Below are 42,150 nucleotides of genomic sequence, written 5' to 3'. Positions count from 1 at the left end.
GCCACTGGCTACCGACACCGTGAGGTGTCGGGATGGGCGAACAGGAGTCAGCAGAGGCCATATTAGGCTCTCTAACCAAGAGCTGAAGGGCTGAACCTGTCACGAGTGGATAGTTGACCACTCTCTGATGTGTACGAGCAGAAGCCTCCCCGGAGGGCTCTCGATAACTGTATGGCGGGCCGGAAGCCCAAAGACTGTCGAAGCGCTCAGAGCACACAGGCGAGCGAATTCAGCGGAACGAAGCTCAGCCCGATAATGGGGGACAGGAACCGCCGTGGTACGGATCCGTTTGCCCGGTGGTGTGAGAGGACGGGGGAGGCGACTCCCCCTCCTACTCGATTCTGGGTATAGCGCTGGGCATGAGCTGTCCATAACCTGTGGATGAAAAAATACCATATATGCTGAAATTGATTTTCTCTTAGTCTATATATAGTATGCGTGGTGACTTTTAGAGGGGTAGAGCAAGCGCTGCGCACTACCTGAAAATTGCCGCTATGAAAAGGGGAAATAGCCATGGAAATCCAAATTTATAGCAAGCCTGCCTGTGTACAGTGTACAGCCACCTATCGCGCGCTGGATAAGCAAGGCCTTGATTACACCGTCATCGACATTACCGCCGAAACGGGTGCTCAAGCAGAAGTCGAAGCGCTGGGTTACCGCCAGCTGCCTGTCGTGGTCGTCGGTGAAGAGCACTGGTCGGGCTTCCGTCCGGACCGCATCCAAGCGTTGGCGTAATCGTCACCCATGCACGCTGCTGACGTGGAAGCCGAGCAGGCAGGTACGCTGGTCTATTTTTCCACCAAGTCAGGCAACACCCATCGCTTTATTGAAAAGCTTGGTTTAAGTGCACAGCGGCTGCCGTTACATCGTGAAGCCCCGACGCTACGCATTGAGCAGCCCTACATATTGGTTACCCCCACCTACGGAGGTGGCTCGGCCAATGGGGCTGTGCCAAAGCAGGTTATTCGGTTTTTAAATGACGAGCACAACCGACACCTCTTACGAGGTGTCATTGCTGCTGGTAATACTAATTTTGGTGACGCATACGCTTTGGCGGGGCGAATCATTGCCCAAAAGTGCCAAGTGCCGCTGCTTTATCGTTTTGAATTGTTTGGTACCGATGACGATGTCGCCAAGGTCCGCAAAGGAGTAGAAGAGTTTTGGAAACGTCAAGCTCAGTCTCTAAGAACGTAGCTGCAAAAAACTCGGCAGATCAACGCCCTGCTGCGGGAGCCACCGAGGCGCGCACGCTGGATTACCATGCGCTGAATGCGATGTTGAACCTGTACGGTGCCAACGGCGAACTGCAGTTGGATAAAGACCGCGAAGCGGCGCGCCAGTACTTCTTGCAGCACGTCAATCAGAACACCGTGTTCTTCCACTCCTTGGAAGAGAAGTTGGACTACCTGGTGGAAGAGCAGTACTACGAAGCCGACGTGCTGGCGCAGTACAGCTTTACGTTTGTCAAAGCGCTGTTCGAGCAGGCGTATGCGTACAAATTCCGCTTCCCGAGCTTCTTGGGTGCGTTCAAGTACTACACCAGCTACACGCTCAAAACCTTCGACGGCAAACGTTATCTCGAGCGGTATGAAGACCGGGTTTGCATGGTGGCGCTCACGCTAGCGCGTGGCGATGAAGCGCTGGCCAAGTCGCTAGTCGACGAGATCATCAGCGGCCGCTTCCAGCCTGCGACGCCCACCTTCCTAAACTGTGGTAAGCGCCAGCGAGGCGAGCTGGTCTCTTGCTTCTTGCTGCGTATCGAAGACAATATGGAGTCCATCGGGCGTTCCATCAACTCCGCGCTGCAGCTCTCCAAGCGTGGCGGCGGCGTGGCCTTCCTGCTCAGCAACATTCGCGAATCCGGCGCGCCGATCAAGCGTATCGAGAACCAGTCGTCGGGCATCATTCCGATCATGAAACTGCTGGAAGACGCGTTCTCCTACGCCAATCAGCTAGGTGCGCGTCAAGGTGCCGGAGCGGTCTATCTCAACGCCCACCACCCGGACATTCTGCGCTTTTTGGACACCAAGCGTGAAAACGCGGACGAAAAAATCCGCATCAAAACGCTGTCGCTGGGCGTGACCATTCCCGATATCACGTTCGAGCTGGCCAAGCGCAACGACGACATGTACCTCTTCTCGCCCTACGATGTCGAGCGCGTCTACGGCGTGCCGTTTGGCGATATCAGTGTGACCGAGAAGTACCATGAAATGGTGGCCGACGCGCGTATTCGCAAGCACAAGATCAATGCTCGCGCCTTCTTCCAAACCCTGGCCGAGCTGCAGTTCGAGTCTGGCTACCCGTATATCATGTTCGAAGATACGGTCAACCGCGCCAACCCGATTGCAGGCCGTATCAACATGAGTAACCTGTGCTCCGAGATTCTGCAGGTCAACACGCCGACCGAGTACGACGACGACTTGGGCTACCGTCAGGTAGGACAAGATATCTCTTGTAACCTCGGCTCGATGAACATCGCCAAGGTGATGGATTCCGGTGATATCGGCACCAGCGTCGAGATCGCCATTCGCGGTCTGACCGCCGTGTCTGAAATGAGTAATCTGCGCAGCGTTCCCTCCATCGCCGAGGGTAATGCCAAATCGCGCGCCATCGGTCTTGGCCAGATGAACCTGCATGGCTTCCTGGCTCGCGAGCATATTTATTACGGCTCAGAAGAAGGGTTGGACTTCACGAACCTGTACTTCTACTGCGTTGCCTTCCATGCCATTCGTGCGTCGAACCAGTTGGCCATCGAACACGGTGAGACCTTTGCCGGGTTCGCAGACTCTACCTATGCATCGGGTACGTTCTTCGATAAGTACACCGACCAGGCGTGGCTGCCGCGTACCGAGAAAGTCCGTCAGCTTTTCGAGCGCAGCGGTATTGCATTGCCCACGCAAGACGATTGGCAAGCGCTGAAAGCCTCGGTGATGGCGCACGGCCTATACAACCGTAACCTTCAAGCGGTACCGCCGACTGGTTCTATCTCGTACATCAACCACTCCACCTCCAGCATTCACCCGGTGGCGGCGAAGATCGAGATCCGTAAAGAGGGCAAGCTGGGTCGCGTTTACTACCCAGCGCCATTCTTGAACGAAGCGAATTTCGATTACTTCCAGGATGCTTACGAAATCGGTCCTGAAAAAATTATCGATACCTACGCGGAGGCGTCCAAGCACGTTGACCAAGGCCTCTCGTTGACGCTGTTCTTCCCGGATACAGCCACCACGCGGGATATCAACAAGGCGCAAATTTACGCATGGCGTAAAGGTATTAAGACGCTTTACTACATTCGCTTACGCCAAAGTGCGCTTGAGGGCACCGAGGTAGAGGGTTGCGTCTCCTGTACGCTGTAACCTCGGATACGCTTTTAAGAAGATGTTTGTGAGAGAACTCTGATGACGATGATGCAACGTTTGTCGCGAGTGAATGCGATTAACTGGAACCGCCTTCAAGACGATAAAGACCTTGAGGTATGGAACCGTCTGACCAGTAACTTCTGGTTGCCGGAAAAAGTGCCGCTCTCTAATGATATTCAGTCGTGGAACACGCTGACGCAGCAAGAGAAGCAGCTTACTATCCGCGTATTTACGGGTCTGACGCTGCTGGACACCATTCAAAGCAGCGTGGGTGCGCCTGTGCTGATGGAAGATGCCCGCACTCCTCATGAAGAAGCGGTATACACCAATATCGCCTTTATGGAATCTGTGCATGCGCGCTCCTACAGCTCGATTTTCTCGACGCTGTGTGCAACGCGTGATGTAGACGACGCGTTCCGCTGGAGTGAGGAGAATCCGACGCTACAGATGAAGTCGGAGCTCATCCTGAAGCGCTACCGCTCCGACGATCCGCTGATGCGCAAGGTGGCGAGCGTTTTCCTGGAGTCGTTCCTGTTCTACTCCGGCTTCTACTTGCCCATGTACTGGTCCAGTCATGCCAAGCTGACCAACACGGCCGACCTGATTCGTTTGATCATTCGCGATGAAGCGGTGCATGGTTACTACGTGGGCTACAAATTCCAGCAGGCGCTGGCAGAAGAGACGCCCGAGCGACAGCAGGAAGTCAAAGATTACGCTTACGAGCTGCTGCTGGAGCTTTACGACAACGAAGTTCGCTACACCGAGTCGCTGTATGATGAAGTGGGTCTGTCGGAAGATGTGAAGAAATTCCTTCACTACAACGCCAACAAAGCCCTGATGAACTTGGGCTTTGAGCCGCTGTTCCCCAGCAGCGTGACGGACGTTGACCCGACGATCATGGCCGCACTGTCACCCAGCGCGGATGAGAACCACGACTTCTTCTCAGGGTCTGGCTCTTCCTATGTCATTGGTAAAGCGGTCGCCACAGAAGACGACGACTGGGCGTTTTAAGCACTGCTGTCGTTACGTTCTCTACGGGAGCTTATGGCTCCCGTTTTTTATGCGCGCAACTCCCGCCAGACTGTTGGTGGATGTTAATGATAAATATTGTCATTTATTCTATTAGTGTTACGCTATACACTGCACGCGTTAAACGCAAATCGTTCTTATACCTAATGAGTTTTAGCGCGCCGTTCGTGAGGGCGCGTTAAGCAGTGACGGAGACATAACGTGCTGAAAAGGCCTTTCTTTGCCTTGCGTGGGTGCTGGCTTGCCGGAGTGCTGGCCAGCGGTACGCTGATGGCAAGTGATGAGACAATGGATCAAGCGGCCCAAAGTGTCGAGGCCCAGCAAACCCAGTCTGAACTGCAGCAGCAAATTAACAGCGCGGATGAAGCTACGCGTTCCGCCATTGAAGAGTTGCGCCGCCTAGAGCGGGAAACCCGCCAGATGGAAACTACTAACGCAACGCTCAGTAGCCGCCTGGCTAGCGAAGCCGAGCGCCAGCAGCGATTAAGCCAAGCGCTTGATACGTTAAGCGATACCCGTGATGCGCTGCCCATGATTGAGCAGGACATGGCCGAGCAGCTAGCCCGTTGGATCGAGTCAGATCTACCTTTCTTAACCGATGAACGCCTCGCCCGGGTGGAATCCGCCGGTAATCCCGAGGCAGGCAGCGCTGAACGCATTGCCAGCTTGCTCGAAGCCTGGCGCGCTGAGCTGGCCTATGGCCGTGAAGTGGATAGTTGGCGAGGCCGGTTGGTGATGGAGGGAGCGTCGCCAAGAGAGGTGGAGTACCTGCGCATTGGCCGTATTGGCTTTTACTACCTGACGCCCGATGGTCGCGAAGGTGGCGTATGGGATAAAGAGAGCGGTGAATGGCTGGCGTTAGACGAACCCGCTCGCCGTCAGGTACGCAACGGCCTGCGCATCGTTAATGATCAGCGCACGCCGGAGCTTCTGCAACTACCACTTTCTATTACTGCCAATGACCAAGGGGGCCAGCCATGAGTCTATTCTCTCGCCCAAAAGCATGGCTTTGCCTAACGTTACTGGTTGGCACATTAACGAGCAGCGCTGCCATGGCCCAAAGCGATGAACTTGGGTCGCTAAGGGAGGCCCGAGAGGCTGCCCAAGCGCGTGATCAGGCGCGGCTGCAGTCATTCTTAGAAGATCAAGATGGCCTGGAAGCCGCCTTGGAGGAAGCACGCGCTGCCCATGAGGCGGCTGAAGAAGAGCAGGCAGCCCTTGAAGCGCAGCAGGATGAGCAAAGCGAGCAGGCCCAAGCGCTTGCCCAGCGGCAAGAGGAGCAGGGAGAAGCGTTAACCTCATTGCTAGCAGATCTTGCCCGTCACAGTGAAGAAATTCGCAATGATCTAGGCGGCGATAGCTGGCTAACGCTAGAGGCAGATGCGCTGCCGCCGCGCCTTAATGATGTCGACGTTCTGGAGCGCTCACAAATTGAGGCCGTGGTGGATAGCCTGGCAACACTCACTGTGAATACCGGTCGTGCCGAGCGTCTCGAGCTGCCGGTGGCGGATGCAAGCGGCGACATAGAGTCACATAGCGTCGTGCGGCTGGGTGATTTTGCTGCCTTTACCGAGTCTGCGCTGCTTAGAAAGGGGCAAGACGCAGAGAGCAGCCTCGCCGAAGTGCCGCGCACGCCAACAGCAATCAGCGACCTGTTAGCGGCTTACCATCAGGGCGAGAGCCGTGAATTTGCCATTGACCCCACGCAAGGCAGTGTTCTGGAAGCGTTGGCGCAACAGCCCACGCTCTGGGAGCGCTTTCAGCAAGGAGGCTACGTCGGTTACGTCGTTGTCGTGCTCGGTGGTATCGGGCTGCTGGTTGCGTTAGCTCAGTATATTTACCTACTGACGGTGAGTGCGCGTGTGCGCCGCCAGCGCCAAAACTTGGATCAGCCAAGCAAAGATAATCCGCTTGGTCGCGTGTTAGAACGCTTTAAAGAGATGGATAAGCACCAAACGCCAGAAGCGCTCGAAGCGAGGCTAGATGAGGCGGTGCTGGCCGAGTTGCCGAAGATTGAGCGTGGTCAGCCTATCGTTAAATTACTGGCCGCCATTGCACCTCTGCTGGGGCTACTGGGTACCGTGACAGGCATGATCGTGACCTTCCAAGCCATTACGGTATTTGGAACGGGCGACCCGCAGCTAATGGCTGGTGGTATCAGCCAGGCGTTGGTGACCACTGTGCTGGGCTTGGTAACCGCTGTGCCGCTGCTGTTTGCCCAAACGGCACTCTCTAGTCGCAGCCGTTTTATTACTCAGGTGATTGAAGGCGAAGCCAGCGCCACGTTGGCCGACCATCTGGAAGCGCAGTTCACTCTTTCTGGGCAAACGGTGAACTAGCATGCCGACCTTACCCCTTTGGCTAGAGCCAGTAGAGCGGCTGTTAGAGGCGGGCGGCGCTGTGCTAGTCGTGCTTGCGCTGGTGGCGGTGGTGGTGTTCGCCATGGCGATTGAGCGCTGGTGGTACTACCGTATCAGTTGGCGGCGCGCGCGCCATGAACTGGTTCGTCGCTGGGCAGCCCGAAGCGACCACCGCAGTTGGAGTGCGCGTACGCTACGTCATGTATGGAGTGCGGCCTTGGTAGCCAAGCTTCGCCGCCCACTGCCCTGGATCAAACTGCTGGTGGTGCTCTGTCCGCTATTGGGGCTGTTGGGCACCGTCACCGGTATGATCGCCGTTTTTGATAGCCTTTCGATGAGTGATACCCACCAAGCCAGGGCCATGGCCGATGGCGTTGCCCGGGCAACGCTGCCTACCTTAACGGGAATGGCCATTGCGGTCGTGGGTATGCTGTTTATTAGCCGTTTAGAGCACGTTATCCGTCGCGAAGACCAGCGTTTGCATGACCGCTTAGCGCGTGCCTTGGAGGAGAGTGATGCGTAGACGCCGTTCTATAGAGGCTGCCGACGACAGCAATGAGGTGAACTTAACGCCGATGCTGGATGTGGTGTTCATTATGCTGATCTTCTTTATCGTCACGACCAGCTTTATCAAGGAGAGCGGGGTGGAGATTGACCGCCCCGAAGCGTCGGCGGCCACACCCCGCCCCGATGCTCAGGTGCTGATTGCTGTCACGCCGGAAGGAGCGGTATGGGTAGATGGCCAGCCGGTAGATCTACATCGTGTTGGCCAGCAGGTGGCCGGAATGCTCAGTGGTGAAGGGTCGGTGGTTATTCAAGCCGATCGAGAGTCCACCACGGGTGTGCTGATTGAGGTTATGGATCGTCTCCAGCAGGCAGGGGTCGAGCAGGTCGCCGTGGCAGCGAGCCGGAGCGCGCCATGATGCGTCATGCGTTGTCGATGCTAGGCGGTATTGCCCTGGCCGTTGGACTCTTCTGGATGCTGGCGCTGCTGGTGGCACCACCTGAACAGCAAGTCGATGAGCCCATTATGACGATGTCCATGACCATGGTGGAAGCACCGGAGGTGGCGCCCGAACAGGAGGCACCGCCTCCCGCGCCTGCGCAAGCAGCACCCGCGCCTCCGCCCATGCCGACTCCCGCGCCTGCACCAGTGGCCACCAGTACGATTGCGTTGCCCGAGGTAGAGCTGCCTGACGCGCCGGTAGAGCCCGTCGAGTTAGAAAGCGAGCTGCCCGAGCTGACCGAGGCTCAGCCCGAACCCACACCGCAACCACAGCCAGCTCCTGAACCTGCGCCGGAACCCTCGCCCGAGCCAGCAGAAACGGCAGCGCCATCCCCTGAGCCCGCCGCTGCCCAGCGCGACGCAGCACCGGCCGCTGAGCCTGCGCCCTCCAATGAACCGGTGAGCGTTGGGCAGGTGGCGCCGACGAATCGCGTTAACCCGTCGTATCCACCCCGTGCTCAGCGTCGTGGCATGGAGGGGTTTGTGGAGGTGGAGTTCGTCATTCAGCGTAACGGTAGTGTCGACGGTAGCTCTATTCGGGTGACCAATGCCCAGCCTCGTCGGGTCTTCGAAGACGCCGCCCGCGAAGCGATTGCGCGTTGGCAGTTCGAACCCAGCCAGCAGCTACGTCGCGCCACCCAGCGTATTGAGTTCCAGTTAAGGTAGCGGTGACATGTCTCGTAGAGAAAAATCGCCAAGCAGGCCAGTGAACGATATTAGCCGGGGGAAGGGGATGCAGCGTTGGGTCGCCATCATGTTACTGAGCGCTATGAGCGCTACTGCCGTGGCCAATGAGCCGCTGCCCGGTGACATTATTCAAGACCTGAACGGGTTGCAAAGCCAGTTAGCAAGCCAAGCAAGCGGTTCGGCAGATCCAGAGGTGTTAAGCCGTATTATTAGCCATGCGCGTTCCCAGTCTGAGCGGCTGGCTGGCGGTAACCGGGCCGACCAGTGGGCCAGCGCGCTTTATCACCAGTTAGCGGCAAGCGCCCTTGTGCGCCGGGGGGAAAACCTTGCGGCCGCCGATGAATTGGCCAGCGCTCGCCAACGCCCGAGCGTTCCCGATAGCCAGGTACGCCGCTGGCTGCGCGATGAGGCGTTGCTGCGCCGTGCAGCCGGAGAGCGTGATGAGGCCATTGCTCTGTTCGAACAGTGGTTGTCAGAGTCCTCGGGCAATGAGCGTTACGCAGAAACGGCGTGGCTGTTGGTGCGAATGCTGGCCGAAGAGGAGCGCTGGGAGGCTGCGTTAGAGTGGCTGGTGCCGCTGCTAGAGCAAGGGGATCTCAGCGCTGAACAACAAACGCTCACGAATGTTGTGCTACGGCACACAGGAGAGAATGAGCAGGCGCTAAGTTGGCTGTTGAAGGGCTTAAACGCTGAGAGCGAAGCCGATGCATGGCGTCAGGCAGCCGGGCTTGCCCAGCAGGCAGGCCAGTTGGGCGTAGCAGCCGCCGTCTGGGAGGCGGCGTGGCAGTTAGGCAAGCTCTCGACCCCAGATGAGCGCCTTACTCTTATCCAGCTTCATCTAGCAGGCGGGACCCCCGCTCGTGCCGCGGAGCATTTAGAGGCAGCGCTTGAGACAGGCGAGCTTCCTAGCAACGAAGAGACGTTGCGCTTGCGAGCGACGGCCTGGCAGCAGGCGAAACATATTGATAATGCCTTGGGCGCTTGGCAAGCGCTCGCTGAAGTAACGCAATCAGCCGATGACTGGCGCCTGCTGGGTCAACTTGCTTATGGGTGGGGGAGAAATGAGCAAGCAGAGGTGGCGCTTACAACCGCTGCTAATCTTGGGGATACCCAAGCGGAAGAGTGGCTGGCCAATTTTCGTTGATAAGAAAAGCCCCTTCGCTAAACAAGGGGCAGGCTGTTTTCTTGTTACTGAATTTTCTTGCTAATTGCTTCACATACTACTGAGTAACAGGGAGCGTTAATGTAAAGTCGCTCCAGGTTGGGGCGTGGTCGGAGGGGCGCTCCATACCGCGTAGCGGGTAATCGATGCCTGCGCCTGTCACGCACTCGGCCAAAGGCTTTGAAACGAGAATGTAGTCGATACGCAGGCCGCGCTTTGGCTCTCGATCAAACCCTTTAGAACGGTAGTCAAACCAACTGAACCACTCGCTGTTATTAGGGTGGCACAGCCGGTAGCTGTCGCTAAGCCCCCACGCTTTAATGCCTTCCAGCCACTCACGCTCAATGGGCTGGAAGCTGGTTTTACCTTCGCGTAGCCAGCGTTTACGGTTGGCTTCGCCAATGCCTATATCCTGGTCTTCCGGTGAGATATTAAAATCACCCATGACCGCCAGCCGCTCTTCAGGAGCATGCTGGGTATTAAGCAGGTGTGCGAGCTGTTGATAAAAGCGTGCTTTGTGCGGAAACTTGGTGGGGTGATCAATGCTCTCGCCTTGCGGAAAGTAGCCGTTCCACACAGTGACCGCTTCGCCATCGTCGGCGAGAAGCTTGACGCCAATCATGCGGCGCTGCGCATCCTCTTCATCATCAGGAAAGCCGTAAAACACCGCCTGCGGCTGTTGGCGGCACAGTAACGCAACGCCGTAATGCCCTTTCTGGCCATAATAGAAGACGTGATAGCCCATGGCTTCTACGTCAGCCACGGGGAATTCACTATCCTGCACTTTGGTTTCTTGTAGGCCAATGACATCAGGTTGTTGAGTGTCGATCAGCGCTTGAAGCTGATGTAGCCGTGCCCGAATGCCATTGATATTAAACGACACCAAACGCATTACGAAGGGTCTCCTGATGAGTTGTCGCCCCCTTTGTCAGGGTGAATCGCAATCGGCTGACCGCTTTGCTGGCGCGCTAGTTTACGCACGGCTTGTAGTTTGCGCTGCTGCTGCTTTTTAGCCACAAAGCGGCGCGATGAGGTCACCTGCTCAGGGTTCTCATGGCGCCACTTTTTATAATCTTTGCGGCGACCAGTGCGGATAGTCACTTTATCCGCTAATGAACGAGTCTTTTTCTTACGCGTCATGTCGCGCTCCTTGGGTTAATGTATGCCTCATTCTAACAGGCAAGCGTGCTCCTTCGACAGCAGGGCGCGCTCTTATCGCCAACCCCTGGTACAATGCGCACTTCGTGATGCCTAACCTCCACAGCAATGGACAGATACACAGCCTATGAGCGAGTCGGAACAGACCACAGCATCGGCCCAGAACCGCAAGCCTAAACGTCGTCGTCGGAAACCGCGTCGTCGTCAGTCGAACTGGGATCTTCGTCAGTTTCAGGTGCCCGCCGTTGCCGGCAAGTGGCGCTTCCATGACTTTGATCTGCCGCTGCCTCTAATGCGCGCTATTCATGCCCAAGGGTTTGAGTACTGCACGCCCATTCAGGCGGAAGCACTGCGCCACACGCTGTTAGGTGGCGATATTGTCGGTAAAGCGCAAACGGGCACCGGGAAAACCGCCGCCTTTTTGATCTCCGTGTTGGCCTATTTTCTCGAAGAGCCCACACCGGAGGGCCAAAAGCCGGGGGCTCCCCGCGCGCTGATCATCGCGCCGACCCGTGAGCTGGCGCTGCAAATCGAGAAAGACGCCAAGGCGCTTGCGCGCTTTACTCAGCTTAATGTCGCCAGTGTCGTCGGCGGCATGGATTATCAAAAACAGCGCGATAGCCTGAGCAAGAAGATCGATATCCTGGTCGCCACGCCTGGACGCCTGCTGGACTTCCATCAGAAGCGTGATATCGACCTCTCTGAAACCGAAGTGCTGGTGCTCGACGAAGCGGATCGTATGCTCTCCATGGGGTTCATCCCCGACGTGAAGCGCATTGTTCGCTACACGCCGAAAAAAGAGGAGCGCCAAACGTTCCTGTTCTCGGCCACTTTCACCGACGATATTCTCAATCTGGCGAGCCAATGGACGCTTGATCCGGCGCATGTCGAGATCGAAGTGACCGTTGAGAATCAGGCGGATATCGACCAGCGTGTCTATCTTGTCTCCGATGACGATAAGCAGCGGCTGCTGGTGAAGCTACTGGAGCAGGAGAGCTTTGAGCGCGTCATGGTCTTCGGTAACCGCCGTGATTTGGTGCGCAAGCTTGACGATCTGCTGAAAAAAGCGGGTGTCAGCGCGGCTATGCTGTCCGGCGATGTGCCTCAAAACCAGCGTATTAAAACGCTGGAAAGCTTCCGCGAGGGAGAGATTCAGGTGCTGGTCGCCACCGATGTCGCGGGTCGCGGTATCCATATTGAAGACGTCAGTCACGTTATCAACTACACGCTGCCAGAAGACCCTGAAGATTACGTCCACCGTATTGGCCGTACTGGCCGCGCGGGCGCCAAAGGGGTCTCCATCAGCTTTGTTGGTGAAGAAGACGCCTTCTCACTGCCAGAGATTGAGCGCTACATTAACGGTAAGCTGCCCTGCGAACATCCGCCGGAAGGCATGCTGTAACGGGCATGCTGGATAACGCGCTTAAAAACGATATTCAGCAAGCCTACCGTAACGTGGTGGAAAAGCTAGGGCTGACACCACGCTACGGGCAGCGCTTAATGATTGCTGAAATCGCCCGCACCCTAGGTGATATCGAGTGCGACAGCGAGGGAAAGCGCGTTAGCGATAGCCACGTTTGCGTGCTGGAAGCCGGTACCGGCACGGGCAAGACGCTGGCTTATCTCATTGCGGGGCTGCCTATAGCCAAGGCACAAGGCAAACGGCTCATTGTCTCCACGGCCACCGTTGCCCTTCAAGAGCAAGTGTTGAATCAAGACCTGCCGTCGCTGGCTAGCCATAGCGGTGTTGCCTTTCGCTATGCGCTAGCGAAAGGTCGCGGCCGTTACGTCTGCGTGGCGCGGCTGGATCAAGCGCTGGAGGGTAGTGAGCCCAACCCAACCCTTTCGCTGTTCGAGCAATCCCTTCAAGCTGATAGCAGCGACTTTAACGTACTGGCCACCGATATGGCGGAGGCCTACGGTAAAGGCGAGTGGGAAGGCGATCGCGATACCTGGCCGGTGTCTATCGAAGACAGCCACTGGCGTCAGCTGACGGTGGATCATCGCCAGTGCACCGGTCGCCGTTGCGGGCATTTTGGTGCCTGCGCCTTTTTCCGCTCTCGTCGAGAGTTGGAAAATGCGGATGTTATCGTTGCTAACCACGACCTCGTGCTGGCGGATCTTGCCCTTGGGGGTGGTGCGATTCTGCCAGATCCTGCCGACTGCATCTTTATTTTCGATGAAGGTCACCACCTGCCGGATAAGGCGCTGTCCCATTTCGCCCACCGCTTTGCGGTGCACGGCTGTCTGCGCTGGCTAAAAACCCTGAAAAGTAGTTTGACGGATTTGAACCAGGGCCTGGCGGTACAGCCCACCATTGCTCGCTTACTGGCAGGGCTGCCTGAGCTGCTGCATAGCTTGGAGCCTGCGCTGGGTGACGTGTTTAGCATGGGGCATCAGCTGGCAGGGCGTGAAAATGGTCTGGCAGATGAAGAGGCGACCCATCAGCAGCGTTTTGAAAAAGGCCAAGTGCCCGAGGCGCTGCGCGAACAGGCGCAGCAGCTGCTAGTCATGTTTGCCACCCTGTCGAGAAGTCTAGAAAGCATTAGCGATATTCTGCGCGAAAGCCTGGACCCGGATAAACAGACCGGCCTGGACCGTGACCAGGCGGAAACGTGGCTGCCTCTAATAGCGTTGCTCCATGGTCGCGCCCTGGAGGCTCATGCGCTGTGGCAAGCGTTTAGTGAACAGGATGCCGCCAATGCGCCACCCAGCGCACGGTGGATAACGCTCAGTCGTGTGGCGGGCGAACCAGAGATTGAGTTCTCAGCAAGCCCGGTTTCTGCAGCGCACACGCTTGCCAAGCACCTATGGGGGCGCTGCCACGGGGCGGTTGTCACTTCGGCAACGCTCACGGCGCTTGGCCGTTTTGAGCGCCTGCAGGAGCGGGCTGGTTTAGCTAACCGCTACCGTTATCAGGCGCTTCCTAGCCCGTTTGATTACGCCAATGCGGTTCTGCGGGTGCCCGCAGAGGCAACGGACCCCAGTGACCGGGATGCCCATGAGAACGCCATTGTGCGCTTTGTGTCGCAGCTAGGTGAGGAGGAGGCGGTACTGGTGCTGTTTTCCTCTCGCGCTCAGCTACGTGCGGTGGAAAAGGCTCTGCCTGCTGCGGCAAAAGAGCGCATCTTGGCGCAAGACGCGCTGCCCAAACGAGAACTCATCGAGCGACACAGAGCGGCGGTGGATAGCGGTAAGGGCAGCGTGATTTTCGGCTTAGCTAGCTTTGCCGAGGGTATCGATTTGCCGGGGGATTATCTCACCCACGTGGTGATTACCCGGCTGCCGTTTGCGGTGCCGGATGACCCTGTTGGGGCAACGCTTGCCGAATGGATCGAGAGCCAGGGCGGTAACCCGTTTATGCGCATTAGCGTACCGGATGCTTCGATTAAACTGGTGCAGGCGTGTGGTCGTTTAATCCGTAAAGAGAACGATCGGGGAGTCATTACGCTGCTGGATCGGCGGGTGATTACGCGCCGCTATGGCCAGGCGCTATTAGATGCGTTGCCGCCTTTCAGGCGCGATATACAGGCATAGGTGATAGGGGCGTTAGGTTCTGGCAATAAAAAACGCCCGCTAAGCAGCGCTCAGCGGGACGTTTTTGAGAGCGGTGGCTCGTTACGCGATGCGTTTCGCCAGTACCGATGCTAGTTTCTCGTTCATACGGGTGAACGTTTCCACTGTGGTGTCCCAGTCGATGCAGGCATCGGTGATCGATACGCCGTACTGCAGCTGGCTTAAGTCTGCAGGCACTTTTTGATTGCCCCAGCCAATGTTGGATTCCACCATCAGGCCGATAATCGAGGTATTGCCTTCGAGAATCTGGTTGGTCACGTTTTCCAGTACCAGTGGCTGCAGCGCGGCATCTTTATTCGAGTTTGCGTGTGAGCAGTCGATCATGATGTTGGCAGAGAGATTAGATTTTTTAAGCTCTTTCTCTGCCAGGGCAACACTCACGCTATCATAGTTGGGCTTACCATTGCCGCCGCGCAGGACCACGTGGCCATAGGCGTTGCCGCGGGTGCGGATAATCGCCACTTGGCCTGCCTGGTTGATGCCCAGGAAGTTGTGCGGGTTAGCGACAGATTGCAGTGCGTTAATCGCCACATCCAGACTACCATCGGTGCCGTTTTTAAAGCCAACCGGGCAGGAGAGGCCGGAGGCCATTTCACGGTGAGTCTGTGACTCGGTGGTGCGGGCACCAATGGCTGACCAACTAATGCAGTCCTGCAGGTACTGCGGAGAGATGGGGTCAAGCGCTTCAGTAGCTAGCGGCAGACCCATTTCGGCTAAATCGACCAGCAGTTTGCGGGCAATGTGCAGGCCTTCGTCAATTTCGAAAGAGTCGTTCAGGTGCGGGTCGTTAATTAACCCTTTCCAGCCCACGGTCGTCCGCGGCTTTTCGAAATAGACACGCATCACGATATAGAGGCTGTCGCTCACTTGATCAGCCAGAGTGCGCAGGCGGCGGGCATAATCAAGCGCTGCTTCAACGTCGTGAATAGAGCAGGGGCCAACGACCACGAGCAAACGCGGATCTTTGCCATCTAGAATGTTTTGGATGGTCTGACGGCCTTCGATAACCGAACGCTCGGCGCTTTCCGTTAAGGGGATAGCGTTTTTCAGTGCTTCTGGGGTGGTAAGAACATCCTGTGCAAGGACGTTAAGGTTACTAACCTGTTGATCTGACATCTTGCTACCTGTGCGTTCGCGATGGGCTAAAAGTGGCCACTACTATGGCGCGTCACGGTGGTAAAAATCAATTGTTACGGAACTTTGCATTAAGGAAAAATGTCAGCCTCAGGGTTTTAACTAGAGGGGGCAAGCGCTTGATGCGCTGCTAAGAACGCGTAACACTAGACGATATTGGTGTTTAGCAATTCAACGCGTGCAACATAACCAAGGGGGCAGGTGGAGCTTTGCCTGTTAATTTCCTCCATGATGATTAACTTATGCCCAAGGGACGCTATGCTGCTTGCTGTGAAGGTCCGGCTTACAGGACGAAAAAGACACAAAGCTCGACGTAAAACGTTCGAGCAGAAGGAGCGTGTGAATGGGCACTCGTGAAACAGACCAACAGCTGGTTGAACGTGCTCAGAAAGGCGATACACGCGCTTTTGATCTGCTGGTGAAAAAATATCAGCATAAAATCATTGGCTTGATTGGACGCTACGTCCACGACCATGCAGAAGTGCAGGACGTAGCGCAGGAAGCTTTTATCAAGGCGTACCGTGCGCTGGGTAAATTTCGCGCAGAGAGCGCGTTTTACACCTGGATGTATCGCATTGCGATTAACACGGCGAAAAACCACTTGGTATCTCGTGGACGTCGGCCGCCAGGTAGCGATTTAGATATTGTCGACGCTGAAATTCTTGATCAGAGCGGTCGCTTGGCGGACTCAGAGTCGCCAGAAGCATCTATTGCTCGGGATCAACTTGAGGCGGCGGTATATGAAGCGATTGAGAAACTGCCAGATGATTTACGCACCGCTATTATGCTGCGTGAGCTGGACGGCTTAGCCTACGAGGATATTGCCCAAGTGATGCAGTGTCCGGTGGGCACCGTCCGCTCGCGAATTTTTCGCGCTCGGGAAGCGGTTGATGAGCATATTCGTCCGCTAGTCACTACGGCGCGTAACAGCCGCGATGACTAAGCCGCTGACTAATCAAAGTAGTGCTTTGGTCACAGTCATTTACGTTTTTGCTTTTTTTGTGAACTGTCTGGCAAGTGAGGCGTCATACAGGTTATCTAGCTTTAACGAGTTGAGCCGCCGACAGCTACCGTAATGCTATCTGTCTGTCAGTGATTAGCATTATGCAAACGGTAATTTGTAATAGGGTCTTGGCCTGCGAGGTTTTGCGGTTAAAGCACGCGCTAGCCGTGTGGCCGCTGAGCTTCTTCTAACACAGTGTGAGGGTGTGAAGTATGAGTCAAAGCACACGGGAATCACTTTCAGCATTAATGGACAGTGAGAGTGACGAGCTTGAATTGCGCCGGGTGTTGAAATCTCTGCCCGATGATGCCGACGCGGCAGAAACGTGGCGTCGCTATCACTTAGCGCGCAGTATGATGCAGCGTGAGCGTGGGGTGGACGTTAGCGTAGACCTTTCTGCTGGCATTATGGCTCGCCTGCGTGAAGAACCAGCGCCTGTTATGGGTGGCGATAGCGCAGCCTCACCTGTACGGGCAGGTGGAATATCGTTTGCTCGTGGTGCCGGTGTCGCTGCTGCGGTGTCGTTGATGGTCATTACGGGCGTTCAATTCTTTAATGGTAACGCTTCTACCGGTGGTGCTCAGCCCGCGAGTAATACAGTGGCTTCGCAGAATAGCGCTGGAGCTCAGGTGCAGCCGGTAAATTTGGCAGCATCACAACCTGCCGCTATGACGGCTTCTGACATGCCTATGTTTGAACCTACACCATTTCGCATTAATGGTCAGTCGGGCAACAGCGGCTTAATGAATATTAGCGAAGCTGGGTTTTCTGCCCCCGTTGCTCCGCAAGGCATGATGGCACAGCAAGCGACGACGATTGATGTTGATCAATTGCGCATGCTTCAGTCCTACCTAGAGCAACATGCGCAGGGTGCTGCAACGGGCGGTGGTGACAGCTGGATGCCGCTGATGCGCTCAGCAGTGACAGAACCACTGGGTCAGCGTTAAGCAAGGCGGGTCGCCGGACAACGTGATCGCTGAGTAAGGGGCTGATAGATTGGTATGGTGACTGCCAGATGTGCTTTATGGGGAGGCCGGCTTGCATTAACGTTAAGCCTGTTGAGTGCCAGCCTGCATTCCTCGTTTGTTACTGCTGATACCCCTACGGTGCTCTCCTGTGCCGAGGTTGCTGAACAGCAAACACCAGCAACCACGCAAGCATGGCTTGAGTTAGCACTGGTTGCGGGCCACTGTTATGACTTTCAGGCCCGGGCAGTCGCTATCGATGCCTTGGGTGTACGTACGCTTGCACTTTCCCACCGCATTCGTGATGGTGTTCGCCAGCAGGTCGTACAACATCTTGATGGGCCATCGGTAAGTATCGAGCGACGCTCTATTGCTGGCTATATGGCGCGCTTTACGCCAGAAGTGAACAGTGGCTTAAAAGCCTCTGAAGCTTGGGCGCAACATGTGGCTTCCTATTACGATATTTCCCTTCAAGAAGATGCCCGAGTAGCAGGGCGCGATGCAGTGCAACTGCGTTTTTCACCCCGGGATCAGCAGCGCTACTATCATGCATGGTGGGTTGATAAAGAGACCGGGCTGTTACTTAAGCATGTTATGAGTGACCGGCAAGAACGTGTGCTGGAAACCTTTCAAATTACCCAGCTTCACTCTCCTAAACTTTATGATGGCGGCGTCGCCGATGACGTGAGCGCCGAACAAGCCGATCACTCTTGGCACGCACAGTGGTTGCCAGAGGGGTTTGTTGCTCAGCCGCAAGATCCAGGGCAGCCTGTCAGCAACCAGCGGGTATATAGCGATGGGTTGGCCGCAGTCAGCCTTTTCGTTAACCCTATTGAGCAGAGCGTGTTGAAAGAAGGCGTTCACCCGCTAGGTGTTTCAACAGCAGCAGTGGCGCTGGTGTCTGAGGGTGATCAACGCTGGCAATTGATAGCCATTGGGGAGCTTCCTTCGGATATGCTGCAGCGTATTGTGCAATCTGTTCGTATTGAGCCATAGCCATGTCTACCCCTTATGCCGCCTGCGCATCGCTTTTAAGAACGGGTATCGTCGTTGGCTATACGGGTGATGGATTGACCGTTGATGTGTCGCTTAACGCTGCCTGCCAGCAGTGTGCTGAAGGGCGTGGTTGTGGTATGGGGCTGTTAGCGCGGCGCCAACAGCAGCACATCACTGTGTATCCTAAGGCGCGCGTCGCTAGCGGTGCGTCTGCTTACCCTCTTGGTAGCCAAGTTACCATTGCACTACCTAAACACGATATCAGCTATTTAGCGCTTCTGGTTTACGCGTTGCCACTCTTGGCGGCGTTGTTAGTCTCTGGAGGCGCCTCGCTGCTAGGCATTAATGAATGGTTAAGCGCAGCGCTTTTCTTTAGTGCATTGATATGCGGTGTTATTGTCCTTAAATATCTAATGCGTGGGCGGATGGAACGCTTCCGGCCGCGCTTGGTCAGTTAGTTGTTCCGTAGCTCGCTAAGAGTTGCACTCCCTTCGTTTCGTATCTGCTTTACTAGGAGCTGTTGCATGAAGCGCTTGGTTCTTCCCTCGACACTATGGCTATGCTTAGTCGCGATGTTTTTTATAGGCCAGAACGCCTATGCGCAAACGCTGCCCGATTTCACCGAATTGGTGGAAGATGCTGCACCGGGCGTTGTGAATATCTCCACCAGTCGAACGGTTCAGCGTAGCCCGGCCATTCAAGGGTTTGGCGGCCAGGAAATCCCTGAAATCTTCCGTCACTTCTTTGGCGATAGTTTTCCGACACCCCCAGGCAGTAGCGGGGGAGGCAGTGAGGAGCGCCAATCGTTAGGCTCTGGCTTTATTATCAGCGCTGATGGCTATGTCATGACAAACGCCCATGTGGTGCAGGATGCCGACGAAATCCTGGTGCGCTTGAACGACCGGCGCGAATTGTCGGCTGAGCTGATCGGTAGCGATACTCAAACTGATGTGGCACTCCTGAAAATTGATGCTAACAATCTGCCAGTGCTTAATCTTGGCGACTCTGACGAACTGAAAGTAGGCGAGTGGGTCGCTGCCATTGGTTCACCGTTTGGGTTTGATCACTCGGTGACGGCAGGCATCGTTAGCGCGATTAACCGCACGCTACCCCGTGATGCCTACGTACCGTTTATTCAAACCGATGTAGCGATTAACCCTGGCAACTCCGGTGGACCGCTGTTTAATTTACAGGGGGAGGTCGTGGGTATTAACTCGCAGATCTTTACCCGCAGCGGTGGCTTTATGGGGCTTTCGTTCGCTATTCCGATTAACGTTGCTATGGATGTCGCCGATCAGCTTCGTGAAGATGGCCACGTTAATCGTGGTTGGCTGGGTGTCATGATCCAGCCGGTATCTCAAGATCTGGCTGAGTCTTTTGGCATGAGCAAAGCCATTGGCGCACTGATCGCCGACCTTGATCCAGAAGGCCCTGCGGCCCAGGGTGGCCTGCAAGCGGGAGATGTCATTATCGAAGTGAATGGCGAAGAGGTTGACCGTTCAAGCACGCTGCCTCGCTTAATTGGTCGTGTAGCACCTGGCAATGATGTCGAACTAACGCTAATGCGTGATGGCGAGCAAGTCTCAGAAACGGTAGAGCTGGGCAGCTGGCCCGATATGAACGAAGCAACATCGGCAGCCAATAGCGATAGCCAAGTACGCCTAGGTGTCGCAGTTGCTGAAGTGGATCAAGCAATGCGGGAGCGGCTGAACATCAATGGCGGCGTTGTAGTCAGTCAGGTAGAGCCTAATAGTGTGGCTGCCCAGGCGGGCCTGCGCGCTGGCGATATTCTGGTGAGTATTGATCACCGCAGCGTGGCGTCGGCAGACGAGCTAATGCGCATTGTAGAAGAGCTGCCCAATGACCGTGCTATTCCTGTGCGGCTATACCGTGATGGTCGTTCGTTGTTTGTGGCATTAAGACTCGAATAACCCCTCCTTGTCTTTACTCCAGTCCGGCGGTTCTCGCCGGACTGCTGTTCCTATCCCCCGCATATCGCTACAATAGCACTTATCTTTTGACGAACTTTGGCAATGCAGTGGTGCGGTCCTCGATTTTTTGCCCTTCGGCCTAGCGCCGCACCCCCACGCTTGCGTACCAATAAGGCAGAACACACTCGATGTCTCATGACGTTTCCAGCGGAAAGCTCAAGCATATTCGCAATTTCTCCATCATCGCGCATATCGACCACGGTAAATCGACGCTCTCTGATCGTCTGATTCAAACCTGTGGCGGTTTGACGGAACGTGAGCTGAAGGAGCAAGTGCTCGACTCCATGGATATCGAGCGTGAGCGGGGCATTACTATTAAGGCGCAGTCGGTAACGCTGGACTATACCGCTGCCGATGGACAGGTCTACCAGCTCAACTTTATCGATACCCCAGGGCACGTTGATTTCTCCTATGAAGTCTCGCGCTCGCTGTACGCCTGTGAAGGGGCGCTGCTGGTGGTTGATGCCGCCCAAGGGGTCGAAGCGCAATCGGTGGCCAACTGCTATACCGCTATTGAGCAAGGGCTGGAAGTCCTGCCGGTACTCAACAAAATCGATCTGCCCCAGGCCGACCCCGACCGGGTCGCCCAGGAAGTAGAGGAGATTATCGGCTTAGATGCGACCGATGCCTGCCAGGTATCAGCGAAAAGCGGTATCGGCATTGACGCGCTGCTAGAGCGCCTAGTGCGCGATATTCCGCCGCCCAAGGGTGACCCCGATGCACCTCTCCAAGCGCTGATTGTCGACTCCTGGTTCGATAACTACCTGGGCGTTGTCTCGCTGGTGCGCCTGTTTGACGGCACGCTGCGTAAGGGCGACAAAATTCGCATCAAGTCGACTGGTCGCGACTGGAACGCCACGGAAGTGGGTATTTTTACCCCGCTGCGCAAAGAGACCAATATCCTCCGTGCCGGTGAAGTCGGCTTTATCGTGGCCGGTATCAAAGAGATTCATGGGGCACCCGTGGGCGATACCATCACCCACACCAAGACCCCAGACGTGCCGCGTCTGCCAGGTTTCCAGAAAGTGAAGCCGCAGGTTTACGCTGGTATGTTCCCAGTGAGTGCGGACGATTATGAAGATTTCCGCGATGCCCTGGAAAAACTCGCCCTTAACGATGCTTCTCTTGAGTACGAGCCGGAAAACTCCGATGCACTGGGCTTTGGTTTCCGCGTAGGCTTCCTCGGCACGCTGCATATGGAGATCATCCAAGAGCGCTTGGAGCGTGAGTACGATCTGGATCTGCTGACCACCGCGCCAACGGTTGTCTATGAACTCGCCATGAAGAACGGCGACATCCAGTACGTCTCCAACCCCTCCAAGCTGCCTGATATGGCCGATGTAGAGCAGATGCGCGAGCCCATCGTGCGTGCCAGCATTCTGGTACCTCAGGAGTTTGTAGGTAACGTCATCGCCGAGTGCGAGCAGCGTCGTGGCACCCAGTTGGACATGCAGTTTTTAGGTAACCAGATTCAGCTGACCTATGAGCTGCCCATGTCGGAAGTGGTCATGGACTTCTTTGACCGTTTAAAATCCATCTCTCGCGGTTATGCCTCGCTAGAGTACAACTTCGAGCGCTTTGAAGCGGCGAAACTGGTGCGTCTCGATGTATTGATTAACGGTGATAAAGTCGACGCCCTGGCGGTCATTATCCACCGCGACCATGCTCACTCCCGCGGCCGTTTGCTGGTGGAAAAGATGAAAGAGCTGATTCCGCGTCAGATGTTTGACGTAGCGATTCAGGCAGCGATTGGTGGTCAGGTGGTTGCTCGTTCTACGGTGAAGGCTCTACGTAAAAACGTCACGGCTAAGTGTTACGGCGGCGACGTCAGCCGTAAGAAAAAGCTGCTAGAGAAACAGAAAGCCGGTAAGAAACGGATGAAACAGGTGGGGCGTGTTGAAATTCCCCAAGATGCCTTCCTTGCTGTGCTCAAGGTAAACGACTAGGGATACGAACCCCACATGGATTTTTCACTATTACTGGTACTCGCCGTTGCACTCTCTGGAGCCATTTATCTGCTGGATGTGCTGGTGCTTCGGCCAAAGCGCCGTGAGCGTGTGGCCAAAGCTGAAACGGCCACCATGGAAGGCCTGGATGCGCCAACTCGGGAAAAGCTCCTAAAAGAACCGTGGCCAGTCGATTACGCGCGTTCGTTTTTTCCGGTGCTACTCGTCGTGTTGGTGGTGCGTAGCTTTATCGTAGAGCCGTTTCAGATTCCCTCTGGTTCCATGAAGCCTACCCTGGAAATCGGTGACTTTATTCTAGTGAATAAATTTGCCTATGGGCTTCGGCTGCCTGTTGTCCATAACCGCTTTTTGGAGGTAGACGACCCTGAGCGGGGCGATGTGATGGTGTTCCGCTTCCCCGAAGAACCATCGGTGAACTTTATTAAGCGCGTGGTGGGCCTGCCCGGCGACCGTATTCGCTATGAGGGCAAGCAGCTCTATATCAACGGCGAGCCGGTTACCAAAGTACTGATTGAAGAGGGCCCGGAGCTCTCTCCCCAACAGCTACTGCTGGAAGAGCAGTTAGGCGAAGTCAGCCACTTTATTTATAACAACCCCCGTGACCCAGGCCCGCAAATGAGCGAAGTCGTCGTGCCTGAAGGCCACTACTTCACTATGGGGGATAACCGCGACCATTCCAATGACAGCCGCTACTGGGGCTTTGTGCCCGAAGATAACATTGTGGGCCGCGCGTTTGCTGTTTGGATGCACTGGGATGGCGGCCTGCCCAGCTTCACCAGCGTACGGCGTATTGAATGAAGCAGCATAATTTACAAACCGTTAGTGTGGTTATCTTAGTTAACGTCAATGACGTAGGAGCACTGTGAGTAATTCCTTAACCGCTTTTTGCCGACGAATCGGCCATACCTTTGGCGACCCAACGCTTTTGGAACTGGCCATGACCCATCGCAGCTACGGTGGTCGTAACAATGAGCGCCTGGAATTTCTAGGTGACTCTATCGTCAATTTCGTGATTGCCGAAGCGTTGTTTCAGCGCTTTCCCCAGGCGCGGGAAGGACAGCTTTCCCGCCTGCGTGCCCGCTTGGTAAAAGGCCAAACCCTCGCCGAACTGGCGCGGGAAATGGCGTTCGGTGAGTGTTTACGTTTAGGCTCCGGTGAGATGAAGAGTGGCGGCCACCGCCGTGAGTCAATTCTCGCAGACGCCGTGGAAGCCGTGATAGGCGCGATTTACCTGGATGCCGGTATGGATGCGGTACGCGAGCGCGTGCTGGCGTGGTATGCCGAGCGTCTAGAAAATATTTCGCTGCAAGATACCCAAAAAGACCCTAAAACACGCTTACAAGAGTTTTTGCAGTCGCGCCAAGCGGCGCTGCCGCGCTATGAAGTGGTCTCTGTAAAGGGAGAGGCGCATGCCCAGACCTTTACCGTGGAGTGCTACATCGAGCTACTAAGCGAGCATACCACTGGTAAAGGCCCCAGCCGCCGCCACGCTGAACAGCAGGCTGCGGCAGAAGCACTGTCCTATCTCGAACAACCCCCTGGAGACAAATCATGAGCCTAACCTGCGGATTCGTGGCCATCGTTGGCCGTCCCAACGTAGGCAAATCAACCCTCATGAATCGGATTCTGGGGCAGAAAATTTCGATTACCTCGCGGCGGCCACAAACCACCCGCCACCAAGTGATGGGCATTAAAACCGTTGAAGAGACGCAGTTTATCTACGTCGACACGCCGGGCATGCACATCATGTCCAAAGATCGCAACAAGGCCATCAACCGCTTCATGAACCAGGCGGCGACCCAGGCGCTTCGCGATGTGGACTGCGTGGTGTTCATCATCGACCGCACTCGCTGGACCGACGAAGACCAGGCCGTATTAAAGCGTTTAGAGCATGTGAAAGCGCCGGTAATTCTAGCGGTCAATAAGGTCGATCGTCTCCAGGATAAAGCCGACCTGCTGCCTTGGCTGGCCGAGGTAGGCGCACGCCGTGAGTTTGCTGCCGTTGTGCCCATCTCCGCCAAGCACGGCACTCAGGTAGAGACCCTGGAGGAGGAAGTCGCCAAGCACTTGCCGGAGAGCATCCACTTCTTCCCAGAAGATCAAATCACCGACAAGAGCCTGCGCTTTATGGCGGCCGAACTGGTGCGTGAGAAAGTCATGCGCCAGCTAGGTGACGAACTGCCTTACCAGATGACGGTCGAGATCGAAGAGTTCCGCGAGACCGAGCGCGTCACGCACATCAGTGCGCTGATTTTGGTGGAGCGCCAAGGTCAGAAAGTGATTTTGATCGGCGAGAACGGCGACCGGATCAAGAGTATTGGCCGTGAAGCGCGCCTGGATATGGAGCGTGCGCTGGGTACTAAGGTCATGCTGAATATGTGGGTGAAGGTGAAGCGCGGCTGGTCGGATGACGAGCGGGCACTGAAGAGCCTGGGTTACGATCTCGATTGAGCACCGCCATGACCGCCGAGCCTGCGTTTCTGCTGCACCGTCGGGCATATCGTGAAACCAGCGCGCTGGTCGACTTATTAACGCTCAACCATGGCCGCATCCGGGCGGTTGCCCACGGCGGCCAGCGGCCCGGTTCTAAATCTCGCCAGCGGCTGCAGCCGTTCACCCCGCTATTTGTGTCATGGCGGGGAGAGCGAGAGTTAAAACGGTTAACGTTGATGGAATCGCGAGGTCACACCGCGCTGCTGGCAGGCGAAGGCCTGCTGTGTGGTCTCTACGCCAATGAAATTGCTACTCGCTTACTCCCGCTTGAACTGGCCGCCACCGATGTCTTTGCTTTTTATAGTGCTTTGCTAGATGCGCTGCCGGTACCTGCGGAGAGGGGCTTGGCGCTTAGACGCTATGAGTGGGCGCTATTGGAGGTGCTTGAGGCCACGCCGCGTTTTTGTACCCTTGAAGGCGGAGCGCTGGACCCGCACCAACGCTATCGCTTTGATGCTGACAGCCGTGCTTTTGTGGCAGCGGAACAGGGTATTGAAGGTCGCACCTTACGCTACATAGAGCAAGGCGACTGGCAGCCTACGGGCTTAGCGAGCGCTCTGAAAGCGGTCATGCGGGCAGCGTTGGCCCCCCATCTTGGCCCAACGGCATTACGTTCTCGCGAGCTGATGCTAGATTTAGCCCGCCGCCGTCATCGTTAGTGAACCACCGTTACTATTGATCGCGATAACGACCTATCGCTGCTTATTGATTGGAGACCCGCTATGCATCCCCCACGGATATTACTCGGCGTTAACATCGACCATATTGCCACGCTGCGTCAGGCCCGTGGCACTCGTTACCCTGATCCGGTTCAGGCAGCGCTGTTGGCGGAAGAAGCTGGAGCCGATGGGATTACCGTCCACCTACGCGAAGACCGCCGCCATATTCAGCCTCGTGACGTGCGCCTGCTGGCGGAGGTGCTCAATACGCGCATGAATCTTGAAATGGCGGTCACCGAAGAGATGCTGGCGCTGGCAGAAGAAGTGCGCCCGGCCCATGTGTGCTTGGTGCCCGAGAAGCGCGAAGAGCTGACCACCGAGGGCGGGTTGGATATCGTCGGCGGTTTCGATCATATCGCCAGTGCTTGCCAGCGTCTCGCTGCGATTGGCTGCGATGTATCGCTGTTTATCGACCCGGATGAAGCACAAATTGATGCGGCCAAGCGCGCAGGCGCGCCTACCATCGAGTTACACACCGGAGCCTATGCAGAGGCAAAACCGGGGAGTGCCGAGGCCAACGCCGAGTATGACCGCCTCAGCGCGGCGGCGGTACACGCCGTATCTCTGGGCTTGGTGGTCAATGCTGGTCACGGGTTGCACTACCACAATGTGGAAGCCATTGCGGCGCTACCCGGTGTTAATGAACTGAACATTGGCCACGCGATCATTGCCCGTGCGCTGTTTGTCGGCTTGAAAGAAGCCGTGCAAGAGATGAAACGACTAATCATTGCCGGGCAAGAAGCGGGCTTAATGGCTGCGCTTGATGCCCACGAGCACGAACATGACCACGATCACGGCGACAGTCACCACTGCTGCGGCCATTAACATGATTGTGGGAATTGGCTCGGACATTGCCCGAGTTGAGCGTTTTCGCCAGGCCGTGACGCGTCACGGCCCGCGCTTTGCTCAGCGTATCTTAGGGCCCGACGAACAGGCGGTGTGGCAGGAGAAGGGACAAGCAGTCGCCTATCTTGCCAAGCGCTTTGCGGCGAAAGAGGCTTTTGTGAAAGCCCTGGGCCTTGGGCTTCGCCAGGGGATGCAGTGGGGCGATATTCAGGTACTCAATGATGCCCTGGGGAAGCCCAGCCTTAAACTGAGCGGTGAAGCGCAGCGGCGGTTCACCGCCAGCGGGGCGACCGCCGCGCATATTACGCTGAGTGATGAAGCCGACTACGCCGTCGCCTTTGTGGTGTTAGAGAACTAACCAGCTGCCCCCGATGGGGCAGTTAGTTCACCAGCGAAGCTCGCTCTTGGCTAAGGCGCGTCATGGCGACGTATAGCTCGTCAAGCAGTGCCTCTACATGGCGTAGGCCACTGGTACGCAGGCGCGTTTCTAGGGTTTCCACCAACAGGGCTAGTTCTGGTGCGCCGCAGTAGCGGCTGGCTCCGTTTAGTCCATGCACCCAGTCCAGTAGCGCCGTTAGATCGCCTGCCTGAAAGGCGTCGCGTATCTGCTGCTCGCTCTCCGGCAGGCTGTCAATGAGCCGTACCAGTTGCTGCTTGGCTAAGGTCTCCCTGCCTCCTGCCAAGCGTGCTCCTAGCATCAAATCGACCGCTGGCAGCGAGCTAGGGGGAGCGGTGGGAACCTGTGACTGACGAGTGGAAGCTGCTTCAGTAGGGGCTGCTTTTCGTGGTGCAATTCCTAAAAAGCGCTGCAACAGCTGTTGTAGCTGGGCATCGTCGATGGGTTTGATCAGCACATCATCCAGCCCTTCGGCCAGCCACTGCTGCCGTTCAGTGCTCAGTACATGGGCCGTCACGGCAATAATAGGGCAGCGCGCCCAGCTATTATTGATACGCCGCAGCGCTTGTGTGGCCTGTATGCCGTCCATCCCCGGCATGCGGATATCCATCAATACCATATCGGCAATTTGGTGGCGCGCAAACTCCAGTGCTTCTTGGCCGCTTTCTGCTAGCACAATGTGTAGCGTATCGCTCTCCAGCATCGCTTTTAACAGTTCACGGTTTGACGAGTTATCGTCGACAATCAAAATTGTTAGGCGAGGGGCAAGCGGCGGTTTGCTGACTGCTTCACTGGCAAGGGGGAGTGGTTGCAGTTGCAGCAACTGACGCAGGGTGGTCACAAGCTGCGTCCGAGTAAACGGTTTGCACAGCATTTCGCTGCCGTAGGGAAATTCCCACGTGGGTAGGTCAAAGCTAGTAGTATTCGCCAGAATAATGACCGGGCAGGGAGTTTGCGCAATCACAGACTGCCAGTACGCTTTGCGATCCCCTTCAAAGTCACTCTGCGCCAGACATAGCATCAGCAGCGATTCATTGCCGGCATTAATAAACGAGACTGGGCGCGCGCCCCAGCGTACTAGTAAATGCTCTAGCACATGGCGAGTGGGCGGGTGCGTTTCGTGAAGGCGAATAGTGGGGTTATCCAGCGTCAGCTCCGGCGGGCGCTCGGCCGCCTGGTGTGCCATAAGAGGCAGAGTGAAGGAGAAAGTCGACCCCTTACCCAGCTCGCTCTCAACTGAGATTTCACCCCCCATGCGCTGAATCAGCTGGCGGCAGATGGTAAGCCCCAAACCGCTGCCGCCGAACTGACGGGAGTGACTGGGTTCGGCTTGTGAAAACGCGCTGAAGAGCTGCTGCTGGTGCTCGTCGCTTAAACCAATGCCGGTATCGCTCACACTAATATGCAGTACGACATGCTGGCCCTCTTGGCTATCCAGCATAACGCGGATGATGATCTCGCCTTCGTTGGTAAATTTTAGTGCGTTGCCTAGCAGGTTGTTCAACACTTGATGAATGCGTAACGGGTCGCCGCATAAGGGAGTCGGCACATCGTCGTATACCATGGCGACCAAGTGCAGCTGCTTGCGCTGTGCTTCAGGGGCGTGCAAGCCAATAATTTCGTCAACCAGGGCAACAATATCGACATCGACCTCTTCCAGAGTCAGCCGGTCGGCTTCCAGTTTGGAGAAGTCCAAGACATCATTCACCAGCATCAGTAGGTTATCGCAGGCGCGGCGAACGTGCTCCAGCCACTCTTCTTGCCGGGTGTCGAGGGATGAACGGCCCAGCAAGCGGCAAAAACCAATAATGCCGTTGAGCGGTGTGCGGATCTCGTGGCTCATATTGGCCAGAAATTCGGATTTAACAGCATTGGCGCGCAGCGCGCTGCGGTGAGCAAGGTCTAGCTTGATATTCTGCTCTTCGATGGTTTCCATCGACTCCTGCAGCTCACTGGTGGCCTGCTCAATCTGGCTCTGCATATCCCGCTGGGCTTGCTGAAAATGTTCGGCTAAACGGTTGATATGATCGGCCAGCTGCTTTAGCTCGGTGGGCTTGGCCGATGATATTAGCAAGCTGTAGTCGCCACGCGACAGGCGATAAAGTGCCTGGTTAGCCTCTTCGATTGGACGGGTAGCATAGCGGCTAATGGCAAATGCGATTAAAAATAGCAGTAACCCCAGCAACATACCGCCAAGGCTCAGGCTTGCAATAAGCTTATAGCGCTCAAGCGTTAGGGTGCGGGTATCCATCTCAGCCTCTAACCACCCGTTCGTCATGCGCAGGGTGTCGCTGCTGCCCAGCGGCACCCGCAGCCGCCAGGCGTCCTCTTCCATGGTGATGGCCGTTGCCATTGGCGCATCCAGTCTAGGCGGTGGCATAGAGCTACCTAGCACCAGCAGACGGTTGCCCTGTTCATCAAACAGCGTCACGGCTCGCAGCCCGCGATGCTCCAACAGCTGCCTAGCGAGCTTTTCAAGGCGCTGTAAATCCCCGTCGGCCATGGCATCGCCTAAGCTGGGAGCCATCAACTCACCAGCGCTGATTAAGCGCTCTTTAAGCTCGTCGCGTCCTCCCAGGTCGCTCTGGATAACAAGCAATATTGCCATAACGGCGTAGACCAACAGTGGGAAACCAAGCAGAGCAAACAGCAGACGCGTGTTTAATGACATGAAAGAAGCTCGTTGAATCTAGTAGGTTGCCTGTCCAGTCACAGGCAGCACCGATATAATGCAGCATAACGGTTACGATAAGGAATGTTCGATGAATTATCCCACGCTTGAAGATGTGGTCGGCAATACGCCCTTGGTTCGCTTGAAGCGAATTACCGCTGGGAAGAACAATACGCTGCTTGCCAAACTCGAAGGCAATAACCCCGCGGGCTCGGTGAAAGATCGTCCCGCGCTCTCTATGCTGAGTGAAGCGGAAGCTCGTGGGGAAATTTCCCCAGGGGATACGTTAATTGAGGCGACTTCCGGCAATACCGGCATTGCGCTTGCTATGGCGGCGGCTCTAAAAGGGTACAACATGACCCTGATTATGCCGGAAAATGCTTCCGCCGAGCGCAAGCAGGCCATGGCGGCCTACGGCGCTAAGCTGATTACGGCCAGTAAAGAAGGCGGTATGGAAGAGGCTCGTGACATCGCAGATGCCATGATTGCCCGGGGTGAAGGTAAGCCGCTCAATCAGTTTGCTAATCCAGATAACCCGCTGGCGCACTACCGCACTACCGGGCCAGAAATATGGCAGCAAACCGGCGGTGAAGTGACCCACTTTGTGAGCTCAATGGGCACCACGGGCACCATCATGGGCGTGTCACGCTATCTTAAAGAGCAGAACAGCGCGATTCAGATTGTGGGCTTGCAGCCCGCTGATGGGGCCAGTATCCCCGGCATTCGTCGCTGGCCTAAAGAGTATCTGCCAGCGATTTTTGAAGCGCCGCGCGTGGATACCACCCTGGATATCGGCCAGCAAGAAGCGGAAGCGCATATGCGCCGCCTAGCCCGAGAAGAGGGCATTCTGGCAGGCGTTTCATCTGGCGGAAGCCTAGCGGGTGCGCTGCGCATTGCTGAACAAACCGAAAATGCGGTCATCGTGTTTATTGTCTGTGACCGTGGTGATCGCTATCTCTCCACGGGCTTATTTGCCCCGGAGGTATAGATGGCTATGTTGGGTAAGCGGCGGCCGCCTAGGCCCGCCTCCGGCCACTCTGGGCTGGCACGTCAGCCAAGCGGCAACGGCAAGGCGGCCAAGAGTGCGGCTACCACTAGCGACTTCTCGGCGCCGCTGGTGATTGAACGGTTAGCCCACGATGGCCGTGGCGTTAGCCATAACCCGGCGGGTAAAACCGTGTTTGTCGACCAAGCGCTACCGGGCGAACAGGTTGAGGTGGCGATACACATCACCCGCAAGCGCTTTGATGAAGCGCATGTGAAAGCGCTGATGACTACCTCGCCCCAGCGGGTGACGCCGCCTTGCAGCCACTTCGGACACTGCGGCGGGTGTGATTTGCAGCATCTGGCGGTGGATGCCCAGCGCGCCCACAAGCGTGAAGTCGTTAGCGAATTAATGGCGCGCCAAGGCATACCGCTTGGCGAGGTGGCGGCGATTTCTGGGCACCAGGAAGGTTACCGCCGACGGGCGCGGCTAGGTGTTAAAGTCGACGCTCAGGGAAGTGTTCGGCTAGGTTTTCGTGCCGCCAACAGCCACCGGCTGGTGGATATCGACCACTGCCATGTATTGGTACCTGCCCTTCAAGCACTGATAGTCCCACTAAAGCAACTGCTTACTGAACTGGATGCACCCCGCGCGGTAGGGCATATTGAACTGCTGGCGACGCCCCAGGCTACGGTGGTGCTGGTCAGGCAGTTAAAAGAGCAGCCGCAGGATTGGCAGCGCTGGCAAGGGTTTGCTGACCAGCACCAAGTGAGATTAGGCGCATGGTTAGGGCGTGAGTCACCGTCCTTGCACTGGCATGGTGCAGAGCCTGTGTTGGAAGAGCGCTTTTCGCTGAGTGCGCTTGGTGTGTCGCCCGCGCAGGAAGACGTTGGTCCTGAACTGGTACTGCAGTTTGCGCCAGGTGACTTTTTGCAGGTAAATGCCGAGGTCAATCAAAAGATGGTGTCTCAGGTGGTAGCATGGTTAACGCCAGCACCTGGGATGCAGCTACTCGACCTGTTTGCCGGGATGGGGAACTTCAGCCTTCCTCTGGCCGCTGCAGGCGCCAGCGTGCACGCGGTAGAAGGTAACACCGCCATGGTAGAGCGCCTTGGCACTAACGCAGCGCTGAACCAGCTCAATGTGAGCGTTCAACAGGCAGATCTAAACGATGCAATAGCGGTAAAAACACTGCTTCGCGAGCGTTCGGTGGATGCGTTGGTATTAGATCCCCCACGCAGCGGGGCGGAAGCTATCTGCCAAGCGGTTGGCCGCCACCGGATACCCAAGGTGGCCTATGTTTCCTGCGATCCGGCCACGCTAGCCCGGGATGCGGCACACCTTGTGCATGCGGGGTATCGTGTTAAGCAAGTCGCAGTAGCGGATATGTTTCTGCACACTGCCCACATGGAAACGTTAATGCTGTTTGAATACGCGGGCTAGTTTGCCCTTTGCAGCGAGCATTGGTGGCGGCGGTGTGGAGGCCGTCACCCAGAAAGGATGAGTGAACGTCATGGTGAAAGTGCGTGAAGACCAACCGCTGACAGAAAGCGGAAAGGTGGACATACAACAATGGTTAACGCGCCTTCAAGAAGATGTGCGCCTACGTGAACCCGAGCGTTTGCAGGAAGCCTGCGAGCTTGCCGAGCAGTTAGATCGGGAAGCGCCTCGAACCCATCGCGTGTGGCTGTCGCCCGGCTCCAGCTTCCGCATGGGGCTTGAGATGGCGGACATCCTCGCCGACCTGAAGCTCGACCAGCCAGCGCTAGAGGCGGCCGTGCTTTACCGCGCCGTGCGGGAAGGGCTGCTGAGCCTGGAGGCGGTGACCAAACGCTTTGGGGATGAAGTCGCCAAGCTCATCGATGGCGTTCTGCAAATGGCCGCCATTAGCTACCCGTTGGCACCCAACCATGGCATGAGCCAGCACAACCAGCAGGAAAACCTGCGCAAAATGCTGGTGAATATGGTGGGCGACGTGCGCGTTGCCCTGATCAAAATTGCCGAGCGCACCTGCGCGCTGCGCCAAGTCAAAGACGCTCCCCGTGAGAAATGCTTACAGGTCGCCAGGGAAGTGGCGGATATTTACGCGCCTCTGGCCCACCGCCTGGGTATTGGCCAGATCAAATGGGAACTGGAAGATCTCTCGTTTCGCTATCTCCACGAGGACGAGTACAAGGCGATTGCCAAGCTGCTGGCAGAGAAGCGCCTGGACCGCGACCGCTATATTCACGATGTGGTCGAAACCCTCAAAGGCCTGATGGAAGCCCAGCATATTCACCGCTACGACGTGAGCGGCAGGGCCAAGCATATCTACTCCATCTGGCGCAAAATGAAGCGCAAGCGGATCGATTTCTCCCAGGTACACGACGTGCGCGCCGTGCGTATCCTGGTGCCGGAAGTCACCGACTGCTACACCGTGTTAGGCATCGTCCATTCCCGCTGGCACCACGTGCCCAACGAGTTTGACGACTACATCGCCAACCCCAAGAAAAACGGCTATCAGTCGCTGCATACGGCGGTACTCGGGCCGGAAAACAAGGTGCTGGAGATTCAGATCCGCACTTTTGCCATGCACGACGAGGCAGAGCTTGGGGTGTGTGCCCACTGGCGCTATAAAGGCCACGATACCAACGCCAAGAGCCGCAGCTACGAAGAGAAAATCGCCTGGCTGCGCCAAGTATTGGAGTGGCAGGACGAAGTGGGCGGCTTTGGCGACCTGCGCGAAGGCCTCTCCAGCGATGTCGCCCCAGACCGCATCTACGTTTTTACCCCCGATGGGCACGTTATCGACCTGCCGCGTATCGCCACGCCGATCGATTTTGCTTACCGGGTGCATACCGAAATTGGCCATCGCTGCCGAGGTGCCAAGGTTAACGGTCGCATCGTCCCGTTGACCTACAAGCTGAAAACCGGCCAGCAAATCGAGATTCTCACTGCCACCAAAGGCGGCCCCAGCCGCGACTGGCTCAACCCCAGCTTAGGCTACGTGCGCACCTCCCGGGCGCGGGCAAAAATTCAGGCGTGGTTTAAGCATCAGGCCCGCGACCAGAACCTGGACGAAGGGCGCACGCTGTTTGAGCGTGAAATGCGCCGCCTGGATGTGGAAGGGCTGGACCTTGCTAAGCTCGCCAAAGCCGTCAACTACCAAAACGCCGACGATATGTACGCGGCGCTGGGGGCGGGCGACCTGCGAATTGGTCAAGTGCTGCACCAGGCCCAGCAACTGTTTGGTGAAACCGACGACCAAGAGCAGCTCGATCGCCTGCTAGCCAAACCCCGCCGCCAGCCCAGCAAGGCGACCCAAAGCGACATCACCGTGCTGGGCGTGGGCAACCTGAAAACCAGCATGGCCAACTGCTGCCGCCCGGTACCCGGCGAGCCGATTGTCGGCTTTATTACCCAAGGGCGCGGCGTGACCGTTCATCGCCAGGACTGTCCCAACATTCTCCAATTGCGCATGGAAGAGCCCCAGCGCATTATCGAGGTGGAGTGGGGCGAGCGGGCCCACACCCGTTACCCGGTGACCATCGAGATTCAAGCCTGGGACCGCTCCGGCCTGCTGCGCGATGTGACTGGTCTCTTGGGTAATGAAAGGGTCAATGTGCTAGCGGTCAACACGCTTACGGATACCGACGAGGGCATCGCCCGACTGAGGATTACCCTGGAAGTCGATGGCCTTGAATCCCTGGGCAGGCTGTTCTCGCGTATTCAGCAGTTGCCCAACGTGACCGAAGTGCGTCGCCTGCGTAACGCCGATCCCGAGAAAAGTGCCCGTAAAGGAGGGGCCTGATGCGTCATACCCTGGAGGATTTGCTCACCCTAATGGCCGTGCTGCGCGACCGAGAGCAGGGCTGTCCATGGGACATCAAGCAGGATTGGGACAGCATCGTGCCCCACACGCTGGAAGAGGCTTACGAAGTGGCCGACGCCATCGAGCGTCGCGCCTTCGATGAACTGCCCGGCGAGCTCGGCGACCTGCTTTTTCAAGTGGTCTATTACGCCCAATTTGGCGCAGAAGAGCAGCGCTTCGATTTTCACGATATCGTCGATACGCTGACCGCCAAGATGCTGCGCCGTCATCCCCATGTGTTCCCAGACGGAACGCTGGCGTCCCGTCGCCCGCCCGGCGTCAGTGCCGAAGAAGTCAAAACCCAACAGGTGAATAGCCGCTGGGAAGCGCTCAAAGCGGACGAACGCGCCGAGCGGGCTACCGAAGCCCCGTCGGTGCTAGATGATGTGCCTAGGGCGCTGCCCGCCCTAAGCCGCGCGGCCAAACTCTCCAAACGCGCTGCCCGAGTGGGCTTTGATTGGCCGGATGCCCGTGGCGTGCTGGACAAAATCCGCGAAGAGCTGGATGAAGTCGAAGAGGCGCTGGCGGCAGGCGATAGGCTGCACGCCCAGGAAGAGGTCGGTGACCTGCTGTTTGCCGTCACCAATTTAGCCCGCACCCTCGGGGCCGACCCCGAACAGTGCCTGCGTAACACCAATACAAAATTTGAGCGCCGCTTTCGCTATGTGGAACGCGCGCTTGCCGAGGCAGAGCGCCCGCTAAGCGAGGCCTCGCTGGACGAAATGGAAGGCCACTGGCAAGCCGCTAAAGCCCAAGAACAACGCTAATTTCAAAATCATCAACGCGACCCCGCAAGGAGGCCACGCCCATGAGTCATGATTTACACGAATCCCTGCGCGACAACGTGCGTATCCTAGGCGATAGCCTGGGAAGAACCATTGCCGACGATTTAGGCCAGTCGTTTGTCGATAAAATCGAAACCATTCGTGCCCATGCCAAGCGGGGTCGCCAGGGCGACTCACTGCAGCAGCGCCAGTTGATAGAGTACCTGCGCCAGCTTCCCGAGCGCGACCTCTTACCCGTTACCCGCGCCTTTAACCAGTTTTTGAACCTGGCTAACATTGCCGAGCAGCACTACCGGGCACGGTTCCGTCGGGTGGAGGATTACAAACCCGGTTCGCAGCCCGCGCTAGGGGAGCTCTTGGGGCGCGCTCAGCAGGCCGGTAACTCGCCCCGCAAGCTGGTGGAAACCCTGGCTAATATGCGCGTCGAGCTCGTACTGACCGCTCACCCCACCGAGGTCATCCGTCGTACGCTGATCCAAAAATACGATGCGATCGATGAGTGCTTGACTGCGATCGAAAGCTCCGAGGATTACCCCGAGCGTGGTGCCCGCGCCCAAGGCCGTTTGGAAGAGCTGATCAGCCAGGCGTGGCATACCGACGAGATTCGCCACGAACGCCCCACACCGGTAGACGAAGCGAAGTGGGGCTTTGCCGTCATCGAGAACTCGCTGTGGCAGGCGGTGCCGGATTTTCATCGCGACCTGGATAACCTGCTGCTGGACACCGCAGGCGAGCGCCTGCCGCTGGATGCCGCGCCGATTCGCTACGCCTCCTGGATGGGTGGCGACCGCGACGGCAACCCGAATGTCACCGCCAAAGTCACCCAGGAAGTGCTGCTGCTAGGCCGCTGGATGGCAGCGGATCTCTATCTGCGCGATTTAGAACAGCTCAAAACCGAGCTCTCCATGTGGAAAGCCAACAGCGCCCTAAAAGCCGAAGTGGGCGATGTGGCGGAACCCTACCGGGAGCTGCTCAAACGGTTACTAACCAAAATGGAAGCCACCCGCGACTGGGCAAAAGCGCAGCTGGATGGCCGCAACTACGATGGCGGGCCGATTATTGAAACCCGCGACCAAATTTACGCGCCGCTGCTGGCCTGCTACCGCTCGCTGTGCGACGTGGGGCTGGATACCATTGCCAACGGTGCGCTGCTGGATACCCTGCGCCGCGTGGCCGTGTTCGGCGTCACGCTGACCAAGCTCGACCTTCGCCAGGAAGCCAGCCGCCACGCCCAAGTAATGGAAGAACTCACCAGCTCCTTAGGCCTAGGCCACTACCAAGAGTGGAGCGAAACCCAGCGTCAGGAGTTTTTGCTGGCGGAGCTTGAGTCTCGCCGCCCGCTGATACCCCGCCGCTGGGAGTGTTCGGCGGAGTCCCGTGAGGTCATCGACACCTTCAAGGTGATCGCCCAGGAGCATGCAGAAGCGCTGGGTACTTACATTATTTCCATGGCCGCCGAGCCTTCGGATGTGCTCACCGTGGCGCTGTTGATGAAGGAAGTGGGGGGGCAAGTCTCGTTGCCCATTGCACCGCTGTTCGAAACCTTGAACGATCTGGACCACGCGGGGGATGTGATCGACAAACTACTGGCGCTGCCCGGCTATCGCGCGTTGGCTAAAGACCGCCAAGAGGTGATGATCGGCTACTCCGACTCCGCCAAAGATGCGGGGCAATTGGCCGCTGCCTGGGCGCAATACCGTGCCCAGGAAGCCCTGGTCAACGTATGCGACAAGCACGGTGTTGATCTGACGCTGTTCCACGGCCGTGGCGGTACCGTTGGCCGTGGGGGCGGTCCGGCCCACGCGGCGATTCTCTCCCAGCCGCCTGGCTCCGTGAACGGCAGCCTGCGGGTGACCGAGCAGGGCGAGATGATTCGCTTTAAGTTCGGCCAGCCGGATATCGCGCTGCGTTCCATGGAGATCTACGCCTGTGCGGTGCTGGAAGCCACGCTATTGCCACCGCCCGCGCCGGAACCCCACTGGCGCGAAGAGATGGATCAACTGGCCAAGGTGGCCCATGCGGCTTACGTGGGTGTTGTACGGGAAGATCCCGACTTCGTCCCCTATTTCCGTGCGGTGACGCCGGAGGGCGCGCTGGGTAGGCTGCCGCTAGGCTCGCGGCCGACCAAGCGTCGCCAGGATGGTGGTGTGGAAACCCTGAGGGCGATCCCCTGGATTTTCGCCTGGACACAAATCCGCCTGATGCTGCCCGCTTGGCTTGGCAGCGGCGAAGCCTTCTCCCTCCGCCTGGAACAGCCCGGCGGCCGTGAAGTGCTGCAAGAAATGCGCACCCAGTGGCCCTTCTTTGGCACCTACCTTGATATGTTAGAGATGCTGCTGGCCAAAGCAGACGTGGCGATTGCCGCCTACTATGAGCACCGCTTGGTGGACGAACCCTCGCTAAAAGCGCTGGGCAAAAAGCTCCGCGAGCGCTTCGAGCGGCTGGAAGACGTGGTGTTAGATATTCTTCAGCAGGAGAAATTGCTGGAGAACACGCCATTGATTCGTCAGGCGATTGACGTGCGTAACCCTTACATCGACCCGCTGCACGGCCTGCAAGCCGAGCTTTTGCAGCGTAACCGCGATGCCGACGGCGCGATTAGCCCGGATCTCTCCCGCGCGTTAATGGTCACCATGGCGGGTATTGCGGCTGGCCTGCGTAACACCGGCTAAGCTGAAGACAGCCCACCAGCGCCGCTACCGATGGGTGGCGGCGCTTTTCTTTATGTCCAGTGTTGGAGGCAGAAACATGACCACAGACGCTCAGGCCGTGCTGGCATTCTGGTTTCAGGAGTTGTCGCCAGCCCAGTGGTTTAAGAAAGATGCCCAAATCGACCAACAGATTATCGATCGCTTTGGGCGCTACCCGCATCGCAATGCGGTCTTGGGCAGAGCCTCGACTCCGGAAGAGGTCGAGTTCCTCAAGCAGCCCGGCTCCTCTTTTTAACGTTTATTTAGGCTATATGGCGATTTATGTCGTTACGAAAATCTACCCGTATCAATAAATACATCAGCGAAAGCGGCCTCTGCTCCCGCCGGGAGGCGGACCGCTTTGTCGAGCAGGGCAATGTGTGGATCAACGGCCGCCGGGCAACCACTGGTGACCAAGTGGTCGCGGGGGATCGGGTAAAGGTCAACGGCCAGGAGATTGAGCCGCAGGAAGAGGAGGATTTAGTACTGATCGCGCTCAACAAACCGGTGGGGATTGTCAGCACCACGGAGTCGGCAGAAAAAGACAATATCGTTGAGTTTGTGAAGCACGGCACGCGTATTTTCCCCATTGGGCGCTTAGATAAAGACTCCCAGGGGTTGATCTTTCTCACCAACAACGGCGACTTGGTCAACAAAATCCTGCGCGCCAACAACAACCACGAAAAAGAGTACGTGGTGACGGTCGATAAACCGATCACCAACGAGTTTATTGCCGGTATGCAGGGCGGCGTGCCGATCCTTGGGCAGATGACCAAAAAGTGTCAGGTGGTTAAAGAGTCCACCTTTGTGTTCAATATCACGCTAGTGCAGGGGCTCAACCGCCAAATTCGCCGTATGTGCGAATACTTTGGCTACGAAGTGACGCAACTGGTACGTACGCGCATCATGAACGTCTCGCTGAAAGGGCTGGCGCTGGGGGATTGGCGTGACCTGACGCCCAAAGAGATCGAGACCATTGTTGCCCTCACCGAAACCTCAGATGTAGCGCCTGAGAAGAAAACATCTGAGAAGAAAGCACCTGAGAAGAAAAAAATCGCCCGACCCAACTACAGCGGCGGTAGAAGTAGCGCGCAGGATAAAAAGACGGCAGCAAAACGGGCCTCTTCAGGTGCCGGCGCGGGTAACAAAGCCCGCAAGGATCCCAAGGCAAAAGGGGCCGCTGCTGGTAAGTCAGGCGGCAAAGGAGCAGCGTCAGCGGGAAGACCGGCCACTAAAGGAAAGGGGAGGCCCGGGAGCCACTCTAGCGGCAAACCGGGCGCGCGTAAGGGCGCGATAAAGGGCGGCCGCCCCAGCGGGGGTAAAGCTGCCTCCGGTAAGCCGCCTTCCCGGCGCAAGTAGTTCTCCATGACAGAGATGCCAACTTATATGAGTTACCTACTGGCGTGGTATGCGACGGCCAGCGTGATTACCTACGTTCTCTATGCGTGGGATAAGCGGGCCGCGATTAAACAGCGCCAGCGGGTGAGTGAGAAAACGCTGCACTGGCTGGCGCTGCTAGGCGGTTGGCCGGGGGCATGGTGCGCGCAGCAGCAGCTGCGCCACAAGACCCAAAAAACCAGCTTTCGACGCGTTTATTGGGCCACGGTGCTGCTCAATATTGCAGTGTTAGGTGGTCTTGTCGCGGTTATGCCACTGCGTTAGGGGCAAATAGGAAGTTAGCGATGAGCTCTTTGCCGCCCTCGGTGGCAAACGACTCCGGGTGAAACTGAATGCCGTGAATTGGGTAGTCACGGTGCTTTACGCCCATCAGCTCAAATTCACCCGCTGCCTGCCAGCGGCCGCGCTCAGCAAAGTTGTCGGCGGTGAGTGCACCTACTGTGGCGGTCACTTCTAGGCACTCTGGAAGTGTCGCCGCATCGGCAATCAGTGAGTGGTAGCGCATCACTTCAAGCTGGTCGGGCACGCCGTTGAATACCGATTGGTTATTGTGATTAATGGGGCTGATTTTACCGTGCATTGGCAGCGGCGCTTTGACCACCTTGCCGCCAAACACATGCACAATCCCTTGCATGCCTAAGCAAACCCCCAGCAGTGGCGTGGTTTTGCCCAGCTTCTCAATCACCTCGGCACATACGCCAAAGTAGCGCGGGTCATCCGGCGAGCCTGGGCCAGGCGAGATAATAATGCGATCCGGCGCCATGGCTTCAATCGCTTTAAAATCAATCTGGTTATTGCGCTTCACCATGATCTCAAAATGAGGCAGCTCGCCGCGATTCTTCTCCGTGGTCAGAATCTCACCAATAAACTGGTAAAGGTTATAGGTGAAGGAGTCGTAGTTATCGATGATCAGCACCTTCATGCGGGGCTCTCCGTTTCCGTATCCATAAAGGGGGCTAAGGCCTTGCGGGTGCCGGCGAATTTGCGGCGAATCTCTTCGTACTCATCCTCGGCGTTGCTGTCGTACACGTTGCCGCCACAGGTTTGCACGTAAGCGCGCTCGCCGTTGACAAACACAGTGCGAATGGGGATCGCAAAGGTGCAGTCGCCGTTGAAGGAGAACTGACCCACCGCGCCGCCGTAGGGGCCGCGCCCATCGGTTTCCAGATCGTCGATGATTTTCATCGCCTCGATTTTGGGCGCTCCGGTGAGCGTGCCTGCCGGGAAGTTGCTGGCCAGCGCGGTGAACATGTCTTCGCTCTCGGCAATAATGCCGACGATCTCGCTCGAAATGTGCTGTACGTGGCTGAAGCGCTTGATATCCATCAGGCTGCGCACTTTGACCGTCCCAAACTGCGCCACTCGACCAATATCGTTGCGGTGCAGGTCCACAATCATGTTGTGCTCAGCGATCTCTTTGGGGTCGTTGAGCAGCGCGCGGGCAAGCTGGGTATCTTCTTGGGGCGTTTGGCCGCGCAGGGTGGTGCCCGCCAGCGGGAACGTCTCCATCTCGCCCTGGCGCAGGCGGAACAGCAGCTCGGGGCTCGCGCCAATCAACTTCTGTTCGCCAAACTTCACGTAGTACATCTGCGGCGAGGGGTTGATGGTACGCAGTTGGTCGTAAAGCGCCAGGGTGTCGCCCTGAATGCGAAAGCGCTTTTTAAAGCCCACTTCGCACTGGAAAACCTTACCGTCGATAATGTCCTGCTTCACCTTGGCGACCGCTTCGGCGTGCTCGGCTTTGCTCATGGTGTCGCCCAGCGCGGTAATGTGCAGCGGGCCTGCTGGCTCGTCGTCGGCGTCGATCAGCGTCTGCAGAAACGCGTAACGGCTATTATCGTAATAGAAGTAAGTGACTTCCCCGGTCATCTTGTCGAGAATCAGGCCGTCTTTGTACAGCCCAAAGCGGAACGTATCGAAGTCGTCGCTGGCTTTCAGCGTCAGCGAAGGCTCGAAGTACTGCATGGCGTCGTAGCCCAGATAGCCGCTGAGGCCGCCGGCGTACTTGCGGGAAATGATGTTCTGCGGAATCAGGCTGCGCAGCAGCTCGTAGGGGTTCTCGCTGGTGTACTGCTCGGCCTGACCGTCGCGGTTTTCGATGGTCAGCGTGTGGCCATTGGCGTACAGCGTATATTCGGGGTCGAAACCAATGATCGAGTGGCGCGCCATGTGGCTATCTTCGCCTAGCGACTCCAGCATGTAGCAGGTGTCGAAGCGGCGCTCGATTTTCTGAAACAGGGCGAAAAAGTCGCAGTCTGCCGCCAGCGTCACGTAGTGGGGTTTACGGGGCAGTGTAAACGGCGTTGGGCCAGGGGTGTTGGCCTGAGTGTGAGTGCTCATAAAGGGTCGTTCCGTGATGAAGGTGACTGGTTCAGTGCGCGAGAGCCCCTGGATACCGTGGCAATACCGACCCCGAGGGTGTCGGCAATCTTGCGGTGGGGCACCCCTTCGTTGAGCAGCTTGAAAATCTGCAGGCGCTTGCTGATTTCCTGGTACTCCGCTGGGGTCAGCAGGCTGGCCAGCGCAGCGTCCATGGCCTCGGGGGTCTCGATGGCCACCAGATGGCGTACCAGCTCAGTCTGATAGTGTGACGGAGAGAGGGGCATGAGTGAGTCACCAGCGGTCGATGTAATCCGTGTTAATGTACTAGTACGCTAGTACATTAACACGGATAAACGCCGAGTCAAGAGACATCTCGGCTGGCAGCATCGAAAACTGGGATTAAAACGGCAGGTGTAGCGAAGCGCTGAGCATATTGAGGTGGCTGAGCGTGGCTGCATCGATACGCTCGTACTCGAAACGGCTGATCAACCGGTTGATGGTCATGGTGGCGCCGAAGCCTTGCAGTAGCGCCGTGCCGCCATCATCGGCCTGGGGCTGGTACGCTTCACCACGCCACTCGGTGAAGCCGGACTTGGCATAA

The 42,150-nt window shown here is 57.0% G+C and carries 39 protein-coding genes and 1 pseudogene (1 of these 40 running past the window's edge); 32 read left to right on the top strand and 8 right to left on the bottom strand.

Features of this window, described 5'->3' with window-relative positions:
* The first annotated feature begins 513 nt into the window (after positions 1-513).
* The 10 genes from nrdH (at position 514) to BMY49_RS01100 (ending at position 9,585) form a co-directional block, all read left to right on the top strand.
* On the top strand, positions 514-735 hold the full coding sequence (gene nrdH / locus BMY49_RS01145; RefSeq protein ID WP_058577666.1) for a glutaredoxin-like protein NrdH: 222 nt from the start codon (positions 514-516) through the stop codon (positions 733-735).
* A gap of 9 nt (positions 736-744) precedes the next feature.
* Entirely contained in the window at positions 745-1,194 is a 450-nt protein-coding gene (gene nrdI / locus BMY49_RS01140; protein ID WP_044630794.1) for a class Ib ribonucleoside-diphosphate reductase assembly flavoprotein NrdI, read from the top strand.
* On the top strand, positions 1,161-3,356 hold the full coding sequence (nrdE, locus tag BMY49_RS01135; RefSeq protein WP_074210486.1) for a class 1b ribonucleoside-diphosphate reductase subunit alpha: 2,196 nt from the start codon (positions 1,161-1,163) through the stop codon (positions 3,354-3,356). Before nrdI ends, nrdE begins: the two co-directional genes overlap by 34 nt.
* 42 nt (positions 3,357-3,398) lie before the next feature.
* The gene (nrdF, locus tag BMY49_RS01130) at positions 3,399-4,370 is read left to right on the top strand and encodes a class 1b ribonucleoside-diphosphate reductase subunit beta (protein ID WP_044630793.1); all 972 of its coding nucleotides are present in this window, start codon (positions 3,399-3,401) and stop codon (positions 4,368-4,370) included.
* Between the two features lie 219 nt (positions 4,371-4,589).
* Positions 4,590-5,369, top strand: coding sequence for a DUF3450 domain-containing protein (locus tag BMY49_RS01125; RefSeq protein ID WP_074210487.1), 780 nt, complete (start codon positions 4,590-4,592; stop codon positions 5,367-5,369).
* Entirely contained in the window at positions 5,366-6,727 is a 1,362-nt protein-coding gene (locus BMY49_RS01120) for a MotA/TolQ/ExbB proton channel family protein (protein ID WP_074210488.1), read from the top strand. Before BMY49_RS01125 ends, BMY49_RS01120 begins: the two co-directional genes overlap by 4 nt.
* 1 nt (position 6,728) lies before the next feature.
* The gene (locus tag BMY49_RS01115; RefSeq protein WP_044628391.1) at positions 6,729-7,271 is read left to right on the top strand and encodes a MotA/TolQ/ExbB proton channel family protein; all 543 of its coding nucleotides are present in this window, start codon (positions 6,729-6,731) and stop codon (positions 7,269-7,271) included.
* On the top strand, positions 7,264-7,671 hold the full coding sequence (locus tag BMY49_RS01110; RefSeq protein ID WP_044628390.1) for an ExbD/TolR family protein: 408 nt from the start codon (positions 7,264-7,266) through the stop codon (positions 7,669-7,671). The genes BMY49_RS01115 and BMY49_RS01110 overlap by 8 nt, the downstream gene beginning before the upstream one ends.
* The gene (locus tag BMY49_RS01105) at positions 7,668-8,420 is read left to right on the top strand and encodes an energy transducer TonB (protein WP_074210489.1); all 753 of its coding nucleotides are present in this window, start codon (positions 7,668-7,670) and stop codon (positions 8,418-8,420) included. The genes BMY49_RS01110 and BMY49_RS01105 overlap by 4 nt, the downstream gene beginning before the upstream one ends.
* Positions 8,421-8,460: 40 nt before the next feature.
* Positions 8,461-9,585 (top strand): hypothetical protein, encoded by a 1,125-nt coding sequence (locus tag BMY49_RS01100; protein WP_338061329.1) that lies wholly within the window; start codon positions 8,461-8,463, stop codon positions 9,583-9,585.
* A gap of 76 nt (positions 9,586-9,661) precedes the next feature.
* On the opposite strand, the gene xthA is transcribed toward BMY49_RS01100, so the two are convergent.
* Together xthA and BMY49_RS01090 are read right to left on the bottom strand one after the other, a co-directional pair.
* Entirely contained in the window at positions 9,662-10,495 is an 834-nt protein-coding gene (xthA, locus tag BMY49_RS01095; protein WP_054644951.1) for an exodeoxyribonuclease III, read from the bottom strand.
* Entirely contained in the window at positions 10,495-10,743 is a 249-nt protein-coding gene (locus BMY49_RS01090) for a hypothetical protein (RefSeq protein WP_044628386.1), read from the bottom strand. The genes xthA and BMY49_RS01090 overlap by 1 nt, the downstream gene beginning before the upstream one ends.
* Before the next feature lie 145 nt (positions 10,744-10,888).
* On the opposite strand from BMY49_RS01090, the gene rhlB reads away from it, so the two are divergent.
* Positions 10,889-12,163, top strand: coding sequence for an ATP-dependent RNA helicase RhlB (gene rhlB / locus BMY49_RS01085; protein WP_044628385.1), 1,275 nt, complete (start codon positions 10,889-10,891; stop codon positions 12,161-12,163).
* 5 nt (positions 12,164-12,168) lie between these two features.
* Complete coding sequence (dinG, locus tag BMY49_RS01080; protein ID WP_089674573.1) at positions 12,169-14,298, top strand: ATP-dependent DNA helicase DinG; 2,130 nt, start codon at positions 12,169-12,171, stop codon at positions 14,296-14,298.
* An 81-nt stretch (positions 14,299-14,379) separates the two neighbouring features.
* Here the strand turns inward: dinG and BMY49_RS01075 are convergent, their stop codons facing one another.
* Positions 14,380-15,453 carry a 3-deoxy-7-phosphoheptulonate synthase gene (locus BMY49_RS01075; RefSeq protein ID WP_044628383.1) on the bottom strand — a complete coding sequence of 358 codons (1,074 nt, stop codon included), beginning with the start codon at positions 15,451-15,453 and terminating at the stop codon, positions 14,380-14,382.
* Between the two features lie 361 nt (positions 15,454-15,814).
* Here BMY49_RS01075 and rpoE point away from each other — a divergent pair, with 361 nt between their 5' ends.
* The 12 genes from rpoE to acpS all read left to right on the top strand — a co-directional run bounded on the left by rpoE (position 15,815) and on the right by acpS (position 26,809).
* The gene (rpoE, locus tag BMY49_RS01070; protein ID WP_089674571.1) at positions 15,815-16,414 is read left to right on the top strand and encodes an RNA polymerase sigma factor RpoE; all 600 of its coding nucleotides are present in this window, start codon (positions 15,815-15,817) and stop codon (positions 16,412-16,414) included.
* Positions 16,415-16,686: 272 nt separating this feature from the next.
* Positions 16,687-17,421: a sigma-E factor negative regulatory protein gene (locus BMY49_RS01065; RefSeq protein ID WP_054640820.1), complete on the top strand. Its 735-nt coding sequence runs from the start codon at positions 16,687-16,689 to the stop codon at positions 17,419-17,421.
* A 111-nt stretch (positions 17,422-17,532) separates the two neighbouring features.
* Positions 17,533-18,435: a MucB/RseB C-terminal domain-containing protein gene (locus tag BMY49_RS01060; RefSeq protein WP_244154875.1), complete on the top strand. Its 903-nt coding sequence runs from the start codon at positions 17,533-17,535 to the stop codon at positions 18,433-18,435.
* A gap of 2 nt (positions 18,436-18,437) precedes the next feature.
* A complete protein-coding gene (locus tag BMY49_RS01055) occupies positions 18,438-18,893 on the top strand; it encodes a SoxR reducing system RseC family protein (RefSeq protein WP_044628379.1) in 456 nt (151 codons plus the stop codon).
* Positions 18,894-18,959: 66 nt separating this feature from the next.
* Complete coding sequence (locus BMY49_RS01050) at positions 18,960-20,366, top strand: DegQ family serine endoprotease (protein ID WP_089674567.1); 1,407 nt, start codon at positions 18,960-18,962, stop codon at positions 20,364-20,366.
* 188 nt (positions 20,367-20,554) lie between these two features.
* Positions 20,555-22,372 carry a translation elongation factor 4 gene (lepA, locus tag BMY49_RS01045; RefSeq protein WP_044628377.1) on the top strand — a complete coding sequence of 606 codons (1,818 nt, stop codon included), beginning with the start codon at positions 20,555-20,557 and terminating at the stop codon, positions 22,370-22,372.
* A gap of 15 nt (positions 22,373-22,387) precedes the next feature.
* Entirely contained in the window at positions 22,388-23,191 is an 804-nt protein-coding gene (gene lepB / locus BMY49_RS01040; protein WP_058578049.1) for a signal peptidase I, read from the top strand.
* 64 nt (positions 23,192-23,255) lie between these two features.
* On the top strand, positions 23,256-23,948 hold the full coding sequence (gene rnc / locus BMY49_RS01035) for a ribonuclease III (protein WP_058578050.1): 693 nt from the start codon (positions 23,256-23,258) through the stop codon (positions 23,946-23,948).
* On the top strand, positions 23,945-24,844 hold the full coding sequence (era, locus tag BMY49_RS01030) for a GTPase Era (protein ID WP_089674564.1): 900 nt from the start codon (positions 23,945-23,947) through the stop codon (positions 24,842-24,844). Before rnc ends, era begins: the two co-directional genes overlap by 4 nt.
* A gap of 8 nt (positions 24,845-24,852) precedes the next feature.
* Positions 24,853-25,545: a DNA repair protein RecO gene (recO, locus tag BMY49_RS01025; RefSeq protein ID WP_074210493.1), complete on the top strand. Its 693-nt coding sequence runs from the start codon at positions 24,853-24,855 to the stop codon at positions 25,543-25,545.
* 63 nt (positions 25,546-25,608) lie between these two features.
* A complete protein-coding gene (pdxJ, locus tag BMY49_RS01020) occupies positions 25,609-26,430 on the top strand; it encodes a pyridoxine 5'-phosphate synthase (protein ID WP_044628372.1) in 822 nt (273 codons plus the stop codon).
* Position 26,431: 1 nt separating this feature from the next.
* Positions 26,432-26,809, top strand: a complete 378-nt coding sequence (gene acpS / locus BMY49_RS01015; protein WP_089674577.1) for a holo-ACP synthase — start codon at positions 26,432-26,434, stop codon at positions 26,807-26,809.
* A 22-nt stretch (positions 26,810-26,831) separates the two neighbouring features.
* On the opposite strand, the gene BMY49_RS01010 is transcribed toward acpS, so the two are convergent.
* Positions 26,832-29,519: an ATP-binding protein gene (locus tag BMY49_RS01010; RefSeq protein WP_089674562.1), complete on the bottom strand. Its 2,688-nt coding sequence runs from the start codon at positions 29,517-29,519 to the stop codon at positions 26,832-26,834.
* Between the two features lie 91 nt (positions 29,520-29,610).
* Between BMY49_RS01010 and cysM the strand changes: the two genes are divergently transcribed.
* The 8 genes and pseudogenes from cysM (at position 29,611) to BMY49_RS00970 (ending at position 39,491) form a co-directional block, all read left to right on the top strand.
* On the top strand, positions 29,611-30,507 hold the full coding sequence (cysM, locus tag BMY49_RS01005; protein WP_044628370.1) for a cysteine synthase CysM: 897 nt from the start codon (positions 29,611-29,613) through the stop codon (positions 30,505-30,507).
* The gene (gene rlmD, locus BMY49_RS01000) at positions 30,508-31,947 is read left to right on the top strand and encodes a 23S rRNA (uracil(1939)-C(5))-methyltransferase RlmD (RefSeq protein WP_089674561.1); all 1,440 of its coding nucleotides are present in this window, start codon (positions 30,508-30,510) and stop codon (positions 31,945-31,947) included.
* 70 nt (positions 31,948-32,017) lie between these two features.
* Complete coding sequence (gene relA, locus BMY49_RS00995) at positions 32,018-34,294, top strand: GTP diphosphokinase (protein WP_089674559.1); 2,277 nt, start codon at positions 32,018-32,020, stop codon at positions 34,292-34,294.
* Entirely contained in the window at positions 34,294-35,121 is an 828-nt protein-coding gene (gene mazG, locus BMY49_RS00990; RefSeq protein WP_089674557.1) for a nucleoside triphosphate pyrophosphohydrolase, read from the top strand. Before relA ends, mazG begins: the two co-directional genes overlap by 1 nt.
* 41 nt (positions 35,122-35,162) lie before the next feature.
* The gene (gene ppc, locus BMY49_RS00985; protein WP_089674555.1) at positions 35,163-37,811 is read left to right on the top strand and encodes a phosphoenolpyruvate carboxylase; all 2,649 of its coding nucleotides are present in this window, start codon (positions 35,163-35,165) and stop codon (positions 37,809-37,811) included.
* Between the two features lie 169 nt (positions 37,812-37,980).
* Positions 37,981-38,085 (top strand): annotated as a pseudogene (locus BMY49_RS18125) (DUF924 family protein); the annotation flags it as partial.
* 26 nt (positions 38,086-38,111) lie between these two features.
* A complete protein-coding gene (gene rluF, locus BMY49_RS00975; protein ID WP_089674552.1) occupies positions 38,112-39,188 on the top strand; it encodes a 23S rRNA pseudouridine(2604) synthase RluF in 1,077 nt (358 codons plus the stop codon).
* 27 nt (positions 39,189-39,215) lie between these two features.
* Positions 39,216-39,491, top strand: a complete 276-nt coding sequence (locus BMY49_RS00970) for a DUF1294 domain-containing protein (RefSeq protein ID WP_054640823.1) — start codon at positions 39,216-39,218, stop codon at positions 39,489-39,491.
* Here BMY49_RS00970 and BMY49_RS00965 read toward each other — a convergent pair.
* The 4 genes from BMY49_RS00965 to BMY49_RS00950 all read right to left on the bottom strand — a co-directional run.
* A complete protein-coding gene (locus tag BMY49_RS00965; RefSeq protein WP_054640824.1) occupies positions 39,475-40,149 on the bottom strand; it encodes an anthranilate synthase component II in 675 nt (224 codons plus the stop codon). The genes BMY49_RS00970 and BMY49_RS00965 overlap by 17 nt on opposite strands.
* Complete coding sequence (locus tag BMY49_RS00960; RefSeq protein WP_089674551.1) at positions 40,146-41,567, bottom strand: anthranilate synthase component I family protein; 1,422 nt, start codon at positions 41,565-41,567, stop codon at positions 40,146-40,148. The genes BMY49_RS00965 and BMY49_RS00960 overlap by 4 nt, the downstream gene beginning before the upstream one ends.
* Positions 41,564-41,833 (bottom strand): Trp family transcriptional regulator, encoded by a 270-nt coding sequence (locus BMY49_RS00955; protein WP_089674550.1) that lies wholly within the window; start codon positions 41,831-41,833, stop codon positions 41,564-41,566. The genes BMY49_RS00960 and BMY49_RS00955 overlap by 4 nt, the downstream gene beginning before the upstream one ends.
* 115 nt (positions 41,834-41,948) lie before the next feature.
* Positions 41,949-42,150: the 3' portion of a hypothetical protein gene (locus BMY49_RS00950; RefSeq protein ID WP_058578062.1), read on the bottom strand. It continues 368 nt past the right edge of the window; only the last 202 of its 570 coding nucleotides appear in the window; its start codon lies off the right edge, out of view; it ends in the stop codon at positions 41,949-41,951.

This window comes from Vreelandella aquamarina, assembly GCF_900110265.1.
GTDB classification, from domain to species: domain Bacteria; phylum Pseudomonadota; class Gammaproteobacteria; order Pseudomonadales; family Halomonadaceae; genus Vreelandella; species Vreelandella aquamarina.
Note: the sequence above shows the minus strand (reverse complement) of the source record. Positions and strands in the feature narration are given on the sequence as shown.

What these genes read in the sequence shown, in the direction of transcription:
- relA (WP_089674559.1), top strand. Translation starts at nt 32,018, where the DNA reads ATGGTGAAAGTGCGTGAAGACCAACCGCTGACAGAAAGCGGAAAGGTG.
- BMY49_RS01120 (WP_074210488.1), top strand. Translation starts at nt 5,366, where the DNA reads ATGAGTCTATTCTCTCGCCCAAAAGCATGGCTTTGCCTAACGTTACTG.
- BMY49_RS00960 (WP_089674551.1), bottom strand. Translation starts at nt 41,567, where the DNA reads ATGAGCACTCACACTCAGGCCAACACCCCTGGCCCAACGCCGTTTACA.
- BMY49_RS01105 (WP_074210489.1), top strand. Translation starts at nt 7,668, where the DNA reads ATGATGCGTCATGCGTTGTCGATGCTAGGCGGTATTGCCCTGGCCGTT.
- rhlB (WP_044628385.1), top strand. Translation starts at nt 10,889, where the DNA reads ATGAGCGAGTCGGAACAGACCACAGCATCGGCCCAGAACCGCAAGCCT.
- BMY49_RS00965 (WP_054640824.1), bottom strand. Translation starts at nt 40,149, where the DNA reads ATGAAGGTGCTGATCATCGATAACTACGACTCCTTCACCTATAACCTT.
- mazG (WP_089674557.1), top strand. Translation starts at nt 34,294, where the DNA reads ATGCGTCATACCCTGGAGGATTTGCTCACCCTAATGGCCGTGCTGCGC.
- BMY49_RS00970 (WP_054640823.1), top strand. Translation starts at nt 39,216, where the DNA reads ATGAGTTACCTACTGGCGTGGTATGCGACGGCCAGCGTGATTACCTAC.
- BMY49_RS01055 (WP_044628379.1), top strand. Translation starts at nt 18,438, where the DNA reads ATGTCTACCCCTTATGCCGCCTGCGCATCGCTTTTAAGAACGGGTATC.
- BMY49_RS01010 (WP_089674562.1), bottom strand. Translation starts at nt 29,519, where the DNA reads ATGTCATTAAACACGCGTCTGCTGTTTGCTCTGCTTGGTTTCCCACTG.
- lepA (WP_044628377.1), top strand. Translation starts at nt 20,555, where the DNA reads ATGTCTCATGACGTTTCCAGCGGAAAGCTCAAGCATATTCGCAATTTC.
- BMY49_RS01110 (WP_044628390.1), top strand. Translation starts at nt 7,264, where the DNA reads ATGCGTAGACGCCGTTCTATAGAGGCTGCCGACGACAGCAATGAGGTG.
- ppc (WP_089674555.1), top strand. Translation starts at nt 35,163, where the DNA reads ATGAGTCATGATTTACACGAATCCCTGCGCGACAACGTGCGTATCCTA.
- rluF (WP_089674552.1), top strand. Translation starts at nt 38,112, where the DNA reads ATGTCGTTACGAAAATCTACCCGTATCAATAAATACATCAGCGAAAGC.
- recO (WP_074210493.1), top strand. Translation starts at nt 24,853, where the DNA reads ATGACCGCCGAGCCTGCGTTTCTGCTGCACCGTCGGGCATATCGTGAA.
- lepB (WP_058578049.1), top strand. Translation starts at nt 22,388, where the DNA reads ATGGATTTTTCACTATTACTGGTACTCGCCGTTGCACTCTCTGGAGCC.
- BMY49_RS01115 (WP_044628391.1), top strand. Translation starts at nt 6,729, where the DNA reads ATGCCGACCTTACCCCTTTGGCTAGAGCCAGTAGAGCGGCTGTTAGAG.
- BMY49_RS00955 (WP_089674550.1), bottom strand. Translation starts at nt 41,833, where the DNA reads ATGCCCCTCTCTCCGTCACACTATCAGACTGAGCTGGTACGCCATCTG.
- nrdI (WP_044630794.1), top strand. Translation starts at nt 745, where the DNA reads ATGCACGCTGCTGACGTGGAAGCCGAGCAGGCAGGTACGCTGGTCTAT.
- acpS (WP_089674577.1), top strand. Translation starts at nt 26,432, where the DNA reads ATGATTGTGGGAATTGGCTCGGACATTGCCCGAGTTGAGCGTTTTCGC.
- era (WP_089674564.1), top strand. Translation starts at nt 23,945, where the DNA reads ATGAGCCTAACCTGCGGATTCGTGGCCATCGTTGGCCGTCCCAACGTA.
- nrdF (WP_044630793.1), top strand. Translation starts at nt 3,399, where the DNA reads ATGACGATGATGCAACGTTTGTCGCGAGTGAATGCGATTAACTGGAAC.
- rlmD (WP_089674561.1), top strand. Translation starts at nt 30,508, where the DNA reads ATGGCTATGTTGGGTAAGCGGCGGCCGCCTAGGCCCGCCTCCGGCCAC.
- dinG (WP_089674573.1), top strand. Translation starts at nt 12,169, where the DNA reads ATGCTGGATAACGCGCTTAAAAACGATATTCAGCAAGCCTACCGTAAC.
- BMY49_RS01050 (WP_089674567.1), top strand. Translation starts at nt 18,960, where the DNA reads ATGAAGCGCTTGGTTCTTCCCTCGACACTATGGCTATGCTTAGTCGCG.
- pdxJ (WP_044628372.1), top strand. Translation starts at nt 25,609, where the DNA reads ATGCATCCCCCACGGATATTACTCGGCGTTAACATCGACCATATTGCC.
- rpoE (WP_089674571.1), top strand. Translation starts at nt 15,815, where the DNA reads ATGGGCACTCGTGAAACAGACCAACAGCTGGTTGAACGTGCTCAGAAA.
- BMY49_RS01075 (WP_044628383.1), bottom strand. Translation starts at nt 15,453, where the DNA reads ATGTCAGATCAACAGGTTAGTAACCTTAACGTCCTTGCACAGGATGTT.
- BMY49_RS01090 (WP_044628386.1), bottom strand. Translation starts at nt 10,743, where the DNA reads ATGACGCGTAAGAAAAAGACTCGTTCATTAGCGGATAAAGTGACTATC.
- cysM (WP_044628370.1), top strand. Translation starts at nt 29,611, where the DNA reads ATGAATTATCCCACGCTTGAAGATGTGGTCGGCAATACGCCCTTGGTT.
- xthA (WP_054644951.1), bottom strand. Translation starts at nt 10,495, where the DNA reads ATGCGTTTGGTGTCGTTTAATATCAATGGCATTCGGGCACGGCTACAT.
- BMY49_RS01065 (WP_054640820.1), top strand. Translation starts at nt 16,687, where the DNA reads ATGAGTCAAAGCACACGGGAATCACTTTCAGCATTAATGGACAGTGAG.
- nrdH (WP_058577666.1), top strand. Translation starts at nt 514, where the DNA reads ATGGAAATCCAAATTTATAGCAAGCCTGCCTGTGTACAGTGTACAGCC.